At 63.1% G+C, this 56,896-nt stretch carries 47 protein-coding genes, 1 other RNA gene and 1 pseudogene (2 of these 49 only partly in view); 17 read left to right on the top strand and 32 right to left on the bottom strand.

The window, feature by feature from the left end; genetic code table 11:
• The 4 genes in view from ACIPIJ_RS00445 to ACIPIJ_RS00430 are tightly spaced (at most 58 nt apart) and all read right to left on the bottom strand, a layout consistent with a single transcriptional unit that may run on beyond the window.
• Nucleotides 1–456, bottom strand: partial view of a hypothetical protein gene (locus tag ACIPIJ_RS00445; protein WP_401071699.1) — the 5' end (the start) only. It extends 795 nt beyond the left edge of the window; 456 of the gene's 1,251 nt are visible here — the first part of the coding sequence; the start codon lies at nt 454–456; its stop codon lies off the left edge, out of view.
• 29 nt (nt 457–485) lie between these two features.
• Nucleotides 486–1,871 (bottom strand): tryptophanase, encoded by a 1,386-nt coding sequence (locus ACIPIJ_RS00440; RefSeq protein ID WP_401073376.1) that lies wholly within the window; start codon nt 1,869–1,871, stop codon nt 486–488.
• A 58-nt stretch (nt 1,872–1,929) separates the two neighbouring features.
• Nucleotides 1,930–2,619, bottom strand: coding sequence for a DUF6875 domain-containing protein (locus tag ACIPIJ_RS00435; RefSeq protein ID WP_401071697.1), 690 nt, complete (start codon nt 2,617–2,619; stop codon nt 1,930–1,932).
• Between the two features lie 40 nt (nt 2,620–2,659).
• A complete protein-coding gene (locus ACIPIJ_RS00430; RefSeq protein ID WP_401071695.1) occupies nt 2,660–4,183 on the bottom strand; it encodes an MFS transporter in 1,524 nt (507 codons plus the stop codon).
• 103 nt (nt 4,184–4,286) lie between these two features.
• Here ACIPIJ_RS00430 and ACIPIJ_RS00425 point away from each other — a divergent pair, with 103 nt between their 5' ends.
• The 3 genes from ACIPIJ_RS00425 to ACIPIJ_RS00415 all read left to right on the top strand — a co-directional run bounded on the left by ACIPIJ_RS00425 (nt 4,287) and on the right by ACIPIJ_RS00415 (nt 7,315).
• A complete protein-coding gene (locus ACIPIJ_RS00425; RefSeq protein WP_401071693.1) occupies nt 4,287–5,189 on the top strand; it encodes a LysR substrate-binding domain-containing protein in 903 nt (300 codons plus the stop codon).
• Nucleotides 5,190–5,413: 224 nt separating this feature from the next.
• Nucleotides 5,414–6,076 carry a histidine phosphatase family protein gene (locus ACIPIJ_RS00420; RefSeq protein ID WP_401071691.1) on the top strand — a complete coding sequence of 221 codons (663 nt, stop codon included), beginning with the start codon at nt 5,414–5,416 and terminating at the stop codon, nt 6,074–6,076.
• 45 nt (nt 6,077–6,121) lie between these two features.
• Complete coding sequence (locus tag ACIPIJ_RS00415; protein WP_401071689.1) at nt 6,122–7,315, top strand: D-amino acid dehydrogenase; 1,194 nt, start codon at nt 6,122–6,124, stop codon at nt 7,313–7,315.
• A 58-nt stretch (nt 7,316–7,373) separates the two neighbouring features.
• Here the strand turns inward: ACIPIJ_RS00415 and ACIPIJ_RS00410 are convergent, their stop codons facing one another.
• The 3 genes from ACIPIJ_RS00410 to ACIPIJ_RS00400 all read right to left on the bottom strand — a co-directional run bounded on the left by ACIPIJ_RS00410 (nt 7,374) and on the right by ACIPIJ_RS00400 (nt 10,538).
• Complete coding sequence (locus ACIPIJ_RS00410) at nt 7,374–8,102, bottom strand: aspartate/glutamate racemase family protein (protein ID WP_401071687.1); 729 nt, start codon at nt 8,100–8,102, stop codon at nt 7,374–7,376.
• 16 nt (nt 8,103–8,118) lie between these two features.
• Complete coding sequence (locus ACIPIJ_RS00405; RefSeq protein ID WP_401071685.1) at nt 8,119–9,651, bottom strand: NCS1 family nucleobase:cation symporter-1; 1,533 nt, start codon at nt 9,649–9,651, stop codon at nt 8,119–8,121.
• A gap of 449 nt (nt 9,652–10,100) precedes the next feature.
• Nucleotides 10,101–10,538 (bottom strand): Lrp/AsnC family transcriptional regulator, encoded by a 438-nt coding sequence (locus ACIPIJ_RS00400; RefSeq protein WP_401071683.1) that lies wholly within the window; start codon nt 10,536–10,538, stop codon nt 10,101–10,103.
• A 133-nt stretch (nt 10,539–10,671) separates the two neighbouring features.
• On the opposite strand from ACIPIJ_RS00400, the gene ACIPIJ_RS00395 reads away from it, so the two are divergent.
• The gene (locus ACIPIJ_RS00395; RefSeq protein WP_401071681.1) at nt 10,672–11,568 is read left to right on the top strand and encodes a DMT family transporter; all 897 of its coding nucleotides are present in this window, start codon (nt 10,672–10,674) and stop codon (nt 11,566–11,568) included.
• A 1-nt stretch (nt 11,569) separates the two neighbouring features.
• Nucleotides 11,570–12,526, top strand: coding sequence for a class I SAM-dependent methyltransferase (locus ACIPIJ_RS00390; RefSeq protein WP_401071679.1), 957 nt, complete (start codon nt 11,570–11,572; stop codon nt 12,524–12,526).
• Nucleotides 12,527–12,634: 108 nt separating this feature from the next.
• On the opposite strand, the gene ACIPIJ_RS00385 is transcribed toward ACIPIJ_RS00390, so the two are convergent.
• The 9 genes from ACIPIJ_RS00385 to gcl all read right to left on the bottom strand — a co-directional run bounded on the left by ACIPIJ_RS00385 (nt 12,635) and on the right by gcl (nt 24,286).
• Nucleotides 12,635–14,659, bottom strand: a complete 2,025-nt coding sequence (locus tag ACIPIJ_RS00385) for a mechanosensitive ion channel family protein (protein WP_401071677.1) — start codon at nt 14,657–14,659, stop codon at nt 12,635–12,637.
• Between the two features lie 206 nt (nt 14,660–14,865).
• Nucleotides 14,866–15,864: a sulfate ABC transporter substrate-binding protein gene (locus tag ACIPIJ_RS00380; RefSeq protein WP_401071675.1), complete on the bottom strand. Its 999-nt coding sequence runs from the start codon at nt 15,862–15,864 to the stop codon at nt 14,866–14,868.
• Between the two features lie 92 nt (nt 15,865–15,956).
• On the bottom strand, nt 15,957–16,781 hold the full coding sequence (locus tag ACIPIJ_RS00375; RefSeq protein WP_401071673.1) for an ion transporter: 825 nt from the start codon (nt 16,779–16,781) through the stop codon (nt 15,957–15,959).
• 44 nt (nt 16,782–16,825) lie between these two features.
• Nucleotides 16,826–17,701 (bottom strand): urea transporter, encoded by an 876-nt coding sequence (locus ACIPIJ_RS00370; RefSeq protein ID WP_401071671.1) that lies wholly within the window; start codon nt 17,699–17,701, stop codon nt 16,826–16,828.
• A gap of 193 nt (nt 17,702–17,894) precedes the next feature.
• Nucleotides 17,895–19,310 carry a pyruvate kinase gene (gene pyk / locus ACIPIJ_RS00365; RefSeq protein ID WP_401071669.1) on the bottom strand — a complete coding sequence of 472 codons (1,416 nt, stop codon included), beginning with the start codon at nt 19,308–19,310 and terminating at the stop codon, nt 17,895–17,897.
• On the bottom strand, nt 19,307–20,581 hold the full coding sequence (locus ACIPIJ_RS00360) for a glycerate kinase (protein ID WP_401071667.1): 1,275 nt from the start codon (nt 20,579–20,581) through the stop codon (nt 19,307–19,309). Before ACIPIJ_RS00360 ends, pyk begins: the two co-directional genes overlap by 4 nt.
• Before the next feature lie 124 nt (nt 20,582–20,705).
• Nucleotides 20,706–21,602 (bottom strand): 2-hydroxy-3-oxopropionate reductase, encoded by an 897-nt coding sequence (locus ACIPIJ_RS00355; protein WP_387527779.1) that lies wholly within the window; start codon nt 21,600–21,602, stop codon nt 20,706–20,708.
• 71 nt (nt 21,603–21,673) lie between these two features.
• Entirely contained in the window at nt 21,674–22,456 is a 783-nt protein-coding gene (gene hyi, locus ACIPIJ_RS00350) for a hydroxypyruvate isomerase (RefSeq protein ID WP_401071665.1), read from the bottom strand.
• 54 nt (nt 22,457–22,510) lie between these two features.
• Complete coding sequence (gene gcl / locus ACIPIJ_RS00345; RefSeq protein WP_401071663.1) at nt 22,511–24,286, bottom strand: glyoxylate carboligase; 1,776 nt, start codon at nt 24,284–24,286, stop codon at nt 22,511–22,513.
• A gap of 257 nt (nt 24,287–24,543) precedes the next feature.
• Between gcl and ACIPIJ_RS00340 the strand changes: the two genes are divergently transcribed.
• Entirely contained in the window at nt 24,544–24,984 is a 441-nt protein-coding gene (locus tag ACIPIJ_RS00340) for a heme-binding protein (protein ID WP_401071661.1), read from the top strand.
• A 111-nt stretch (nt 24,985–25,095) separates the two neighbouring features.
• Here ACIPIJ_RS00340 and ACIPIJ_RS00335 read toward each other — a convergent pair whose 3' ends face one another.
• Nucleotides 25,096–25,707 carry a TetR/AcrR family transcriptional regulator gene (locus ACIPIJ_RS00335; protein WP_401071659.1) on the bottom strand — a complete coding sequence of 204 codons (612 nt, stop codon included), beginning with the start codon at nt 25,705–25,707 and terminating at the stop codon, nt 25,096–25,098.
• 132 nt (nt 25,708–25,839) lie between these two features.
• Here ACIPIJ_RS00335 and ACIPIJ_RS00330 point away from each other — a divergent pair, with 132 nt between their 5' ends.
• Entirely contained in the window at nt 25,840–26,754 is a 915-nt protein-coding gene (locus ACIPIJ_RS00330; RefSeq protein WP_401071657.1) for a DUF808 domain-containing protein, read from the top strand.
• A 124-nt stretch (nt 26,755–26,878) separates the two neighbouring features.
• Here ACIPIJ_RS00330 and ACIPIJ_RS00325 read toward each other — a convergent pair whose 3' ends face one another.
• From ACIPIJ_RS00325 to puuE, 7 genes are all read right to left on the bottom strand, one after another.
• Nucleotides 26,879–27,661, bottom strand: a complete 783-nt coding sequence (locus tag ACIPIJ_RS00325) for an outer membrane protein OmpK (RefSeq protein WP_401071655.1) — start codon at nt 27,659–27,661, stop codon at nt 26,879–26,881.
• A gap of 353 nt (nt 27,662–28,014) precedes the next feature.
• Entirely contained in the window at nt 28,015–28,800 is a 786-nt protein-coding gene (locus tag ACIPIJ_RS00320) for an outer membrane protein OmpK (RefSeq protein ID WP_401071653.1), read from the bottom strand.
• Nucleotides 28,801–28,938: 138 nt separating this feature from the next.
• Complete coding sequence (locus ACIPIJ_RS00315; protein WP_008091647.1) at nt 28,939–30,294, bottom strand: nucleobase:cation symporter-2 family protein; 1,356 nt, start codon at nt 30,292–30,294, stop codon at nt 28,939–28,941.
• A gap of 174 nt (nt 30,295–30,468) precedes the next feature.
• Nucleotides 30,469–31,797 (bottom strand): urate hydroxylase PuuD, encoded by a 1,329-nt coding sequence (locus ACIPIJ_RS00310; protein WP_401071651.1) that lies wholly within the window; start codon nt 31,795–31,797, stop codon nt 30,469–30,471.
• A gap of 43 nt (nt 31,798–31,840) precedes the next feature.
• The gene (locus ACIPIJ_RS00305) at nt 31,841–32,344 is read right to left on the bottom strand and encodes an ureidoglycolate lyase (protein ID WP_346614048.1); all 504 of its coding nucleotides are present in this window, start codon (nt 32,342–32,344) and stop codon (nt 31,841–31,843) included.
• Nucleotides 32,345–32,400: 56 nt separating this feature from the next.
• Complete coding sequence (gene uraD / locus ACIPIJ_RS00300; RefSeq protein WP_401071649.1) at nt 32,401–32,916, bottom strand: 2-oxo-4-hydroxy-4-carboxy-5-ureidoimidazoline decarboxylase; 516 nt, start codon at nt 32,914–32,916, stop codon at nt 32,401–32,403.
• A complete protein-coding gene (puuE, locus tag ACIPIJ_RS00295) occupies nt 32,916–33,842 on the bottom strand; it encodes an allantoinase PuuE (protein ID WP_264312246.1) in 927 nt (308 codons plus the stop codon). Before puuE ends, uraD begins: the two co-directional genes overlap by 1 nt.
• Nucleotides 33,843–34,218: 376 nt before the next feature.
• Between puuE and uraH the strand changes: the two genes are divergently transcribed.
• Nucleotides 34,219–34,572, top strand: a complete 354-nt coding sequence (gene uraH / locus ACIPIJ_RS00290) for a hydroxyisourate hydrolase (RefSeq protein WP_401071647.1) — start codon at nt 34,219–34,221, stop codon at nt 34,570–34,572.
• Nucleotides 34,573–34,725: 153 nt separating this feature from the next.
• Here uraH and ACIPIJ_RS00285 read toward each other — a convergent pair whose 3' ends face one another.
• Entirely contained in the window at nt 34,726–36,075 is a 1,350-nt protein-coding gene (locus ACIPIJ_RS00285; RefSeq protein ID WP_401071645.1) for an NCS2 family permease, read from the bottom strand.
• A 282-nt stretch (nt 36,076–36,357) separates the two neighbouring features.
• Between ACIPIJ_RS00285 and ACIPIJ_RS00280 the strand changes: the two genes are divergently transcribed.
• Both ACIPIJ_RS00280 and aqpZ read left to right on the top strand, forming a co-directional pair.
• Nucleotides 36,358–37,113 (top strand): GntR family transcriptional regulator, encoded by a 756-nt coding sequence (locus ACIPIJ_RS00280; RefSeq protein WP_401071643.1) that lies wholly within the window; start codon nt 36,358–36,360, stop codon nt 37,111–37,113.
• 160 nt (nt 37,114–37,273) lie between these two features.
• The gene (gene aqpZ / locus ACIPIJ_RS00275) at nt 37,274–37,972 is read left to right on the top strand and encodes an aquaporin Z (RefSeq protein ID WP_401071641.1); all 699 of its coding nucleotides are present in this window, start codon (nt 37,274–37,276) and stop codon (nt 37,970–37,972) included.
• On the opposite strand, the gene guaD is transcribed toward aqpZ, so the two are convergent.
• From guaD to xdhA, 4 genes are read right to left on the bottom strand one after another with little or no spacing between them, the layout of a single operon-like run.
• Nucleotides 37,969–39,273: a guanine deaminase gene (gene guaD / locus ACIPIJ_RS00270; protein WP_401071639.1), complete on the bottom strand. Its 1,305-nt coding sequence runs from the start codon at nt 39,271–39,273 to the stop codon at nt 37,969–37,971. The genes aqpZ and guaD overlap by 4 nt on opposite strands.
• A 10-nt stretch (nt 39,274–39,283) precedes the next feature.
• The gene (xdhC, locus tag ACIPIJ_RS00265; RefSeq protein WP_401071637.1) at nt 39,284–40,129 is read right to left on the bottom strand and encodes a xanthine dehydrogenase accessory protein XdhC; all 846 of its coding nucleotides are present in this window, start codon (nt 40,127–40,129) and stop codon (nt 39,284–39,286) included.
• Nucleotides 40,130–40,185: 56 nt separating this feature from the next.
• Nucleotides 40,186–42,582 carry a xanthine dehydrogenase molybdopterin binding subunit gene (gene xdhB / locus ACIPIJ_RS00260; RefSeq protein ID WP_401071635.1) on the bottom strand — a complete coding sequence of 799 codons (2,397 nt, stop codon included), beginning with the start codon at nt 42,580–42,582 and terminating at the stop codon, nt 40,186–40,188.
• Complete coding sequence (xdhA, locus tag ACIPIJ_RS00255; RefSeq protein WP_401071633.1) at nt 42,575–44,029, bottom strand: xanthine dehydrogenase small subunit; 1,455 nt, start codon at nt 44,027–44,029, stop codon at nt 42,575–42,577. The genes xdhB and xdhA overlap by 8 nt, the downstream gene beginning before the upstream one ends.
• Before the next feature lie 268 nt (nt 44,030–44,297).
• Here xdhA and ACIPIJ_RS00250 point away from each other — a divergent pair, with 268 nt between their 5' ends.
• From ACIPIJ_RS00250 to ACIPIJ_RS00225, 6 genes and pseudogenes are all read left to right on the top strand, one after another.
• Nucleotides 44,298–44,957, top strand: a complete 660-nt coding sequence (locus ACIPIJ_RS00250) for a GntR family transcriptional regulator (protein ID WP_401071631.1) — start codon at nt 44,298–44,300, stop codon at nt 44,955–44,957.
• 3 nt (nt 44,958–44,960) lie between these two features.
• Nucleotides 44,961–48,449, top strand: coding sequence for a chromosome segregation protein SMC (smc, locus tag ACIPIJ_RS00245; RefSeq protein WP_401071629.1), 3,489 nt, complete (start codon nt 44,961–44,963; stop codon nt 48,447–48,449).
• 204 nt (nt 48,450–48,653) lie between these two features.
• A complete protein-coding gene (zipA, locus tag ACIPIJ_RS00240) occupies nt 48,654–49,544 on the top strand; it encodes a cell division protein ZipA (protein WP_401071627.1) in 891 nt (296 codons plus the stop codon).
• A gap of 100 nt (nt 49,545–49,644) precedes the next feature.
• Nucleotides 49,645–51,975 carry an NAD-dependent DNA ligase LigA gene (gene ligA, locus ACIPIJ_RS00235; RefSeq protein WP_401071625.1) on the top strand — a complete coding sequence of 777 codons (2,331 nt, stop codon included), beginning with the start codon at nt 49,645–49,647 and terminating at the stop codon, nt 51,973–51,975.
• Between the two features lie 219 nt (nt 51,976–52,194).
• Nucleotides 52,195–52,291: signal recognition particle sRNA small type (gene ffs, locus ACIPIJ_RS00230), an RNA gene on the top strand.
• A 315-nt stretch (nt 52,292–52,606) separates the two neighbouring features.
• A pseudogene (locus ACIPIJ_RS00225) lies at nt 52,607–53,413 on the top strand (restriction endonuclease); the annotation flags it as partial.
• 179 nt (nt 53,414–53,592) lie between these two features.
• On the opposite strand, the gene ACIPIJ_RS00220 reads toward ACIPIJ_RS00225, so the two are convergent.
• The 3 genes from ACIPIJ_RS00220 to ACIPIJ_RS00210 form a co-directional block, all read right to left on the bottom strand.
• Complete coding sequence (locus ACIPIJ_RS00220; protein WP_401071623.1) at nt 53,593–53,772, bottom strand: hypothetical protein; 180 nt, start codon at nt 53,770–53,772, stop codon at nt 53,593–53,595.
• A 22-nt stretch (nt 53,773–53,794) separates the two neighbouring features.
• Complete coding sequence (locus ACIPIJ_RS00215; protein ID WP_401071621.1) at nt 53,795–54,103, bottom strand: hypothetical protein; 309 nt, start codon at nt 54,101–54,103, stop codon at nt 53,795–53,797.
• Between the two features lie 185 nt (nt 54,104–54,288).
• Complete coding sequence (locus tag ACIPIJ_RS00210; protein WP_401071619.1) at nt 54,289–55,056, bottom strand: substrate-binding periplasmic protein; 768 nt, start codon at nt 55,054–55,056, stop codon at nt 54,289–54,291.
• 125 nt (nt 55,057–55,181) lie between these two features.
• Here ACIPIJ_RS00210 and dnaX point away from each other — a divergent pair, with 125 nt between their 5' ends.
• Nucleotides 55,182–56,896, top strand: partial view of a DNA polymerase III subunit gamma/tau gene (dnaX, locus tag ACIPIJ_RS00205; protein ID WP_401071617.1) — the 5' portion only. Its footprint extends 370 nt past the window's final position; the window shows 1,715 of its 2,085 coding nt (coding positions 1–1,715); its start codon is at nt 55,182–55,184; its stop codon lies off the right edge, out of view.

Here is a 56,896-nt window from a genome sequence, read left to right as displayed (position 1 = left end):
GCAGTAATTGAAGGTGCCGCTGATCCGGTAGCCGCCCCGTACCCGGCGACAGCTGCCCCCGGGGAACGCCCGGTGCGGCGCGACGAAATGGCCGTCCGGGCCGAAGACATCATCCTGGACCTCCTTCGGCCAATGGGACGCGAACGTCAGGCTGTGGGCCGCGCCCAGCGTCAGGTTCCAGCCCAGGGCGGGGTGACCGCGGGCGATTTCGATCATGATCCGATAGAAGTCGGCCAGGCTGGTCTCGAACCCGCCATAACGTTTCGGTTGCAGCAGCCGGTAGAAGCCATGCTCACGGAACCATTCGTCCAGGGCAGGGCTATAGGTCCCTTGCGAGTCACTCACCTCTTGCTCTTCGCGCAGCTTGTGGCGCATTTCCCGCGCCAGCTCGATGAACTCCTCAACGGTGCGGTTGCCCGCATAGGCGGTGGTCAAACGGGTATTCGGGTGGCCCATGGGAATCTTCCTGATTCGTTGGCTTGGGTTCAGAGTTCCTTGAAGCGCGCCGTGAACTGCCGCAGTACCGGGGGCTCGTAGGCAAAATCGAGTGGGCGCAGCGACGCTGCCCGGTCGACCACCTCGATCAGCGAGTCGGCGACGAAATCCATATGGTTGTCGGTGTAGGTGCGGCGCGGGATGGTCAGGCGCATCAGTTCGAACAGGGCGGGCTCCTGCTCCCGGGTCACGGGGTGGCGCCCCATCATCAGCGAGCCGATTTCCGTGGCCCGAACACCGCTTTCGAGGTACAGGGCGTTGACCAGCATCTGCGCCGGGAAGTGATGCCCCGCCACGTCCGGGCGAATCTTGCCGGCGTCGACGAACACGGCATGGCCACCCACCGGGGTCTGGATCGGCACGCCGGCCTGTTGCAGGCGAGCGGCCAGGTAGCTGACCTGGTTGATCCGGCTGGCCAGGTGGTGCTCGTCGCAGGCCTCTTCCAGCCCAACTGCCATGGCATCGATATCGCGGCCGGCCAGGCCGCCGTAAGTGATGAACCCTTCCATCGGCACGCAGCGCAGCTGGGCTTCCCTGAACAGCGCCTCGTCGTGACGGAAACAGCACAGGCCGCCGATGTTGACCATGGCGTCCTTCTTCGCCGACATGGTGAAAATATCGGCGTGCTGGAACATCTCCCAGACGATCTGGGTAATGGAGTGGTCGCGATAGCGGGGGTCACGCTGCTGGATGAAGTAGGCGTTTTCGGCAAACCGGGCAGCATCGATGACCACCGGGATGCCGTGCTGGCGCGCCATCGAGGCGGCGTCACGGATGTTGTCCATTGCCACCGGTTGGCCACCGACACTGTTGCAGGTGATGGTGATCACCACGGCGGCAACCTGGTGAGCGCCCCTCATTTCGATCTCGGCCGCCAGTGCCTCCAGGTCGAAATTGCCTTTCCAGTCATCGTGCCGGGCGGTGTCCAGGGCGGCAGGGCAGATCAGGTTCCTGACCTGCGCACCGGCGATCTCGACGTGCGCCTTGGTGGTGTCGAAATGGTGATTGGACAGAAACACCGGTGCCGAGGCGCCGCGTGATCGGGCCCGCTCCACCAGGCAGGGGAAGAGAATCTGCTCGGCACCGCGGCCCTGGTGCACCGGGATGGTGTGCGGGTAGCCGAACAGGCGCTGCACGGTGTCGCTGAGCCTGAAGAAACTCTTGCTGCCGGCGTACGACTCGTCGGCCACCATCATCGCGCCCCATTGCCGGTCGCTCATGGCGCCGGTGCCGCTGTCGGTGAGCAGGTCGATGAACACATCTTCGGCGCGCAGCAGGAAGGGGTTCAAGCCTGCCTGGCGCAGGGCTTGCTCACGGTACTCACGGGTGGTGGTCTTGAGGGGCTCAACCATCTTGATTCGAAAAGGTTCAGGCATGCGAACGGGCATCTCTAGGCCTCCAGGGCACTTGGATCGATGTTGTTGTCTGGGGTATTCAGTTGGCGACGATGCGTTGCAGCACATCCACTTGCTCTGGGCTCAGGCACAGGCGGTCCTGCTGGTGCAGGACGGCGTTGATGCCCACCTTTGCGCGCATGCCATGGGCGCGCAGGTAGGCTTCGACGAACTGTGGCTGGTCGGCGAGAAACGCGATGTCGAGTTCGACCATTTCGCGGATGACCAGCAGCGGCACCGGTGAGCGCAGCGGGTTGAAGGTGTCGCTGCGCAACCCGGGTTTGGGGCACAGTGAGTAGAACTCGCCCAGCATCAGGCCGGCTTCGAGAAACTGCGGTTTGAGCAGTGCATGGAAGTGGTTGACCCGTTCGGGGTCGTCAAGGCCATGCAGCACACCGACGATCGCCTTGAACTGGCTGGCGTTGCCATCCTGCGGCGCGTTGCGCTTGAAGCCCTCGATGAGCCCGAGGATGTCCCGGCACACCGCCTGTTCGGCGCGGCCGGCAAAGTCGATATCGACCAGCCAGAAGGTTTCGCGTTTGATCGACGGCGGCGTCCATGGGCACACAGCCCCTGAACGGCCCAGTTCCGGGTGCGGGTTGCACAGGTACGAGACGCACCACTTGGCGATGTCGGCCATCTGCTCGGAGCAGCCGTCAGATGCGCCTTCCAGGGCACGGGCAATCGGGACCAGTTTGAGCTGGCCACAAGCATTGTTGTCACGTTCCATCATGACTTCCTTACAGGTCGATGAACTTGCAGACAGACCTTTACCGGCCAGTGCGTGGCGCGGCATGGGGTGTTGGCGCGGGCGCGCGGTCACGCAGCGCCCAGCGGCTGATCAGCGCTGCGCTCAGTGTCAGCGCGGCCAGGCCGTAGCACAGGGCCTTGAATGCCTGGGAGTACAGGCTCATCAGGCCGGCGGCGGTGAGGGGCTGGGCACTCGACTGCGCGGCGGCGAAATTGCCGGTCGACAACTCGGCCGCCACCCTGGCGGCGTTGTCCCCAGGCAGTGCGCCCGCCAGCTGGCCTTGCAGCAGGCTGTTGAGCACGGCCAGTGCCGCGGCGACGCAGATCGCCTCGCCGCAGGCGCGCATGGTGGTGAAGATGCCGGTTGCCATGCCCGCCCGCTCGACCGATACGACCTTGATCGACAGGTCGTCCATCAGCCCCCAGGGGATTGCCGAGCCGACGCCGATCAACAGCATCGGCCAGCAGAACGCGAGCCAGTCACTGCCCACCTCGATAGCGGCGAGCCAGATCAGCCCCAGGCCGGCCAGCAGCAAGCCGGTGAAACAGAGGTTGGCGGCGGCGATGTGGCGGGCAAGCATCGCCGAGAGGAACGGCACCATGAGCATTGGCAGGGACAGCGCCATCATCAGCAAACCCGCCTGGCCGGTGCCCAGGGCCTCGACCCCGACGAAACGCAGCGGCAGCAGGATCAGCAAGACGATGAAGCTCAACGCCGTGGCGATGGGCAGCAACTGGACGCCGACGAAGCGCCGGTCGCCGAACAGCGAGAGATCGAGCATGGGGCGTTGCTGGCGCTGCTCGATGCGGATGAACAGCACAAACAGCAGGATGGCGGTGCCGAGCAGGGCAAGGACGCTGGCGCTGCGCCAGCCATGTGCGGGAATCTGCATGATGGCGAAGGTCAGTACCACCAGCATGGCACTGAAGGCCAGCACGCCTGCCCAGTCCAGGTGGCGGGCACCGGGGTCGCGGGTCTCGCGCATCCGCGGCGCTGCCAGCAGCCAGGCCAGCCCGCCGAACACAGCACCCAGCAGGAAAATCGCCCGCCAGTTGAAGAACTCGACCAGGGCCCCGGAAATCACCGGCCCGAATGCCAGGCCGAGGCCGAACGCGGTGCCCAGCAGGCCGAACGCCTTGGTCCTGGCATGGCCTTCGAACTCTTGCGCCAGGGTTGCCGACCCCCCGGCCATGGTCAGTGCCGCTGCGATCCCTTGCAGGCCCCGCATCACGTCGAGGAAAACCACATCCTGCGCGCAACTGACGATGATCGAAAGGATCGTGAAACTGCCGATGCCCCAGCAGAACATGCGTTTGCGCCCGTACAGGTCGGCCAGCGTGCCGGCGGCCATGATTGCACTGCCGAAGCTCAGGGCGAACGCATTGACCACCCAGGCCAGGGCGATCGCGCTGCCGCCCAAGTCGTTGCCGATGGCTGAAAGGGCCATCGCCGGCCCCGTGTACTCGAGGGGCAATATCAAACCGGCCATGCACACTGCCAGTAACACCAGTGCACGCCGCGTGGATTCGTTCCGGGCCGCCATTCCTTGGTTCCTTACCTTGTCTGATTCCTGGACTTGGCGATGGTATTTGAGGGATAAATGCACTTGAAGAGGACAATATTCAAAAGAGAATTGCGGTTCGTGCATGAATGATGACATTTCGCTATGGCGCTTGTTTTTCCGCATTGTCGAACGCGGCAGCCTGACCAAGGCTGCCGATGACTTCGACCTGGAACCCTCGTCGGTGAGCCGACGCATCGCTGCACTGGAAAAGCGCCTGAACGTTCGGCTGCTCAACCGGACCACCCGGCAGGTCACGCTGTCTGAAGCGGGAGCGAGGGCGTATGAGCAGATGCGGCCGCTGATTGACGAGATGGAAGGGGTAATCGCCGACCTGGACGGCGCCTCGCCGCAGATCGCTGGCGCCATCCGCATGACGGCGCCGGTCAACTTCGGCGAACGGCACCTGGTGCCCTGGCTGACCGCGTTTCAGCAACTGCACCCCCAGGTGATCATCGACCTGGTGCTGTCCGATTCCAGGCTGGACCTGAGCGGCGAGGCCATCGACCTGGCGCTGCGGGTGGGCGAGTTGCCGGTATCTGACATGGTCGCCCGCAAGATCGGCGACATGCCCAACGTGCTGTGTGCCAGCCGCAGCTATGTGCAGGCGCACGGGCGGCCTGCCAAGCCACAGGACCTGGTTGGCCACCGGGCGATCCTCTATTCCTTGGGCCAGGAGCGGCACCGTACCCGCTTGCGCTTGTGTCGCAACGGCAGGGAAGTGTGTGTCGAGCTGCGGGGGGTGTTCTACCTCAACAATGCCGGGGCAATCCTCCAGGCGGTGCGGCAGGGCGCAGGCATTCATCCGGGGCCGCGCTGGTTGTTCGAGGAGGGCATACGTGCCGGCGAACTGGTCGAGCTGCTGCCGGACTGGGGGCTGGTGGGGCTGCCTGTGCACTTGGTGCGCTTGAACAATCGCTATGAAGCCAAGCGCGTCAGGGCATTGGGTGACTGGATCGAAAAGTGCTGGGCCGAGCAGATGCGCTGAACCTTTCACGCCTGATCGAGACATATTTCAGCAATACATCTGCTCTAACCTCGGCCTTGCCCAGGGAACGGCATGTACATTCAGGGAGGAACCAAACGGGTTGAGGGCACTCTGACCCCTACTCGTTGCCAGGGACGGCACTCACTACAGGGACCCCTGCGGCTTCGGCCGAGGCGCAATGTGACGGGTCAACCCGATACTTTCTGCCACAAGAGCCTGCCTACATGAAGTTGCCAACGTTCCTTCGACGCCGTCGCCACCTGCTGCTGAGCCTGGTGCTCGTCGCGGCGGCCGTGCCCTTGGCACTGGATGTGGTCGAAAGCCGTGCGCAACCGGTCGACGGCACCCAGACGCTGGTGTTTCTGCGCCATGCCGAAAAACCGGGTGAAGGGTTGGGGCAGTTGAACTGCCAAGGGCTCAATCGCGCGCTGGACCTGGCCACGCTGCTGCCGGAGCGCTTCGGCAAGGCGGATTACGTGTTCGCTGCCAACCCGTCGCGGCATGTGGAAGAAGGCAGCAACGACCAGCGCTACAGCTACATCCGCCCGCTGATGACCATCACCCCCAGCGCCATTCGCCTGGGCCTGCCGGTGAACATTGATTACAGCGCCAACGACACCGACGACCTCGCCGACGAACTGCTCAGTGAAAAATACCGCAACGCCACCGTTTACACGGCCTGGTCCCATGGCTACCTGCCCGAACTGATCAATACCGTGGCCGGCAAGGCACTGGGTGATGAGCGGGTGATCACCGAGGATTGGAGCGGTGATGACTTCGACACCCTGTACGTGCTGACCCTGACCTGGCACGACGGCAAGGCCAGCTTGCTCAGCCGCAACGTGCGCCAGGGCCTGAATGGCGGCCAGCATAGCTGCCCGACCTGATCCGCTGTTACTGTCGCGGCAAGGAAGCCGAAACAGGGGCAATGCATGAAGCAGCAAGTAACGGTCATTGGCGGTGGGGTGATCGGTTTGACGACTGCCTATGCGCTGGTCCGCGAGGGCTTTGCGGTGGACCTGATCGAGGCACGCGACAGCCTGGCGTCTGCCACCAGTTTTGCCAATGGCGGGCAGCTGTCGTACCGCTACGTGTCGCCCTTGGCCGATGCCGGTGTGCCCTGGCAGGCGCTGGGCTGGATGCTGCAGGGCGAGTCGCCGCTGCGTTTGCGCCTGCGCCTGGACCCGGCGCAGTGGCGGTGGTTGCTGGCGTTCATGCTGGCTTGCCGCAGCAGCGTCAATCGGCGTAACAGCGCGCAGCTGCTGGCGCTGGCGCTGGAGAGCCAGGCCGTTCTGGCGCGCTGGCGCGAAGCAGATGGCTTGGCAGATTTTGCCTGGCGGCGTAACGGTAAATTGGTCGCTTTTCGCAGTGAACAGGCGTTCGCCCATGGGCGTCAGCGCTTGCTCGACCCGTTCAGCCAACGGGTACTCGATGCCACCGAACTCAGGGCCCTGGAGCCGGCATTGGCCGAGGCGCCCTTCGTAGGCGGGGTGCTGACGCCTGATGAAGAGGTTGCCGACTGTCACCGTTTCTGTGAGCGCCTGGCCGAGCGCTTGCGCGCCTGCGGGCAGTGCCGGTTCCTGCTCGGCAGGCCGGTGACGCACCTGCACAAGCACCAGGACCAGGTTGTTGCGCTGCAGCTCGGGGACGCGCGTGTCGATGTGCAGCGTCTGGTGCTGTGCGCCGGTCATCGCAGTGCGGGCTTGGCACTGCCGGGTGTGAAACTGCCGGTCTATCCGCTCAAGGGCTACAGCCTGACGGCACCGATCAGCACGGCGCATCGGGCACCTGAGGTCAGCATCACCGATTACGAGCGCAAGATCGTCTATGCGCGCCTGGGCCGGCAGCTGCGGGTGGCGGCGATGGTGGACATCGTCGGCTTCGACGAAACGGTGGACGCGCGCCGACTGGCAAGCATGCGCCGGCTGGCGCGGGATACGTTGCCGGATGCGGCCGATTACCAGCAGGCGGTGGAGTGGGCGGGGATGCGGCCGGCGACGCCTACCGGGGTGCCGATCATTGGGGCTACAGCCTATCGAAATCTTTGGCTGAACCTGGGGCATGGGGCGTTGGGGTTTACCCTGGCCTGTGGCAGTGCTGAGCGCTTGGCCAGACTGCTTCACTGAGGGTACCGGCCTCTTCGCGGCACAAGCCGGCGAAGAGGCCGGTATTGGCGAAGCCGCGCTAACGGCCGAACCGCATCGGCCAACCCACCACCTTCTTCGCCCGCGGCGTGGCATAGGTGCGCACCTTGGACGTGCTCAACCCCATTCGCACCAGCGACTCGGCTATGGTCACCGCCGCACTCACGCCATCGACCACCGGCACCCCGGTGCGCTGGCGTATCTGCTCATCCAGCCCGGCCATGCCGCCACAGCCCAGGCAGATCACCTCGGCCTTGTCATCGCGCACCGCACGCTCGGCCTGCTCGACGATGGCCTCCACGGCGCGCTGCGGGTCGGCCTCCAGCTCCAGCACGGCCAGGCCGCTGGCGCGTACCGAGGCGCAACGGTCGTACAGCCCGGAAAGCTTCAGCCGGTCCTCGATCAGCGGCACGGTGCGGTCCAGGGTGGTCACCACCGAGTAGGCATGGCCCAGGTACATCGCGGTGCTGGCGGCGGCATCGGTGATGTCCACAACCGGCACGTTCAACAGCTCCTGCAGGCCTTCGCGGCCATGCTCGCCGTAACCGGCCTGGATCACGGCATCGTACGGGCCTTCATAGGCCAGCACGCGGTCCATCACGGCGATGGCGGCCAGGTAGCTCTCGAAGTTGCCTTCCACCGACTCGGCACCGAACCATGGGGTCAGGCCAATGATTTCGGTGCCGGGTGCGGCAACGCTGCGTGCCTGTTCGGCGATGGCCTCGGTGATGGCTTCGGTGGTGTTGACGTTGGCGATCAGAATACGCATGGACAGTGCTCCTTGATCAGTGGCTGCTGTGGTCGACGGCGATGCACTCACCGCTGACATCGACGTAGGGGCGGTTGCGCGGGGCGATCAGCAGGTACACCACTGCGGCGATACCGGCACCGATCAGCCAGGAGAACGGCGCGATGGCATGGAAGTTGGGCACCAGTGCCAGGACGATGGCCAACAGCGCGGCCGGCACGAACGCGGCAACGGCGCGCAGGTTGATGCCCTTGCTGTAGTGGTAGGCGCCGGCTGGGTGCTCGCTGTACAGCTCCGGCACGTTGATGCAGCCTTTGCGCAGCAACCAGTAGTCGGCCATGATCACCCCGTACAGCGGGCCGAGCAGGGCGCCCAGGCCGGACAGGAAGTAGACGATCACCAGCGGGCTGTTGTAGAGGTTCCAGGGCAGGATCAGCACGGCCAGGGTGGCGCTGATCAGCCCGGCGCGGCGGAAGTTCAGGTGGCGCGGTGCCAGGTTGCTGAGCACGAATGCCGGGGCGACGAAGTTGGCCATGATGTTCACCGCCACGGTGACGATCAGGAAGGCCAGGCAGCCGAGCACCAGGAAGGCCGTGTTGGGGATGCTGGCGACGATCTGGGTCGGGCTGTCGATGATTTGCCCGTTGATTTGGAACTGCGCGCCGCACAGCACCACGGTGATCATCGCAAACACCAGGATGTTCACCGGCAAGCCCCAGAAGTTGCCGACGCGGATGGTCTTGCGGCACGGCGAGGAGCGCGCAAAGTCGCAGAAGTTGAGCACCAGGGTGCCGTAGATCGCCAGCCACAACGCGCCGCCGGCGAAGATGTTGCGCCACATCTCATAACCGGTCAGCGGTTCGGCCACCGACCAGGCGATACGCGCATCGGCCTTGAAGTACATGAACAGCGCCAGGCTGGCCACGGTCAGCAGGATCACCGGGCCGGCGAAGGCCTCGTAGCGGCGCACCATCTCCATGCCGTAGGCAAGGATCACCAGTTGCACCAGCCAGATCGCCACGAAACACACCCAGCCAAGGCTCGAAAGGCCGAGGATGCTGTCGTGGTCGAAGCTTGCCAGTTGCGGCCATACGGCGGTCAGCAGCACCCGCAGCACCACCGAGGCCAGGTAGGTCTGGATGCCGAACCAGGCAATGGCGATGACGGCGCGGATCAGCGCCGGGATCTGCGCACCATGGATACCGAAGGCGATGCGGCTGATGACCGGGAACGGTACGCCAGTCTTCTGCCCCATGTAGCCCGACAAATTCATGAAGAAGTACACCAGCGCCGCGCCGATGGCCAGTGACAAGAGGATCTGCCAGCCACCCAGGCCGAGGGCGAACAAGCCCATGGCGAAGGAGTAGTTGGCGATGTTGTGCACGTCGTTGGTCCACAGCGCGAAAATGCTGTAGCGCCCCCAGCGGCGGCCCTCGATACGGGTTGGGGCGAGGTCGCGGTTGTGCAGGCGCGGGCTCAGTTCAAGTTGTGGCGCATGGCCGGCCAAGGTGGAAGCGGGGTGGGTGCTGGCGACGGACAATTCCGGGGCAATGTCGAGGCTGGTGCTCATTCCGGCAGGCTCCTGATGCACGTGGACTGCGATGAGCGGGCATGCGCACGGGCTCGCCATCTCGTCGGTGCAGCGTTGGCATCACTGGGTTCTGGGCGCGGCGGCCGGGGTTGGGTCGGCGTCGCGGGTTCTTGTGTATTTATGTTTTGTTTAACTTGTATACAAAACACGAACACACAAAAGCGAGTTCCATGCCAGGCAAAAACCAGTGTTCAGTTACCCACTATTTCGAATCTATGTTTCTGGAAGATAAGTGAATGAAATAAAGGAAATATAACTTGACCCAATGAACAGGTTTAAATTTTTAGTTGCTCGATTAGTTGATCATCTGGTCAAAATTAGTTGTTGGGCTTGTGTAACGTATTGGGGCATTGCTAGCAGTCGTGCACACAAAAATGGCACCTAAGGTGACATTCGTGTGTACAAAAAATAGTCAGGTTTTCAGCGCTTCAGTCCATGGGTGGCAGGCGCCGTTTCACCGGGCTCTTCTTGATGATCGCGGTGTTGGTTTCGGCCAGCACATTGATGCGATCGAGCAGGGTGTCGAGTTGCTCCATCGAGCGCACATGCAACCGCGCGATGAAGCAATCCTCCCCGGTAACCTTGTCGCACTCGGTGAACTCGGGGATGGCGATGATCTGCCGCTCCACCTCCTGCAACTGCCCGGGCAGCGGGCGGATGCGCACGATGGCCTGCAGCTGGTAGCCGAAGCTGCGCGGGTCGACCTCCACGGTGTAACCGCGCAGCACGCCGCGTTCTTCCAGGCGGCGCAGGCGTTCGCTGACACTGGGGGCGGATAATCCGCTGATCTGCGCCAGCGCTTTCAGCGAGCGGCGGGAGTCTTCCATCAAGGCATTGATCAGCAGTTGGTCGATGGTATCGGTCATGTGCGCCTCATCAGGTGAAGTCGAGGATTTGCCTTGATAGTAAAGGCTGAACGCCAGAACTGCCTTGCTTATCCGCTGGATGGCAAGCGGTCGCCCTCTGCATACTGTGGCCATCGTCAATCGGAGGTGTGATATGGACAGTTCGTTGCGCCGTGGTTCGCTGGAAATGGTCGCCGCCATGCTGATTTCCGGGACAATCGGCTGGTTCGTGCTGGTGTCCGGGCAGCCGGTGCTGGAGGTGGTGTTCTGGCGCTGCGTATTCGGCACCGGTACGTTGCTGGTGATCTGCGCGGCGTTTGGCTTCCTCAAGCCGGGCGTGATCAGCCGTACCGCCTTGCTCCTGGCCATCGTCAGCGGTGTGGCCATTGTCGGCAACTGGGTGTTGCTGTTCGCCTCCTATTCGCGGGCGTCGATCGCCATCGGCACGGCGGTGTACAACGTGCAGCCGTTCATGCTGGTGGGGCTGGCGGCGGTATTTCTCGGTGAGAAGATCACTGCGGCCAAGGTCACCTGGCTGAGCGTGGCGTTTCTCGGCATGCTGGCCATCGTCAGTGCCCATGGCGCGGGGCAGGGCAGTGGTGAGGACTACCTGCTGGGCATCGGGCTGGCCCTGGGCGCAGCGTTTCTGTATGCCGTCGCCGCGCTGATCATCAAACGCCTGAAAGGCACGCCGCCGCACCTGATCGCCTTGATCCAGGTGGCCACTGGGGTGTTGCTGCTGGCGCCCTGGGTCACGCTGGGCGGCTTGCCTGGCGAACCCTCGGCGCTGGCCAGCCTGGTGACCTTGGGCATGGTCCACACCGGGTTGATGTACGTGCTGCTGTACAGCGCCATCCAGCGCTTGCCCACGGCGTTGACCGGTGCGCTGTCGTTCATCTACCCGATTGCCGCGATCCTGGTCGACTGGGTGGCGCTCGGGCACCGTCTGGCGCCGTTGCAGTGGCTGGGCGTGGCGCTGATCCTGCTGGCAGCGGCGGGGATGCAGCAAGGGTGGTGGTTCCGTTCTGCGCAGGTCGCGGCCAAAGGGTAGAATGCCCCCTTTTACCTGCTTGCGACCCGCCATGACTTCGCCGATCCAAACCCTAGAACAGCATCTGCTCACCGCCCTCGACCCTGCCCCGCAGGAAACTCGCCGCCTGTTCCACGGCCGCGGCCGCTGCTGGCCGGGGCTGGAGCAGGTGACTGTCGACTGGTTGCAAGGCGTGCTGTCGGTAGCGTTGTTCCGCGAGCCGCCAGGTGGCCAGCTGCCCGAGCTGGAGGCCATGCTGCGTAACCTGGCCGAACGCCCGCAATGGACCGGGCGGGCCATTCTCATCCAGCACCGCTACCTGCCGGACAGCCCGGGCCAATGGCTGTGGGGCGAGCCGTGCCAGCAGCGCGAAGTGGTCGAGGATGGCCTCACCTACCTGCTCGACCTGGGCGTGCGACAGAACAACGGCCTGTTCCTCGACATGCGCTATGGCCGCCGCTGGGTACGTGAACAGGCGCAGGGCAAGCGCGTGCTCAACCTGTTCGCCTACACCTGTGGCTTTTCGGTGGCGGCGATTGCCGGCGGCGCCGAGCAGGTGGTCAACCTGGACATGGCCAAGTCGGCGCTGTCGCGTGGCCGCGACAACCATCGGCTCAACGGCCACGATGCGTCGCGGGTGGCGTACCTGGGGCATGAGCTGTTCAAGTCGTGGGGCAAGGTGCGCAAGTACGGGCCGTATGACCTGATCATCATCGACCCGCCGACCTTCCAGAAGGGCAGTTTTGTGCTGACCCAGGATTACGCGAAGATTCTGCGGCGTTTGCCGGAGCTGCTGAGCGCGGGTGGGACGGTGCTGGCGTGTGTCAACGACCCGGGGATCGGGCCGGAGTTTCTGATCGAGGAGATGGCCGAGCAGGCGCCGTCGTTGGCCTTCACCGAGCGATTGGAGAACCCGCCGGAGTTTCCCGATGCGGACCCGGCGGGCGGCTTGAAGGCTTTGGTATTCCGCCAGATTTGATGCTGTTCACACTGCTCCATCGCCGGCAAGCCGGCTCCCACTGTTACTGCGGCGCTGCATAACCCTGTGGGAGCCGGCTTGCCGGCGATAGGGCCGGACCTATCTCCATCAAGCTGTAACCCCGCGCACCGGGAGTGGATACACCTGGGCAAAGAACACATTCTCGGTCTGGTCCACACGCTTTTTAAGACGCTCATTGAACGCTCGGCTCACCGCATACTGCCCGCCGGAAATGGTGCGGAACTGCGCCGTCAGCACAAACCCGTTCAAGTCCATGCGATCAACCCCGAACACCTGCAGCGGCCCTTGGAGGTTGATGCGCAGCATTGGATCATCGCTGATCGACTGCCCCACCTCATGGATCAGCGCCAGCGACTCGTCCACATCGCTGTCGTAGGTGAACTGCACCGAGAAGAAGGCATAGGCAAACTGCCGTGACTGGTTGGTGACCGCCTTTATCTGGCCGAAGGGCACCGAGTGCACGAAGCCCTTGCCATCGCGCAGGCGCAAGGTGCGGATGGTCAAGCTCTCGACGGTGCCGGCGTGGCCGGAGTCGAGCACCACCCAGTCGCCAATCGAGATGGTGTCTTCGATCAGGATGAACAGCCCGGTGATCACATCCTGCACCAGCTGCTGCGAGCCAAAGCCGATGGCCAGGCCGATCACCCCGGCACCGGCCAAGAGTGGCGCGACATTGATGCCCAGGTTGGCCATGGTGGTGATGGTGCAGATGACGATCAGGACAACCTTGATAGCGTTGCGCAGCATCGGCAGGATGGTCCTTGTGCGCGTGCTTGGCTGACGCGCGGCACGCTTGCCGACAGCGGGCTTCAACGCTTCCTGGATGGCGGTATCGAGTACCACCCAGAGCAGCCAGGTGACCAGCAGGATCAGGCCGATGCTGGACAGCGAATTACTGATCGCCTGGCCCAGGCTGTTGCTCAGGGCAAAGCCGATCACCGAAACGCCCCAGATGCGCCCCAGCAGTTCGATGAACGCCACGGCCATGGCAATGCGCAGCAGTGCATGGGCGAGGCTGCGCAGCAGTTCCTTGTAAGGCCGTACGCGTTGCCCGGGATCCGCTTCGCGTGGCGCCAGCAGGTGTTGCAGCAAGGTGCTGAGGAACACGGTGGAAACCAGCAGCACCGTGGTCAGCAAGGCCTTCTGCAGCGCCTTCTGGCTTTCTTCGCCGGCGCCGATCAGGTGAATCGCCGAGACCAGGATCATCAACAGGATCGGCAAGTACCACAACACCGAAAAGATCCGCAGGGTTTCCTGCACGGCGCGGTGCTGCACCCGGTCCTTGAAGGCGCGGTTGCGGATCAGGTGGGCAACGGGGCGGCGCAGGCGGATCACCAGGCTGGCGAAGATGAAGGTGGCGGCAAGGCCGGTGAACACAGCGATGCTGGCGGTGATGTTGCCGCCCAGCTGACGGGCGATCTGCGGGCTGGTCAGGGCGTCGCTCCAGGCCGCGAGAAAGCCGATCAGGAACAGCGGCCGCGGCGCCAGGCGCTTGATCACGGCCACGGCCGGGCGTTTGTGGCCGGCATCGAACAGGGTGACCAGGCACAGGATGATCGAGGTCGAAAACAGGCCGCTGCTGGTGGCGTAAGCCAGGCTCAGCCCTAGGGCACGGGCCACCGACGGGTCGAGGAAGCGGCTGACGTAGAGTGTCAACGGCAGGCTGGCCAGGGCAGGCAGGGTGTAGGGCAGCAAGTAGCCGAGCAGGCTGGTGGCGCGTTGGCGCTGGCGCAGCCAGGGGGTAGCCGCCGCGCGCTGGCTGAGCCAGCGTCCGAGGCTGGTCAGTACGGCGAAGCTCGCGGCCCAGGTCAGGCTCAGCAGGATGAAGTTGCCTGCCAGTTGCAGCGAGTCACTGGCCGAGTGGCGATCGACCAGGCGTTCCATTTCCTGGGCGGCACGGTCGGTGCGCAGGCGCCAGGCGTCGACCAGGTGGGCGTCGAGGTCAAGCTCCTGGGCGGCGCTGTCCAAGCCGTCGGCCAGTGCACCGAGCAGCCCGCCTTGGAGCACGGCTTCAGGTTCAGCGGGTTGTTCTTCGGCGGGGGCGGGGTCTGCAGCCAGCAGGTGGGTGCTCAGCAGGCAGCCGAGCAGCAGGAGGGTGAGGTAGCGCAGCACTGGAGTACTCCTTGGGCCGGGGTGAGCGGGGCAGGGTTACTCAAGGTACTGATGGGTGGTGGGGTGGAAAGTTCGATGTGGTGTGGTGTCGGTGCGGGCCCCATCGCCGGCAAGCCGGCTCCCACAGGGACCGTGCAGCGCCCGGGCCTGTGGTCATCCTGTGGGAGCCGGCTTGCCGGCGATGGGGCCGGAACAGCCTGGATCAATTACTGGCCGGTATAGATCTGGTCGAAGACGCCACCATCATTGAAGTGGGTCTTCTGCACGGTACGCCAATCACCGAAGGTCTTCTCAACCGACAAGAAATCGACTTTTGGGAAGCGGTCGGTGTACTTGGCCAGCACCGTCGCATCACGTGGGCGCAGGTAGTTCTGTGCAGCGATTTCCTGGGCTGCCGGCGACCACAGGTACTTCAGGTATTCCTCGGCCACGGCCTGGGTGCCTTTTTTCGCCACCACCTTGTCGACCACGCTCACCGGCGGCTCGGCCTCGGCCGAAACGCTCGGGTAGACCACCTCGAACTGGTCGCGGCCGAACTCGCGGGCGATCATTTCGGCTTCGTTCTCGAAGGTCACCAGCACGTCGCCGATCTGGTTGGTCATGAAGGTGGTGGTGGCGGCGCGGCCACCGGTATCGAGCACCGGAGCCTGCTTGAACAGCTTGCCGACGAAGGCCTTGGCCTTGGCTTCGTCACCGCCGGTCTTCAGCACGTAACCCCAGGCCGACAGGTAGGTGTAGCGGCCGTTACCCGAGGTTTTCGGGTTGGGCACGATCACCTGCACGCCATCCTTGAGCAGGTCAGGCCAGTCCTTCAGTGCCTTGGGGTTGCCCTTGCGCACGATGAATACGGTGGCCGAGGTGAACGGCGCGCTGTTGTTCGGCAAGCGGGTGACCCAGTTGTCCGGTACCAGCTTGCCGTTGTCGTTCAGCGCGTTGATGTCGGTGGCCATGTTCATGGTGATGACATCGGCCGGCAGGCCATCGATTACCGCGCGCGCCTGTTTGCTCGAACCGCCGAAGGACATCTGCACATTGACCTTTTCGTTGTGCTCGGCTTCCCAGTGCTTCTGGAATGCTGGGTTGTAGTCCTTGTAGAAATCGCGCATCACGTCGTAGGACACGTTGAGCAGGGTCGGGGCGGCCTGGGCGAGGTTGCCGAGGGCCAGGCCGGCAGCGAGCAGCGATGCGCTGAAGAGTTTTTTCACGATGCTTCCTTGTTCTAGTTCAAGTGTTTGGCAATGTGCCAGCGACTATAGCGTTTCGTTCTTGGGCGCTTAAAGACCAAATGGCTCTTTGCTTATTCGGTTTTCGGGAACAATATATTGCCGCAGCGCGAGCAGAAGGCGGCGCCGTGTTCGTGAGTCTTCTTGCTGCACGTCGGGCAGTCGTGCTGCAGCTGTTCGCCGCGCATTGCATTGGCCAGTTCGGCAGTGAAAATCCCCGTGGGCACGGCAATGATCGAGTAACCGGTGATCATCACCAGCGACGACAGCACCTGGCCCAGCGGGGTTTTTGGCACGATGTCGCCAAAACCCACGGTGGTCAGGGTGACGATGGCCCAGTAGATGCCCTTGGGGATACTGGTAAAGCCATGTTCGGGCCCTTCGACCACGTACATCAAGGTGCCGAACACGGTGACCAGGGTCGACACACTGACCAGGAACACGATGATCTTCTGCTTGCTGCCGCGCAACGCTTCCAGCAGGTAATGCGCCTGCTTGAGGTACGGGCTGAGCTTGAGCACGCGGAAGATCCGCAGCATGCGAATCACGCGGATGATCAGCAGGTACTGGGCGTCGCTGTAGTACAGGGCGATGACCCCCGGCACGATCGCCAGCAGGTCGACCAGGCCGTAGAAACTGAAGGCATAGCGCAGGGGCTTGGGCGAGCAGTACAGGCGGGCCAGGTACTCGACCAGGAAGATCGCCGTGAAGCCCCATTCGATAGCGGCCAACAGGCCGGCATAGTTGCGGTGCACATCGTCGATGCTGTCAAGAATCACCGTGACCAGGCTGGCCAGGATGATCAGCAGAAGGATCTTGTCAAAGCGTCTTCCAGCCACGGTGTCGGACTGGAAGACGATGACGTAGAGCCGCTCGCGCAGGCTCGCAGGGTTGTTCATGGGCTCGGTCCGTTGGGTAATGGGCTGAGCCTAGGGGCTGGCTTTCAGCTGTGCAAGCGGCTGGTGTTGCCGCGCTGGTTGAGCGAGGCCATATGCTTGCCCAGGTGCATCAGCCAGCAGGCCACCACGAAGGGCGCGGTCAGCCCGGCGATCGGCAGCAGCTTGAACAGCGGCTGCAGCAGCAGTGCCAGGGCGATGGCCAGCAAGGTGACCCAGGGCCGCTCGCCCTGGCGGCTGAAGGCCAGCGCCGCGAGGGCCGCGTTGAAGCCGTACAGCCCCATCCAGGCGGCCTGCGCCTGGTCGGCCAGCAGCGCCACGCCCCCGCCGATGGCTGAACCGAGCACCGCCCACAGCGCGGCGTACGGGTTGGCGATGAACATGCCGATGATGATCAGCAGTCCGGCCATCGGGTGGTCGAGCAGGAAGATCTGCCCTACGCCGCGCGCCAGGGCGTACAGCGGGTCGGCTTCGGCAAACACCGAGGCGCTGGGCTCGGCCACCAGCAGCGTGCCCCAGCCCAGCAGCACGAAGGGGGCGGTGTAGGCAACCAGCAGCTTGCCGCCGCGCTTGCGCCACTGATGGGTGATGATGCTGGACAGGCCGCCGGCCGCGATGATCAGCGGCGGGATGATCGCCGACCACGGCAGCACCGCGCTGATCAAGATGCCGATCAGCACGCCGTTGTAGCAGTACAGGCCGGCTTGGCGGTCCGTGCGGTCATAGTGGCGGCGTTGGGCCGTGAGCAAGCCGGCGAGGGCGCCGAGCAGGGCACCACCGACCAGGTTGGGGGCGGTCAGCAGGATGGCCAGCAGGCAGCACAGGCCGCACAGCGGGTTGCGCAGCAGCAGCACCTGGCTGAAGCCGTTGAGCAGCGCCGTGGCCCAGTCGGGGCACGGGTTGACGAAATTTTTGGTGTACATGGGCAGTCGGTAAGGTTGATGGAAGAGCGGTGGGCCTCTTTGGGCCTCGGTTTTCCGCAGGGCTTTGTAGGGGTGCAAGGGGAGGGCTTTGCCCTCCATTCGCGGGGCAAGCCCGCTCCCACGGGCACACTGCTGTCTGAAAGTAAGCGGTGTGCCCGTGGGAGCGGGCTTGCCCCGCGAATGGGCCTTTGGATCAGACCAAGGTCTCGATCCGCAGCGTATTGGTCGAGCCCGGTTTGCCGAAAGGCACGCCGGCCGTGATCAGCAGCGTGTCGCCGCGGCTGGCCATGCCCTGTGCCTGGGCGATCTCCAGCGCGGTCGAGCAAATCTCGTCGACCTGGCGCAGGCGGTCGTTGACCACCGAGTGCACGCCCCAGGTCACACTCAGGCGGCGGGCGGTGACCAGGTTCGGCGTCAGGTTGAGGATCGGTGCCCGTGGCCGCTCGCGGGCGGCGCGCAGGGTCGAGGCGCCCGATTCGCTGTAGTTGACCAGCACCGCCACCGGCAGGATCCCGCTGATACGGCGGATCGCGCAGCTGATGGCGTCCGACACGGTGGCCTCGGCTTTGGGCCGGCCAACGTCGAGCTGGGCCTGATAGTCCGGGCCATTTTCCACCTGGCGGATGATCTTGCTCATCATCTGCACGGCTTCCAGCGGGTAGTCGCCTGAGGCGGTTTCGGCCGACAGCATCACCGCATCGGCACCTTCGGCCACGGCGTTGGCCACGTCAGTGACCTCGGCGCGGGTTGGCGCTGGCGAGAAGCGCATGGATTCGAGCATCTGCGTGGCCACCACCACCGGTTTGCCCAGCTGACGGCAGGTGCCGATGATGCGCTTCTGGATCTGCGGCACGCTCTCAGCCGGCACTTCCACGCCCAGGTCGCCACGGGCGACCATGATCGCGTCGGACAGCTCGGCGATCGCCTGCAACTGCTCGACCGCCGACGGCTTCTCGATCTTGGCCATCAGGTAGGCGCGGTCGCCGATCAGCTGGCGCGCCTCAACGATGTCTTCCGGGCGCTGCACGAACGACAGCGCCACCCAGTCCACGCCCAGCTCCAGGCCGAAGGCCAGGTCACGGCGGTCCTTTTCGGTGAGCGGGGAGAGGTCCAGTACCGCTTGCGGCACGTTGACGCCCTTGCGGTCGGACAACTCACCGCCGTTCAGCACGGTGGTGTCGATGGCGTCGGCGTGCTTGGCGGTGACCCGCAGGCGCAGGCGGCCGTCGTCCACCAGCAGGTCCATGCCCGGCTCCAGCGCGGCGATGATTTCCGGGTGGGGCAGGTTGACCCGCGCGCTGTTGCCCGGCGTCGTGTCCAGGTCCAGGCGCAGAGACTGGCCGCGCTGCAGTTGCACCTTGCCTTCGGCCAGGCGACCGACGCGCAACTTCGGCCCTTGCAGGTCCATGAGGATGCCCAGCGGGTAGTTCAGTTGCTGCTCGACTTCGCGGATCCACTGGTAGCGCAGGGCGTGGTCGGCGTGTTCGCCGTGGCTGAAGTTGAGGCGGAAGATATTGACCCCGGCTTCGACCAGTTGGCGGATGTCGTCGATGCCGTTGATCGCAGGGCCGAGGGTGGCGAGGATTTTGACTTTTTTATCAGGCGTCATGATTGTGCAGTCTCGAGGATCAGGATGGCGCGGAAGTCGTTGACGTTGGTGCGGGTCGGTTCGGTGACGATCAGCGCATCCAGCGCGGCGAAGTAGCCGTAGCCGTTGTTGTTGTCCAGCTCGTCACTGGCCGACAGGCCCAGGGCTTCGGCGCGGGCGTAGCTGTCTGGCGTCATGAAGGCACCGGCGTTTTCTTCCGAGCCGTCGATGCCGTCGGTGTCACCGGCCAGGGCGTAGACGCCCGGTACGCCCTTGAGGTTTTCGGTGAGGCTGAGCAGGAACTCGGCGTTGCGCCCGCCGCGGCCGTTGCCGCGCACGGTGACGGTGGTTTCGCCACCGGAGAGGATCACGCAAGGGGCCTTGAGCGGCTGGCCGTGCAGGACGATCTGCCGAGCGATGCCGGCATGCACCTTGGCCACTTCGCGCGATTCGCCTTCCAGGTCGCCCAGGATCAGCGGGCTGAAGCCGGCCTGGCGGGCTTTGACTGCGGCGGCTTCGAGCGATTGCTGGGGCTTTGCGATCAGCTGGAAATGGCTGCGGGCCAGGGCCGGGTCGTCGGCCTTGACGGTTTCCGAGGCTGGGTTGTTGAGCCAGTCGATGACAGCCTTGGGTGCTTCGATGTTGTAGCGCTTGAGGATCGCCAGGGCATCGGCGCTGGTGCTCGGGTCGGCCACGGTGGGACCGGAGGCGATGACTGTGGCCAGGTCGCCAGGCACATCGGAAATCGCATAGGTGTAGACGGTGGCTGGCCAGCAGGCCTTGGCCAGGCGGCCGCCCTTGATCGCCGAGAGGTGCTTGCGCACGCAGTTCATCTCGCCGATGGTGGCGCCGGATTTGAGCAGCGCCTTGTTGATCTGTTGCTTGTCGGCCAGGGTCAGGCCTTCGGCTGGCAATGCCAGCAGGGCGGAACCACCGCCAGAGAGCAGGAAGATGACGCGGTCGTCTTCGTTGAGGTTGCTGACCCGTTCCAGCACGCGCTTGGCCACGGCCAGGCCGGCGGCGTCAGGGACCGGGTGGGCGGCTTCGACCACTTCGATCTTCTGGCAGTTGGCGCCATGGCCGTAACGGGTGACCACCAGCCCGGAGACTTCGCCCTGCCAGCTTTTTTCGACCACTTCGGCCATGGCGGCTGCGGCCTTGCCGGCGCCGATGACGATGACCCGGCCGCTACGGTCGGCGGGCAGGTAGGGTTCGAGGACTTGGCGCGGGTGGGCGGCGGCGATGGCTGTGTCGAACAGGTCGCGGAGAAGTTTTTGCGGATCGACCGACATGGCAGGCTCCCAATTATTTTTGTTTTGCACAATCGAAAACGCCCCTGGAACTGCCTCCGTGCAGGCCGAACCAGGGGCGGGTGTTGCTCGGTGTGGGGGCTGCGCAACAGCCCCCGAATTCAGCTTATTTGCCTTCGCCGCGGATCGAGAAGTTGGCCATGTGCTCCAGGCCTTTGATCAGCGCGGAGTGGTCCCAGTTGCCGCCACCCAGTGCCACGCAGGTGCTGAACACTTGCTGGGCGTTGGAGGTGTTGGGCAGGTTGATGCCCAGTTCCTTGGCGCCTTGCAGGGCCAGGTTGAGGTCCTTCTGGTGCAGGTTGATGCGGAAGCCTGGGTCGAAGGTGCCTTTGATCATGCGCTCGGCGTGCACTTCGAGGATTTTCGACGAGGCGAAGCCGCCCATCAGCGCTTCACGGACCTTGGCTGGATCGGCGCCGTTCTTGGCGGCGAACAGCAGGGCTTCACTGACGGCCTGGATGTTCAGGGCGACGATGATCTGGTTGGCCACCTTGGCGGTCTGGCCGTCACCGTTGCCGCCGACACGGGTGATGTTCTTGCCCATGGCTTCGAACAGCGGCAGGGCGCGCTCGAAGGCTTTCGGGCAGCCGCCGACCATGATGCTCAGGGTCGCGGCCTTGGCACCGACTTCACCACCGGACACCGGGGCGTCCAGGTAAGCGGCGCCAGTGGCCTTGATCTTCTCGGCGAACGCTTTGGTGGCGGTCGGCGAGATCGAGCTCATGTCGATCACGACCTTGTTCGGGCCAACACCTTCGGCCACGCCGTTCTCACCGAACAGGACGCTTTCGACCTGCGGGGTGTCCGGGACCATGATGATGATGAACTCGGCTTCCTGGGCAACCTCTTTAGGGTTGGCCAGGGCCACTGCGCCAGCGGCGATCAGGTCGGCCGGGGCGGCGTCGTGGTGGGTGGAGACGAAGATGCTGTGACCTGCTTTTTGCAGGTTCTGGGCCATGGGTTTGCCCATGATGCCGGTGCCGAGGAAACCGATTTTAGCCATGAGAATGTGCCTCTTTGTATTTATTGAATCTCAAGTGCGACCCGGACCCTGTGGGTGCGGTGTCCTAGCCTTTAGATTGCATTGTGGGTTTTCAGCCAGCCCAGGCCCGCTTCGGTGGTGGTCAGCGGCTTGTACTCCGCGCCCACCCAGCCCTGGTAGCCGATGCGGTCCAGGTGCTCGAACAGGAAGCGGTAGTTGATCTCGCCGGTGCCCGGTTCGTTGCGACCTGGGTTGTCGGCCAGCTGGACGTGGTTGATCAGCTTCAGGTTGGCTTCCAGGGTGCGAGCCAGGTCACCTTCCATGATCTGCATGTGGTAGATGTCGTACTGCAGGAACAGGTTGTCGCTGCCCACTTCGGCCTGGATTTCCAGGGCCTGATTGGTGGTGTTCAGGTAGAAGCCTGGGATGTCGCGGGTGTTGATCATTTCCATGACCAGGCGGATCCCGGCAGCCTTCAGCTTGTCGGCGGCGTAGCGCAGGTTGTCGACGAAGGTCTTGCGCACGTCGGCGCACTGCAGGCCTTGTGGGCGGATGCCGGCCAGGGCGTTGACCTGGGTGTTGCCCAGCACCTTGGCGTATTCGATGGCCTTGTCGACACCGGCGCGGAATTCTTCGACGCGGTCGGGGTGGCAGGTGATACCGCGCTCACCCTTGGCCCAATCGCCGGCCGGCAGGTTGAACAGCACCTGGGTCAGGCCGTGCGCGTCGAGCTGCTGCTTGATTTCAGCCGCGCTGAAATCGTACGGGAAGAGGTATTCGACGCCGCTGAAACCAGCATCGGCGGCAGCCTTGAAGCGGGCCAGGAAGTCCTGTTCGGTGAACAGCATGGACAGGTTGGCAGCGAAGCGAGGCATGGGTTGTCTCCTTGCGATGAAGGCCCCCAGGGCAGGCCTGGGGGCGTCAGGCGATCAGTCCAGCAGCGAGATGGCGGTTGGCGCGTCGTTGCCGACCAGGGCCAGGTCTTCGAACTCGTTGACCGCGTTGATCTCGGTGCCCATGGAAATGTTGGTCACACGCTCGAGAATCACTTCGACCACCACCGGCACGCGGAACTCTTCGGCCATCTTCTGTGCCTTGAGCAGGGCAGGGGCGATCTCGCCTGGCTCGAACACACGGATGGCTTTACAGCCCAGGCCTTCGACCACGGCGACGTGGTCGACACCGTAGGTGGCGGCGTCGGTGGAGTTGATGTTCTCGAACGCCAGTTGAACACAGTAATCCATGTCGAAGCCACGCTGCGCCTGGCGGATCAGGCCCAGGTAGGCGTTGTTCACCAGCACGTGCACGTACGGCAGGTTGAACTGCGCGCCCACGGCCAGCTCTTCGATCATGAACTGGAAGTCGTAGTCACCCGACAGCGCGACGACCTTGCGTTTCGGGTCGGCCTTGACCACGCCCAGGGCAGCCGGGATGGTCCAGCCGAGCGGGCCGGCCTGGCCGCAGTTGATCCAGTGACGTGGCTTGTACACGTGCAGGAACTGCGCGCCGGCGATCTGCGACAGGCCGATGGTGCTGACGTAGGTGGTGTCCTTGCCGAACACCTGGTTCATTTCTTCGTAGACGCGCTGCGGCTTGACCGGCACGTTGTCGAAGTGGGTCTTGCGCTGCAGGCTCGACTTGCGCTCCTGGCAATCTTGCAGCCAGGCCTTGCGGCACTTCAGCTTGCCGGCGGCTTTCCACTCGCGGGCCACTTCGAGGAACACGTCCAGCGCCTTGCCAGCGTCGGAAACGATACCCAGGTCCGGGGTGAACACACGGCCGATCTGGGTCGGTTCGATGTCCACGTGCACGAACTTGCGGCCTTCGGTGTAGACATCGACCGAGCCGGTGTGGCGGTTGGCCCAGCGGTTGCCGATACCGAACACCAGGTCGGACTTGAGCAGGGTGGCGTTGCCGTAGCGGTGCGACGTCTGCAGGCCGACCATGCCGACCATCAATTCGTGGTCGTCCGGGATGGTGCCCCAGCCCATCAGGGTCGGGATGACCGGTACGCCGGTCAGTTCGGCGAACTCGACCAGCTTGTCGCTGGCGTCGGCGTTGATGATGCCGCCGCCGGCTACCAGCAGTGGGCGCTCGGCGTCGTTGAGCAGGGCCAGGGCTTTCTCAGCCTGTACGCGGGTAGCGGACGGCTTGTTGACAACCAGTGGCTCGTAGGCATCGATGTCGAATTCGATTTCGGCCATCTGCACGTCGAATGGCAGGTCGATCAGCACGGGGCCTGGGCGGCCGGTGCGCATTTCATAGAAGGCCTTCTGGAAGGCGTAAGGCACCTGGCCTGGCTCCAGCACGGTGGTCGCCCATTTGGTCACCGGCTTGACGATGCTGGTGATGTCGACCGCCTGGAAGTCTTCCTTGTGCAGGCGGGCACGCGGCGCCTGGCCGGTGATGCAGAGGATCGGGATGGAGTCGGCCGACGCACTGTACAGGCCGGTGACCATGTCGGTGCCGGCTGGGCCGGAGGTGCCGATGCACACGCCGATGTTGCCCGGGTTGGCGCGGGTGTAACCCTCGGCCATGTGCGAGGCGCCTTCAACGTGACGAGCGAGGACGTGATCGATGCCACCGACTTTCTTCAGGGCCGAGTACAACGGGTTGATGGCAGCCCCTGGGATGCCGAACGCGGTATCTACACCTTCACGGCGCATGACCAGAACGGCTGCATCGATTGCTCTCATTTTGCTCATGGGTTGTGCCTCATCGATTTTGTAATTGTATACAACTTGCTTTGTGCCAGAGTGTATTCACGGCTGGCGGTTCAGGTCAATGGGTTTTCATCGGGGGAGGTTGCTTTCGTCTGAGCGCCCATGAAAACGGCGATTTGCGTCATCGCATACGATCGTTTCAATTTATTGTATACAAAAGTGATTGCAGTTGTGTTCTATTTGGTTGATCGATTTTCAACTGCCCTCAGGGCTTCTCACAACAAGAAGAGGACCTTTCCATGAACGCTTTGAACCTGAAAGTCGCTGTCAGCCTGGTGAACGCCGCACTGGCGGCGGGCCGCAAGATCAATGCCGCGCCGTTGACGGTGGTGGTGCTGGATGCCGGTGGGCATGTGCTGGCCTTGCAGCGCGAAGATGGTGCCAGCTTGATTCGCCCGGAAGTGGCCACGGGCAAGGCCTGGGGTGCGATTGCCCTGGGCAAGGGCTCGCGTTTGCTGGCGCTGGATGCACAGCAACGGCCGGCGTTTTTTGCCGCGTTGAATGGTTTGGGTGAGCGCCCGGTGGTGCCGGCGCCGGGGGGGGTGCTGATTCGCGATCAGGACGGCAAAGTGCTGGGTGCGGTCGGGATCAGCGGTGATACGTCGGATATCGACGAGCAGTGTGCGATCAGTGCGATCGAAGAGGTGGGGTTGAGGGCGGATGCGGGTGTAGCGGCCTAATCTATATAGGCTGTATTGGCCTCATCGCGGGCAAGCCGGCTCCCACAGGTATCCCACAGTCTTGAAGGTCGTGGAGTTCCTGTGGGAGCGGGCTTGCCCGCGAATGCGCCTTCAGGCCGCCTCGGGCTCGCAGCCCTTGAGCACCAGTCGGATGATGGTCTCGGCTGCCGCTTCGTAATCACTGTCGGCCAGCTTCGCTTTGCCGGTGATCACCGAAATCTGCCAATCGAAATCTGCATAGGTCTGCGTCGCTGCCCAGATGCTGAACATCAGGTGGTGCGCATCGACATTGGCAATCTGCCCGCGCTCGATCCAGCGCTGGATGCACTCGATGTTGTGGCGTGCCTGTTCGTTCAGCTGTTCCACCTGGTTGGGCGAAAGGTGCGGCGCGCCGTGCATGATCTCGCTGGCGAACACCTTCGACGCATGTGGCAGGTCGCGCGAAATGCGAATTTTCGAGCGGATGTAAGCGCTCAATACTTCCTTGGGGTCGCCGTCGGCATTGAACGGCGTCGAAGCCTGCATGATCGGCGCGATGATGCTCTCCAGGACCTCGCGGTACAGGTTGTCCTTGGATTTGAAGTAGTAATACACGTTCGGCTTGGGCAGGCCGGCCTTGGCCGCGATATCGCTGGTCTTGGTGGCGGCGAAGCCCTTGTCGGCGAATTCCTCGCTGGCCGCGCGCAGGATCAATTCCTTGTTGCGCTCGCGAATGGTGCTCATGGTCAGGGATCTTCCTCGTGTCTGGCCACCTCTAAGAGGGATCGGGCATGGTAGCACCGGCCCGGAGGGGCGCTCAAGGCAGCGACTTTCGGCTAGACTCCGGCCCATTCATTTCACGGGAAACAGGCAAACATGGCAGGAAGCAGTCTACTGGTACTGATCGACGACATCGCCACGGTGCTCGATGACGTATCGCTCATGACCAAGGTCGCGGCGAAGAAGACCGCGGGCGTATTGGGCGACGACCTGGCGCTCAACGCCCAGCAGGTCACTGGCGTGCGTGCCGAGCGCGAGATCCCGGTGGTGTGGGCGGTGGCCAAGGGCTCGTTTGTCAACAAGGCGATCCTGGTGCCGGCGGCGCTGCTGATCAGTGCGTTCATCCCCTGGGCGGTGACGCCGTTGCTGATGATCGGCGGCGCGTACCTGTGCTTTGAAGGGTTCGAGAAGCTGGCGCACAAGTTCCTGCACAGCAAGGAAGAAGATGCGGCCCAGCACAGTTTGCACAGTGAAGCCTTGGCCGATCCGAACGTCGACCTGGTGGCTTACGAGAAGACCAAGATCAAGGGTGCGGTGCGTACCGACTTCATCCTCTCGGCGGAGATCATCGCCATCACCCTGGGCACCGTGGCCGATGCGCCGCTGACCCAGCAGATCATCGTGCTGTCGGGCATCGCGATTGTCATGACCGTGGGTGTGTACGGGCTGGTGGGCGGTATCGTCAAGCTCGATGACCTGGGCTTGTGGATGACCCAGAAGGCGTCGAAGGTGGCCCAGGCGGTGGGCAATGGCATCCTGCGGGCGGCGCCTTACATGATGAAGAGCCTGTCGGTCATCGGCACCGCGGCGATGTTCCTGGTGGGTGGCGGGATTCTGGTGCACGGGGTTGCGCCGCTGCATCATGCCATCGAGGCGTTCAGTGAAGGGCGGGGCGGAGCGTTGACCGGGGCGTTGCTCAACGGCGGTGTGGGGATTGTCGCGGGTGCCGCGGTGCTTGCTGTCGTAGCGCTGGCCGGCAAGCTGTGGCGGGCGGTAAAGCCCGCCACCTGATGCGTATGGCCGGGGCAAGCCCCGGAACGCCGGCAAGCCGGCTCCCACAGGTACCCCACCTATCTCAGGCGCGGCGCTATCTCTGTAGGAGCCGGCTTGCCGGCGATGGGCAGCAGCCCGGTTATCAGAAGTGAACCTTGACCAGGAAGCTTGCGGTGTTCTGGTCGGTGGTGAACCCGTCGGAATCCTTGATGCCGTACTTGTTCTTCCAGTAGTCGTACTCAAAGCCGACGTACAGCTGCTTCTCGCCCAGGTGCAGCGCCTTGCCCAGGTCATATTTGACCTGTGGGTTGAAGTGCAGGTTGGCGTGGTATTCGCCACGGCGGTTCTCGTCGTTGTCGACCACCCAGTCCATGAAACCGTCGATGAGGATGTCAGACGAGCCCACCGGGAGGGTGTACGACCACACTGGGGTGATCTGCCAGACGTTGTCACCGGCGCGGCTGCCGTCGGTGGTGCGCTGGTAGAAGTTCAGCTGGAAGTAGTCGAAGCCGGGGATGTCCAGGTCGAAGCCTGGGCCAATCAGGTAGGACTCGGTGTCACCCTCGCCGAACTCGTAGGTCATCGCCAGCAGTACGTCCTTGACCGGGCCGAAGGCCAGCTTCTGGTCGAAGATCTTGCCAAACGACAGGCGCGGGCTGATTTCACCATAGTAGGTGTTGTCGCCATTGCCCGCGTCCTTCTTGCCGTTGTAGAAAATCTTGTCGACGAAGATGAAGTTGTCGCCGTACTTCCAGCCGTCAGCGTGCTCGAAGGTCACGGTTTGCTGGATGGCCGGGTTGACCTTGAAGTTCTTGCCCCACAGGTAGGTCAGGCTGTTGTTTTGCCACTGCAGCAGGTCATCGGCGTAGGTGGTGCCACAGGCCAGCAGGCCGCCCGCGAGAATCAGGCTGTTGATGGTACGCATTGCGAGTGTCGCTCCCTTGATTGATCTGTTGTCAGCGCTCGGTGTTGGCGCTGTTTTTGTCTTTTGAGTCAGCTTTTTTCGATAGGCCACAGCTATTTGGCAAGAGCTGCGCCAACTTTCCGGGTTAGCTACAACCTTCCTGCTCGACTCGTTCTGAACGGATGAAAATGGGTATTTCAGGCTGGCAACACGTTGGCCAACCGCCCGAATTCATTGACTGAGCGGTCAGTAAACGCGGGCAGGATCCGTCCTGCCCTGATCGAGGGGGCGCGCAGATTACTGGCTTGCGCGCCTGGCCTCAAGTGCTCCGTCCTGGAGCACAGTGAATCAAACTTGGGCGTTTGATCAGTTTTTTAGAAATGCACCTTGATCAGGGCGCTGGCGACGCTCTGGTTGCTCTCCAGATTGCCGCGGCTGTCGATGCCGTACTTGTCCTTCCAGTAGCTGTATTCAAAACCCACGTACAGCTGTTTGGCGCCCAGGTTCAGGGCCTTGCCCAGGTCGTATTTGACCTGCGGGTTGAAGTGCAGGTTGGCGTGGTAGGTGCCGCGGCGGTTCTGATCGTTGTCGGGCACCCAGTCCATGTAACCGTCGATCAGAATGTCCGAGCGGCCCACTGGGAGGGTGTAGGACCAGCCGGGGGTGATCTGCCAGACGTTGTCACCGGGGCGGCTGCCCTCGGTGTTGCGCACATAGAAATTCAAGGTGAAGTAGTTGAAGCCGGGTATGTTCAGGTCGAAGCCGGGGCCGATCAGGTAGGCCTCGTTGTCGCCTTCGCCACGCTCGTAGGTCATGGCCAGCAGCACATCCTTGACCGGGCCGAAGGCCAGCTTCTGGTCGAAGATCTTGCCGAACGAAAGGCGCGGGCTGAACTCACCGTAATAGGTGGTCACGCCTTTGCTGGCGTCGGGCTTGCCGTTGTAGAAAATCTTGTCGACGAACAGGAAGGTGTCGCCGTACTTCCATTTGTTGGCGTGCTCGAACGTGATGGTCTGCTGGATATCAGGGTTGACCTTGAAGTCCTTGCCGTACAGATAGGTCAGGCTTTCGCCATGCCACAGCAGCCATTCGCCTGCATGCGCGGGGAGGGTGGCCAGCAGGCTGCTGCCCAGCAACAGGCTTGATGCGATGCGCTTCATGTTGTGATTCCCGGACTTATTGTTTTTGTTGGCGGTTTTTTTGGCGCGCAAGCGCCCCGGGCAGCCCATTCCGGCGGGCCGACGGCACAGCGGTTACTGCGAAAGGTGAGAAAGGGCGGCGTTGCGCCGCCCTGCAATTCAATGCTGGTGACAGGCGTCGTTATGCGCCGCGCGGTCAGCGCCACCGAGGATGTTGAACAGCACGTTCAGCACCAGGGCGCTGACGGTGGCCATGGCGATGCCGCTGTGGGTGATGGGCTCCATCCACTGCGGCATCTGCGCGAAGAACTCCGGACGCACCACTGGGATCAGGCCGAAGCCCACACTGACCGCAACCAGCAGCTGGTTGCGACGGTCGCCGATGTCGGCTTCCTGGAGGATCTTGATCCCGGTGGCCGTGACCATGCCGAACATGGCAATGGACGCGCCGCCCAGTACTGCAGGCGGGATCGAAGCAATCAGGAAGGCCGCCTTGGGCAGCAGGCTTAGCAGGATCAGCAGCGCGCCGGCCACGATGGTGACGAAGCGGCAGCGTACCCCGGTCATCTGCACCAGGCCGATGTTCTGCGCGAAGGAGGAGTGGGTGAAGGTGTTGAAGAAGCCGGCAATGAACGATGCACCGGCATCGCACAGCAGGCCGCGGCGCAGCATCCCGGGGGTGACTTCGCGATCGGTCACCTTGCCCAGGGCGAGGAACATGCCCGTGGACTCGACGAAGATGATCACCACCACCAGGCACATCGACAGGATCGGTGCCAGGCTGAAGGTCGGCATGCCGAAGTGCAGTGGGGTGACCACTTGCAGCCACGGCGCTTCGTTCAGGCCGGACAGGTCGACCATGCCGATGGAGCCCGCCAGGATGTAGCCCAGGCCCATGCCCACCAGCACCGACACGTTGACCCAGAAGCCGCGCATGAAGCGGTTGATCAACAGGATCACGGCCAGCACCAGGCCCGCCACCATCAGGTAGATCGGCGAGCCGAAGGCTTCTGCCTCATGGCCGCCACCGGCCCAGTTGACCGCGACCGGGAACAGCGAAAGGCCGATCGAGGTAATCACGGTACCGGTGACCAGCGGAGGGAAGAAGCGCACGACCTTGGACATGAACGGCGCGATCAGCATGCCGAAGAACCCGGCAGCGATGGTCGCCCCGAAGATCCCCTGCAGGCCTACGCCGGGCATGCCGGCCATGGCTACCATGCTGCCGACGGCCGCGAAACTGGCGCCCATCATCACGGGCATGCGGATCCCGACAGGGCCGATACCGAACGACTGGATGATGGTGGCGACGCCGGCGACCAGCAGGTCGGCGTTGATCAGGAAAGCGACTTCTTCACGGGACAATCCGGCCGCCTGGCCGATGATCAAAGGTACGGCGATCGCGCCTCCGTACATCAGCAGAACGTGTTGCAGGCCAACCAGGATCAGTTGGAACAGGGGCAGAGGCTCTCGCGGCGGCGCAACGGGAATGTACGCCTTGCGTGACTCGGACATGCAGCACCTCGAGTTTTGTTTTTATTCTCGGATCCAAGCGCCAGGCTGCAGGCCTGGGCGCTCGATGCTTGCTTGTTGCGTGTTTCTTGTAGTTCGGGCCGGCAGTGCCGGCCCTTTTCGCGGCGCAAGGCCGCTCCCGCCAGGGCGCGCGGACGCCCCGGCAGGAGAGGTGTATCAGTTGACTTGAGCGCCTTTGGCGATCCAGTCACCCACGAGCTTGCGCTCTTCGGTGGTCATCTGGGTGATGTTGCCCAGCGGCATGATCTGGCTGGCGACCGCTTGCGCCTGAATGCGCGCGGCCTGGGCCTGGATCTGCTGCGGGGTGTCGAACATCACGCCGGCAGGGGCGGCGCTGAACAGTGGGCTGGTCGGTTTCGACGAGTGGCACACGGTGCAGCGTTCCTGGATGACGGTGTGGATCTTGTCGAACGCGCCGCCGCCCACCTGGGCAGTGGCTTGAGCCTGCGCCTCAGTCGGTGCGGCAGCGGCTTGGGCTGCCTTGGCAGCATCCTCGGCGCGCTGTTCGGCAGCGGTCTTGCCACCCACGGCGGTCGCCGGCAGCGGTTGGTACTCGACCTTCGCCGCCGCCTGCTCAGGCGCAACAGCCATCGGCTTGGGGCCGGTGACGTAGGCCAGGCAGATCATCGCCAGGGCACCGACGGGCAGGGTCCAGGCGTACTTGGCGCTGTCGTGACGGGTGTTGAAGTAGTGGCGGATCAGTACCGCAGCTACTGCAATGCCGGCCAGGATCAGCCAGTTGTACTGGCTACCGTAGGTGCTCGGGAAGTGGTTGCTGATCATGATGAACAGCACCGGCAGGGTGAAGTAGTTGTTGTGACGCGAACGCAGCAGGCCTTTGGCCGGCAGGCGTGGGTCGGGGGTGGTGTTGGCTTCGATCGCGGCCACCAGCTGGCGCTGGGCCGGCATGATGATGCGGAACACGTTGCCGACCATGATGGTGCCGATGATCGCGCCGGTGTGCAGGTACGCGCCACGGCCGCTGAACACCAGGCTGAAGCCCCAGCAGGCGGCGATGATCAGTACGAACAGCACGCCGCCAAGCAGCGCCGGGCGTTTGCCCAGTGGCGAGTCGCACAGCAGGTCGTAGATGAACCAGCCGGCCACCAGCGAACCGATACCGATGGCCACGCCCTCGGCACCGCTCAGGGTGCTGCCAGGGGCCAGCAGGTACAGGGTCGGGTTCCAGTAGAACACCACGCACAGCAGGGCGATACCGGACATCCAGGTGAAGTAGGCTTCCCATTTGAACCAGTGCAGGTTCTCGGGCATTTTCGGCGGCGCCAGCTTGTACTTCTCAAGGTGGTAGATACCACCGCCGTGGATGGCCCAAAGGTCACCCGACAGCCCGTCACGCGGATTGCTCCGGTTCAGGTTGTTTTCCAGCCAGACGAAGTAGAACGATGCACCGATCCAGGCGACACCGGTGATCATGTGAACCCAGCGAATGCTCAGGTTCAGCCATTCGTGAAGGTGTGCTTCCACAGTATGTACCTCTGCCAGTCACCAAACGATGACTGACCTTTTCTTATTGGTGGGGATTGAGGATCAGCATCTGTTCCTCGGTGAAGTAATGCTCATCGCAGTTGTTGCCAGAACCACTGCGATCAACCACCAGGAAATCATCCCGCTTTTCGATCGTAAGCACCGGGTGGTGCCAAACGCCGCGATGGTAATTGACGCCCTGCCTGCCATTACTGCGGAAGGCACGGACCAAGCCTGATACAGGTGCATCGCCAACCGGCGCGACCACGATCAGAAAGGGGTTGCCGAGCAGCGGGATGAAAGCCTGGCTGCCCAGCGGATGGCGTTCCAGCATGCGCACGGTCAGCGGCATGTCCTGCGCGTCGGCGCGGAAGATGCTGATGATCGCGTTGTCTTCAGGCTCGGCGGTCTCGACCGTGGCGAGCTTGTGAAAGCGCATGGTCGAGCCGTTGTTGATCATGAAGTGGTCACTGCCATCGGTTTCGATAACGTCACCGAAGGCGGCGAAGGCTTCTTTGGTCAGGGGCTCGATCATCAGGGTGCGCATGCGGTTATCTCTTCTAAGTTCGTTATTCTGGATAAGGCTCTTACGTCGCTGCGGCGTTACAGCTGCAGCAGGCGGAACAGGGCGATCAGGTTGATCTGCGCCAGGGCTTCCTTGAACTCGGCATCCGCGTCGTTGTGGATGCGGCTTTCGAAAGCGGCGAGGATCTGGTGCCGGTTGCTGCCCTTGACCGCCATGATGAACGGGAACTGGAATTTAGCCTTGTAGGCATCGTTCAGCTCGGTGAAGCGGGCGAACTCTTCGGCGGTGCACTGATGGATACCGGCGCCGGCCTGCTCGTTCGTGCTCGACTCCGTCAGCTCGCCCTGGATGGCGGCTTTGCCGGCCAGGTCCGGGTGAGCGTTGATCAGTGCCAGTTGGTCTGCGTGGTTGGCGCTGAGCAGGATGTCGCTCATGCGCTGGTGCAGCGCCTCGATCTCGTCCAGCTCGCCCAGCTGGCCCAGGTCATAGGCTTTTTCGGCGACCCACGGCGAGTGCTCGTAGATGTCGGCGAAGGCGTTGACGAAGGCATCACGGCTCAGGGTCGATGGCTTGAGGGTCTTGAAGGCGGTCATCAGGCGTTCTCTTTCTTGTACGGGTGGGTGGTGTGCCAGTGGCGGGCGATGTCCGCGCGACGGGCGAACCAGACCTGGTCGTGGCTCTTGGCGTAGTCGACGAAGCGCTTCAGTGCGGCCAGGCGCGCCGGGCGGCCGACCAGGCGACAGTGCAGGCCGATGGAAAGCATTTTCGGTGCCTCGGCGCCTTCTTCGTACAGCACGTCGAAGGCGTCTTTTAGGTACTGGAAGAACTGCTCGCCGCAGTTGAAGCCCTGTACCTGGGTAAAGCGCATGTCATTGGTGTCCAGGGTGTACGGGATCACCAGGTGCGGCTTGCCGGTCGGGTTGTTGGGTTCCCAGTAGGGCAGGTCGTCGTCGTAGGTGTCGCTGTCGTAGAGGAAACCACCTTCCTCCATGACCAGGCGGCGGGTGTTCGGGCCGGTGCGGCCGGTGTACCAGCCCACCGGGCGCTCGCCGGTCAGTTCGGTGAGGATGCGGATGGCTTCGAGCATGTGCTCGCGCTCCTGGGCCTCGTCCATGTTCTGGTAGTCGATCCAGCGGTAGCCGTGGCTGCAGATCTCGTGACCGGCCTCGGCCATGGCGCGGATCACGTCGGGGTGGCGCTGGGCGGCCATGGCCACGGCGAACACGGTCAGCGGTACGCCGCTGTCCTTGAACAGCTTGAGCAGGCGCCACACGCCAGCGCGGCTGCCGTATTCGTACAGCGATTCCATGCTCATGTTGCGCTGGCCCTGCAGCGGCTGGGCAGCGACCATCTCGGACAGGAAGGCCTCGGACTCTTTGTCACCGTGCAGGATGTTGCGCTCGCCGCCTTCCTCGTAATTGAGCACGAAGGACAGCGCGATGCGAGCGTTGCCCGGCCATTGCGGGTGAGGAGGGTTGTTGCCGTAACCGATCAGGTCGCGAGGGTAGTCAGCGCTCACTGCAGTCTTCCTTCTTGTGCGTTTGTGCGGGGGTGGGCGGGCCGCGTCGGGATGTCGCACCACCGGATGGGCTGATTGTATACAACTTCTGAAATCTTTTGTAAGCCTGTTTTTCCGCATTTCTGCCCTTTTGTCGCGTGAGAATAGGTTGCAAGAAACCTGCCCAATTGGTCAGTAAATGCCATGAGGGTCTGCACAGCGCCTGATTTCGCGACAAAAAGCAGTGTTTGCGGGGCCGCGACGGATGGGCTCAAAAAATTGTGTACAATCTAGCGATGGAATGTCTTAATAACGTCATTCCCGCCCATCGCAGGCACTTGGCCGTGCTGATGGCTGTGTAATTTTTGCCCACAGATTGAACAAGAGGCGACAAGCAATGGGACGTTTGACTACACATGTACTGGATGCCGCTCACGGCTGCCCGGGCAGCGCGATCAAGGTCGAGCTGTACCGTGTCGAAGGCCAGCAGCTGGAGCTGGTGAACACTGCCCTGACCAACAGCGATGGGCGCGTCGATGCGCCGCTGCTGCAGGGTGACGACTACCGTACTGGCGTTTACCAGCTGCAATTCAGTGCTGGCGCCTATTACCGTGCTCGCGGCGTTCAGCTGCCCGACACGGCGTTTCTGGATGTTGTTGTGCTGCGCTTTGGCATCGACGAGAAACAGGATCACTACCATGTGCCTCTGCTGATCTCGCCTTACAGCTATTCGACCTATCGCGGGAGCTAGTTGGTCGCTAGAAGAATCTTCGTAGGTCCTTGGCCCGCTCTCACACTGGCGGGCTTTTTTTCGTCTGCTGTTTTTGTGTTGTCTTGATGGGCCTGTTCGGGCACCCAAAAAACAAAAGGGCGCCGAGGCGCCCTTTGTTGGTGCAAGTGGGTGTCAGAGGAACACGAACTTGGCGATGAAGATCGCGCACAGCACCCATAGGCTGGCTGAGATCTCCTTGTACTTGCCGGTACCCGCCTTCAGCGCCACGTAACTGATGAACCCCAGGGCAATCCCGTCCGCCACCGAGAAGGTCAGCGGCATCATGATCACGGTGACGATCGCCGGAATGCTGTCGGTGGCTTCATCCCAGTGGATGTGCGCCATGCTGCCCATCATCAGCATGGCCACGTAGATCAACGCGCCTGCGGTGGCATACGCAGGGATCATCCCGGCCAGCGGGGCGAAGAACATCGCGGCGACGAACAGCAAGCCAACCACAACCGCTGTCAGCCCGGTACGCCCGCCGGCGGCCACACCGGCGGCACTCTCCACATAGCTGGTCACCGGCGGCACGCCGACCACGGCGCCGAACACGCTCGATGCACTGTCCGCCTTCAGCGCCCGCGACAGGTTCTCGATTCGGCCGTCAGGCGCCACCAGGTTGGCCCGCTGCGCCACGCCCATCAAGGTGCCTGCCGTGTCGAACATGTGCACGAAGAGGAAGGCCAGCACCACGCTGATCATGCTGACGTTGAACACCCCGGCCACATCCATGGCCATCCAGGTCGGCGCCAGGCTCGGCGGCATCGACATCACCCCGCCGAACGTCACCAGGCCCAGCCCCCAACCCGCCAGGGTAACGCCGATGATGCTGATCAGGATCGCGCCAAACACGCGTTTGTAGCTGAGGATGGCGATCAGCAGGAAGCACACTGCCGCCAGCAGCGGGCCTGGCTCATGCAGCGAGCCCAGCTTGATCAAGGTGGCCGGGCTGTCGACGATGATTCCCGCAGTCTTCAGGCCGATCAGCCCGAGAAACAATCCGACGCCAGCCCCCATTGCATGGCGCAGGCTGACTGGAATGCTGTTGAGCAGCCATTCGCGCACTTTCGACAAGGTCAGGAACATGAACAGCACGCCCGAGACGAACACCGCGCCCAGTGCCGTTTCCCAGTTGTAGCCCATGGTGCCGACCACGGTGTAGGTAAAGAAGGCGTTCAGCCCCATGCCCGGCGCCAGGCCCACGGGCCAGTTGGCGTACAGGCCCATCAGCAGGCAGCCGAGGGCGGCGGCGATGCAGGTGGCGACGAAGGCCGCACCGTGGTCGATGCCGGCGTCGGCCATGATATTGGGGTTGACGAAGATAATGTAGGCCATGGTGATGAAGGTGGTCACCCCGGCGATCAGTTCGGTCCTGACGGTGCTGCCGTGTTGCTTGAGTTTGAAAATCCGCTCCAGCCAACTCGTTTCGAGCGGTGGAGCGAGATCCAGCGTAGGTGCGTCGGATTTGCGGCTTTCCACAGCGATACTCCTCAAGTCTTTCTTGTTGTTCTTGGAGCCAGTGACCTGCGCAATGCACTTGGTGGCTCCGCGAGGGATGGCAGACGTCTGACGCGTTTGTTGACTTACGGGTCAAGAAGTTGCTCGATGGATTATGCTTTTGTGTACAAAGAAAGCAAATAATGTTTTATGTTTTGTGCGCACAATCTGTCGTGCAACGGCTATATAGGTAAAAGGCTACCTGCAGAAACGGCTCAGCCTGTGTACAATGCCGACATACTTTCCTTCGTGCCTCGAGAGCCCATGAACGAACAGCTGCAACCTCTGAAGAAACCTGCACGCGTCGGCAAGGCCGGCCGCAGTGGTACCCAGGACGATATCGTCTATGCGCATATCTTCGAGGCGATCCTCGAGCAGCGACTGGCGCCGGGCACCAAGTTGAGCGAGGAAGCGCTGGGCGAGATCTTTGGCGTCAGCCGCACCATTATCCGCCGCGCCTTGTCGCGCCTGGCACATGAAAGCGTCGTGCTGCTGCGGCCCAACCGCGGTGCTGTGGTAGCCAGCCCGACGGTCGAAGAAGCGCGCCAGGTGTTCTTCTCGCGTCGCATGGTCGAGCGCGCCATTACCGAGCTGGCGGTGCAGCACGCCACCCTGGAGCAGCTCAACGAGTTGCGCCATATGGTGCGCGAAGAGCGCGACAGCTTCTCGCGTGGCGATCGCGGTGCGGGCATCCGCCTGTCCGGCGAATTTCACCTCAAGCTGGCCGAGGCGGCCGGCAATGCGCCGCTGGTCAGCTTCCAGCGCAGCCTGGTGTCGCAGACGTCGCTGATCATCGCCCAGTACGAGAGCGGCAACCGCTCGCACTGCTCGTATGACGAGCACATGCAACTGATCGATGCCATCGAGGCGCGGGATGCGGAGCAGGCCGTGAGCCTGATGATGCATCACATGGACCACATCGACAGCAAGCTCAACCTGGACGAGGAAAGTGCCTCGGACGACCTGCATGCGGTGTTCTCGCACCTGCTGAAAAAACCGAAGGCTGCGGCCAAGGGTTGATCGTTTGCCTGTGAACCGAAGGGGCCGCTAAGCGGCCCTTTTGCGTTGCAGGCCCTGCTGGTCATTCGCTCAATACCTGATAAATTTGCTAGTTGCAAACCCCTTTTCAATGTGGTTGGGCTTGCGCAGTCGCTGCGTTCCACTACTTGAGGAGAGGTCCATGACTACGTCTTTGGGTGTGCGCATGGGTGCCGAGCTGGTCGGCACTTTCTGGCTGGTGCTGGGCGGGTGCGGCAGTGCCGTACTGGCGGCCAGTTCCCCGGTTGGCATCGGTGTCCTTGGTGTCGCTTTCGCTTTTGGCCTGACTGTATTGACCATGGCCTTCGCCATTGGCCACATCTCCGGTTGCCATCTCAACCCCGCGGTGTCGTTCGGGCTGGTGGTCGGTGGGCGCTTTCCAGCCAAGGAATTGCTGCCTTACGTGATCGCCCAGGTGATCGGGGCAGTCCTGGCCGCGGCGGTGATCTACTTGATTGCCAGTGGCAAGGCGGGTTTCGAACTGTCGTCGGGGCTGGCCTCCAACGGCTACGCCGACCACTCGCCCGGTGGCTATTCGCTGGCGGCGGGGTTTGTCAGTGAGGTGGTAATGACGGCGATGTTCCTGGTGATCATCATGGGCGCCACCGACGCGCGGGCCCCGGCCGGCTTTGCGCCGATCGCCATCGGCCTGGCCCTGACCCTGATTCACCTGATCTCGATCCCGGTGACCAACACCTCGGTCAACCCCGCGCGTAGCACGGGGCCGGCCCTGCTTGTCGGTGGTTGGGCCTTGCAGCAGCTGTGGCTGTTCTGGCTGGCGCCGCTGATCGGGGCGGCGATCGGCGGCGCGCTGTACCGGGGCCTGGCGAAACAGCCTTAACGCTGGTGTACGCAACGCCCGGCGGCGTAGGTTTCACGTACGGTGCGGTCGTCGCCCAGGGTGGTGAGCACGAACAGGGTTTCTTCGATGCTGCCGGACTGCTGGATACGGTAGTCCAGCAGCGGCGTGGCCTTGTAGTCGAGCACCACGAAGTCGGCATCGTTGCCCGGGCGCAGGCTGCCGATGCGGTCATCCAGGCGCAGCGCGCGGGCGCCGCCGAGGGTGGCCAAGTACAGCGACTTGTACGGGTGCAGGCGCACGTCTTGCAGCTGCATCACCTTGTACGCTTCGTTCAGGGTGTTGAGCAGCGAGAAGCTGGTGCCGGCGCCGACGTCGGTGCCCAGGCCCACGTTGACCTTGAACTTCTCCGCTTGCGGCAAATTGAACAGGCCACTGCCGAGGAACAGGTTGGAGGTCGGGCAGAAGGCGATGGCCGAGCCGGTTTCGGACAGGCGCTGGCACTCTTCGTCACACAGGTGCACGCCGTGGGCGAACACCGAGCGCTCGCCCAGGAGTTCGAAGTGGTCGTAGACGTCCAGGTAACCTTTCTGCTCAGGGAACAGCGCCTTGACCCAGTCGATCTCCTTGAGGTTCTCGGACAGGTGGGTGTGCAAATAAACGCCCGGGTGTTCCTTGAGCAACTGGCCGGCCAGGGCCAGTTGCTCAGGCGTGCTGGTCGGCGCGAAACGCGGGGTGACCGCATAGTGCAGGCGGCCCTTGCCGTGCCAGCGCTCGATCAGCGCCTTGCTGTCGGTGTAGCTGGTTTCGGCGGTGTCGGTGAGGTAGTCCGGGGCATTGCGGTCCATCATCACCTTGCCGGCGATCATCCGCAGGTCCAGGCGCTCGGCCTCTTCGAACAGCGCATTGACCGACTGCGGGTGCACACTACCGAACACCAGCGCAGTGGTGGTGCCGTTGCGCAGCAGTTCCTTGAGGAAGATCTTCGCCACCGTGTCGGCATGATCCTTGTCGGCGAACTGCTTTTCGCACGGGAAGGTGTAGGTATTGAGCCAGTCCAGCAGCTGTTCGCCGTAGGAGCCGATCATGCCGGTCTGCGGGAAGTGGATGTGGGTGTCGATGAAGCCCGGGGTAATCAGGGCATCCTGGTAATGCACCACTTCGATGTCGGCCGCCAGGGTCGGCAGCAACTCGCTGGCATGGCCGAGGGCGCTGATGCGGCCATCGTCGATCACCAGCAGGCCGTCCTCGTAATACTCATGGGAGGCTTGCAGGCCGACCTCGGCCGGGTCGGCGATGCTGTGCAGGATGGCGGCACGGTAGGCTTTGCGGGTAACGGTCATAACTCACTCGTCAGATAGCTTGGCTGCGCCGGGAGGGCGGCAGCAACTGGGCAATGGGGCCGGCATTGGCGCCAGCATCGTGCTGGCCGAAGCAGGCGTTGTAGGTGGCGATGATTTCGCCGGCGATGGACACGGCGATCTCGATCGGCAGCTTGCCCTTGACCTCGGCGAGGCCCATCGGGCAGCGCATGCGCGCCATCACGGCGTCGTCGAAGCCGCGCTCGCGCAGGCGGTGCTCGAACTTGACCCGTTTGGTCTTCGAGCCGATCAGCCCGAACCAGGTAAAATCGTTGCGTTTGAGAATGGCGGCGGTCAGCTCCAGGTCGAGCTGGTGGTTGTGGGTCATGACGATGCAGTAGCAACCGGCGGGCAGTTCGGCCACTTCGTCGACCGGCTCCTCGCTCACCACCTTGGTCACCCCGTTGGGGATGAGCTCGGGGAATTCCTGTTCACGCGAATCGATCCAACGCACCCGGCAGGGCAGCGCGGCGAGCAAGGGTACCAGAGCCCGGCCGACATGGCCCGCGCCGAACACGGCGATCTGCGCCTGCACGGCGGTCATCGGCTCGAACAGCAGCACGGTGACGCCCCCGCAGCACTGGCCGAGGCTGGCGCCGAGGCTGAAGCGCTCCAGGTGCGGGGTGCTGCGGTGTTCTTCGAGCATCTGCCGGGCGATGTGCAGTGCCTTGAACTCCAGGTGGCCACCGCCGATGGTGTCGTACAGGCCGCTGGCGCTGACGACCATTTTCGAGCCGGCGTTACGTGGCGTCGAGCCACGTTCCTCGATGATGGTCACCAGCACGCAGGGTTCGCCGCGGGACTGGTGGTCGGCGAGGGCGTTGATCCATTGGTGCATGATTCAGCCTCTCTTCGTAAATGCACGCGGTCCTTGTGGGAGCGGTGCTGTCCCGATTACTGCGTCACGGTTTCCAGCTGCTTGGCCTGCTGCGCCGCAGCCACGTCCTTGCGCATCTGCTCACAGCCCCACAACACCCGCTCCGGTGTCGCCGGTGCGTCGATGTTTGGCTGCACGCGGTAGTCGGCGATGCTGGCCACGGCGTCCTTGATCGCGCACCAGGCGGCGATGCCGAGCATGAACGGCGGCTCACCCACGGCCTTGGAGTGGAACACGGTGTCCTCCGGGTTCTTGCGGTTTTCCACCAGCTTCACCCGCAGGTCCAGCGGCATGTCGGCCACGGCCGGGATCTTGTAGCTGGCCGGGCCATTGGTCATCAACTTGCCCTTGGCGTTCCACACCAGCTCTTCGGTGGTCAGCCAGCCCATGCCCTGAATGAACCCGCCCTCTACCTGGCCGATGTCGATGGCCGGGTTCAGCGAGTCGCCGACGTCGTGCAGGATGTCGGCACGCAGCATCTTGTACTCGCCGGTCAGGGTATCAACGATCACCTCGACGCAGGCTGCGCCGAAGGCGTAGTAGTAGAACGGCCGGCCGCGCGCCTGGCTGCGGTTGTAGAAGATCTTCGGCGTGCGGTAGAAGCCGGTGGTCGACAGTGACACCTGGGCAAAGTAGGCCTGCTGCACCAGTTGCTCGAAGCTGACGATCTGGTCGCGCATGCGCACATGGCCGTTGCGGAACTCGACGTCTTCTTCGGTCACATGGTAGTGCCGCGCGGCGAACTCGGTGAGGCGCTTCTTGAGGATTTCGGCGGCGTTCTGCGCGGCCTTGCCGTTCAGGTCGGCGCCGCTGGAGGCAGCGGTCGGCGAGGTGTTGGGCACCTTGTCAGTGTTGGTGGCGGTGATCTGGATGCGCCTGAAATCGACCTGGAAGATTTGCGCGACGACCTGCGCGACCTTGGTGTTCAGGCCCTGGCCCATCTCGGTGCCGCCGTGGTTCAGGTGGATGCTGCCATCGGTATAGATGTGGATCAGCGCACCGGCCTGGTTGAGGAAGGTGGCGGTGAACGAAATGCCGAACTTGACCGGGGTCAGCGCCAGGCCCTTCTTGAGGACCGGGCTGTTGGCGTTGAAGCGGCGGATCGACTCGCGGCGCTCGGCATAGTCGCTGCTGGCTTCCAGGTCGGCGGTCATTTCTTCGAGCATGTTGTGCTCGACGGTCTGGTAGTAGTGGGTGACGTTGCGCTCGGTCTTGCCGTAGTAGTTGGCCTTGCGCACGGCCAGCGGGTCGCGCCCCAGGTGGCGGGCGATATGGTCCATCACCTGCTCGATGGCGACCATGCCTTGAGGCCCGCCAAAGCCGCGGTAGGCGGTGTTGGAGGCGGTGTTGGTCTTGCAGCGGTGGCCGTGCACGGTGGCATCGCCCAGGTAGTAGGCGTTGTCGGAGTGGAACATCGCGCGGTCGACGATCGAACCGGACAGGTCGGGCGAGTAGCCGCAGTTGCCGGCCAGGTCGAAGTTGATGCCGTGCAGGCGGCCATTGTCATCGAAGCCGACGTCGTACTCGACATAGAACGGGTGACGCTTGCCGGTCATCATCATGTCTTCGACGCGCGGCAGGCGCATCTTGGTCGGCTGGCCGGTCAGGCGCGCGATCACCGCGCACAGGCAGGCCGGGCTGGCCGCCTGGGTTTCCTTGCCGCCAAAGCCGCCGCCCATGCGGCGCATGTCGAGCACCACCTTGTTCATCGGCACGTCGAGCACTTCGGCCACCAGCTTCTGTACTTCGGTGGGGTTCTGCGTGGAGCAGTACACGATCATGCCGCCGTCTTCGGTGGGCATCACCGACGAGATCTGCGTTTCCAGGTAGAAGTGCTCCTGGCCGCCAATGTGCAGGGTGCCCTGCAGGCGGTGCGGGGCGCTGGCCAGGGCTGCCACGGAGTCACCGCGCTGGTGGGTGTGGCTGTCGAGCACGAAGTGCTTCTTGCGCAATGCCTCGACCACATCCAGTACCGGCTCCAGGTCTTCGTACTCGATGACCGCGGCCATCGCCGCGCGGCGCGCGGTGTCGAGGTCGCGGGCGGCCACGGCGAGCACCGGCTGGCCGAAGAACTCGACCTTGTCGATGGCCAGCAGCGGGTCACCGGCGACCACCGGGCCGATGTCTTTCAGGCCGGGGATGTCCTCGTGGGTGATGGCGATGCGCACGCCCTCGAAGGCATAGCACGGCGTGGTGTCGATGCGCAGGATGCGCGCGTGGGCGCGGTCGGCGGTGCGCGCATACACATGCAGCTGGTTGGGGAATTCCAGGCGGTCGTCGATGTACAACGCCTCGCCGGCCACGTGCTTGTCGGCGCTGTCGTGCTTGACGCTGCGGCCAACCCCGGTGGTCAGGTCCTGGCTGAACAGTTCGGCCATCTCGGCCTGGCTCTTGACGGCGTGATGGTTAGACATAATCGGTCACCCGGGTTTCGATGTGCGGCGTTTGCAGTTCGATGAAGTACTTGCGCAGCAGGTTCTGCGCGGTCAGCAGGCGGTATTCCTTGCTGGCACGGAAGTCGCTGAGCGGGGTGAAGTCCTCGGCCAGGGCCTGGCAGGCGCGCTCGATGCTGGCCTGATTCCACGGTTTGCCGCGCAGGGCGGCTTCGCAGGCGCGGGCGCGTTTGGGGATTGCAGCCATGCCGCCAAAGGCGATGCGCACGCCGCTGACCACGCCGTCCTCGATGCTCAGGTTGAACGCAGCGCACACCGCCGAGATGTCGTCATCCAGGCGTTTGGACACTTTGTAGGCGCGGAAGGCCCAGTCATTGCTGGCACGTGGCACGATGATCTTCTCGATGAACTCGCTGTCCTGGCGGGCCGTGATGCGGTAGTCGATGAAGTAGTCTTCCAGCGCCATCGTGCGCTGGCGGTCGCCCTGGCGCAGGACGATCTGTGCATCCAGGGCGATCAGCAAGGGCGGCGAGTCGCCAATCGGCGAAGCGTTGCCGATGTTGCCGCCCAGGGTGCCCTGGTTGCGGATCTGCAGCGAAGCGAAGCGGTGCAGCAAGTCGCCGAAGTCGGGGTATTCCTCGTTGAGCGCGCCGTAGCAGTCGGTGAGCGGGGTGGCTGCGCCGATTTCCAGGTGGCTGGCGGTCTTGTCGATGCGCTTGAGCTCGGCCACGTGGCCGACGTAGATCATCACCGGCAGGGTTTTGTGAAACTGCGTGACTTCCAGCGCCAAGTCGGTACCGCCAGCCAGCAGGCGCGCTTCGGGGTGCGAGCTGTACAGGTCGGCCAGGTCGGCGACGGTCAGGGGCACCAGGCAGCGTTTGTCGCCGCTGTTGAGTTCGCCGGTCTGGGTGGGCGCAATGGCCTTGAGGCGGCTGATGGTCTGTGCCTGCTGGGCGTCGAACTGGTCGCGGCAGGGCAGGCGGCAGCTTTGTTCGGCGGCGTCGAGGATCGGCCGGTAGCCCGTGCAGCGGCACAGGTTGCCGGCCAGGGCTTCCTGGGCCTGATGCAGGTCGTGGCCCTGGCTGTTCTTCTGCAGGGCGAACAACGACATCACAAAGCCAGGGGTACAAAAGCCGCATTGCGAGCCGTGGCAGTCAGCCATGGCTTGTTGCACGCTGTGCAGTTCACCTTGGTGCTTGAGGCCTTCGACGCTGATCAGTTGCTTGCCGTGCAGCGACGAGACGAAGGTCAGGCAGGAGTTGAGGCTGCGGTATTGCAGGCGGTCCTGACCCTGGTCATCCTGGGTCAGCTCGCCGACCACCACGGTGCAGGCGCCGCAGTCGCCGCTGGCGCAGCCCTCTTTGGTGCCGGGTTTGCCCAGGTGCTCGCGCAGGTACTGCAGCACCGTCATGTTCGGGTCCAGGGCGTGCTCGCTGCGCAGCTCCTGGTTGACGAGAAACTGGATCACGGGGGATGGCCTCGCAATGGTTTTATTGTTGTTGGGCGGACAATAAGCAGAGCTGACACGCTGGTCAATAATTTTCTGACTTAAGGGTCAAGAAATTATCCGCAAGCCAATTTGGCCGCCCGGACTGCCCATATCTAAAGCATAGATCGCGCCGCCCAGGCGGCTGCCTGGCAGGTCAAATAAAGCCTTTCGCCCCTCTGCGCGAGGGCCGGCCAAGTGCGCTACAATCGCGCACTTGTACCCAGATCAATGATTCTGAAGGAAAACCATGACGTTCAAGGCGCCGGACAGCCTCTCCGAGCAGATTGCCGACTACCTGGCCGAACGCATCATCCGTGGCGAACTCGCACCCGGTGAGCGTATCCAGGAGCAGAAGGTCACTCAGGCACTGAATGTCAGCCGTGGCTCGGTGCGCGAAGCGCTGTTGATCCTCGAACGTCGCCATCTGGTAGCGATTTTGCCGCGACGTGGCGCCCATGTGACTCGGCTGGACGAACGCAGCGTGCGCAGCCTGTGCACCCTGATGGGCGAGTTCTACATTCTGCTGGGCAACGCCGTGGCGCAGAAATGGCGCACCGACAGCGACCTGCGCCCGTTTCTGGACATCCAGCAGCGCCTGGGCCTGGCCCGCGAGCAAGAGGACATCAAGGCCTTCGTCGCCGACAGTTTCGCGGTGATGCGCGCTGCCTACCCGTTCGCCGACAACCCGTACCTGCAGGAAACGGTGGAAAACCTGCAGCCGGCCATGAGCCGTGCCTATTACCTTGCCCTGGACCAGCGCCAGGCCAATATGCTCGATTACCTCGAGCTGTTCGCCCGCCTGCTCGACGCCGTGGTCGCCCGTGACCTGCCGCGCATCCGCGAGGTGCTTACCGCCTATTGCCAGCGCAGTTGCGAACTGGTGCTGGCGGCGCTGGCCCGAGGCTGACCGGTGCGCCTCAAGTGCATTCGCCTGGCCGGGTTCAAGTCGTTCGTCGACCCGACCACGGTCAATTTCCCCAGCAACATGGCGGCCGTGGTCGGCCCCAATGGCTGTGGCAAGTCCAACATCATCGATGCGGTGCGCTGGGTGATGGGCGAAAGCTCGGCAAAAAACCTGCGCGGCGAGTCGATGACCGATGTCATCTTCAACGGCTCCACCAGCCGCAAGCCAGTGAGCCAGGCCAGCATCGAGCTGATCTTCGACAACAGCGAAACCACGCTGGTGGGCGAGTACGCCGCCTACGCGGAGATTTCCATCCGCCGCAAGGTCACCCGCGACGGGCAGAACACCTATTACCTCAACGGCACCAAGTGCCGCCGCCGGGACATCACCGACATCTTCCTCGGTACCGGCCTGGGCCCGCGCAGCTACTCGATCATCGAGCAAGGAATGATCTCCAAGCTGATCGAAGCCAAGCCCGAAGAGCTGCGCAACTTCATCGAAGAGGCCGCGGGCATCTCCAAGTACAAGGAGCGCCGCCGCGAGACCGAAAACCGCATCCGCCGCACCCAGGAAAACCTGGCGCGCCTGACCGACTTGCGCGAAGAGCTGGAGCGCCAGCTCGAACGCCTGCACCGCCAGGCCCAGGCCGCCGAGAAATACCGCGAATACAAGGCCCAGGAGCGTCAGCTCAAGGCACGCCTGTCGGCCCTGCGCTGGCGTGACCTGGACGAGCGCGTGCGCCAGCGCGAAGCAGTGATCGGCGACCAGGATGTGGCCCACGAGGCGCTGGTCGCCGAGCAGCGTAACGCCGATGCCAGCATCGAACGCCTGCGTGATGGCCATCACGAACTGTCCGAGCGTTTCAACCAGGTGCAGGGCCGCTTCTATTCGGTGGCCGGAGATATCGCCCGCGTCGAGCAGAGCATCCAGCATGGCCAGCAGCGCCTGCGCCAGTTGCAGGATGACTTCAAGGAAGCTGAACGCACGCGGCTGGAAACCGAGTCGCACCTGGGCCACGACCGCACCCTGCTGGCCACCCTCGGCGAAGAGCTGGCGATGCTCGAGCCGGAGCAGGAAATGACCTTGGCCGCAGCCGAAGAGGCCGCCGCCGCCCTCGAAGAAGCCGAGCTGGGCATGCACGGCTGGCAGGAACAGTGGGACAGCTTCAATACCCGCTCGGCCGAGCCGCGTCGCCAGGCCGAAGTGCAGCAATCGCGCCTGCAGCAACTCGAAACCAGCCTGGAGCGCATGGCCGAGCGCCAGCGCAAGCTGGGTGAAGAGCGCGAGCAGTTGGCCGCCGACCCGCAGGATGGCGCCTTGCTCGAACTTGCCGAGCAATTGGCCGCCAGCGAGATGCAGCTGGACGAGCTACAACTGTCGGAAGAACAGCTGGTCGAACGCCTGGAAGGCGTGCGCGAGCAATTGCAGCAGGCCACGCACGCCCAACAGCAACAGCAGGGCGACCTGCAGCGCCTCGGTGGCCGCCTGGCATCGCTGGAAGCCTTGCAGCAAGCCGCGCTGGAGCCGGGCGCAGGTGCTGCCGACTGGCTGCGCGACCAAGGCCTGGAGCAACGGCCGCGGCTGGCCGAAGGGCTGCGGGTGGAGCCGGGTTGGGAGCTGGCAGTGGAAACCGTGCTGGGCGCCGACTTGCAGGCGGTGCTGGTCGACGATTTTGCCGGGCTCGACTTCGCCGAGCTGGAGCAGGGCGACCTGCGCTTGCTGCTGGCCGGCGGTGACCGTGTACGCCAGCCCGGCAGCCTGCTCGACAAGGTCGAAGGCCGCACCGACCTTGCGCCCTGGCTGGCCCAGGTCAGGCCCGTGGAGGACCTCGCCCAGGCCTTGGCCCAGCGTGCCTCGCTCGCTGACGGGCAGAGCCTGGTCAGCCGCGACGGCTACTGGGTTGGACGGCATTTTCTGCGCGTCAGCCGCGGCGGCGAGTCACAGGGCGGCGTGCTGGCGCGCGGCCAGGAAATCGAACGCCTCGGCCAGGAACAGCTGGAGCTGGAAGCTGCGCTGGAACAGCTTGATCAACAGCTGCAGGCCCTGCGTGAGCAGCAAGTGGGCCTGGAAGAGGCGCGCGAACAGCTGCGCCGCCGCACTCAGGAAGAAAGCCGCCAGCACGGTGAGCTGAAGGCCGGCCTCTCGGCTGGCCGCGCCCGCGCCGAGCAGGTCGAACTGCGCCGGCGCCAGTTGCACGAAGAATTGACCGAGCTTCAGGAGCAGCGCGCGCTGGAGCATGAGCAACTGGGTGAGGCGCGCCTGGTGTTGCAGGAGGCCCTGGACCTGATGGCCCAGGACGCCGAGCAGCGCGAGCAGTTGATGGCCCGTCGCGATACCTTGCGCGAAGGCCTCGACCGCATCCGCCAGCAAGCCCGCCAGCACAAGGACCACGCCCACCAGCTGGCCGTGCGCCTGGGCTCGTTGCGCGCCCAGCACGACTCCACCCGCCAGGCGCTGGAGCGCCTGGAGCAACAGGCCGCCCGCCTGAGCGAGCGCCAGGAACAGCTGAGCCTGAACCTGGAAGAGGGCGAGGCACCGCAGGAAGAGCTGCGCCTGAAGCTTGAAGAGCTGCTGGAGCGGCGCATGAGCGTCGACGAGGAAATGCGCCAGGCCCGCCTGCACATGGACGAGGCCGACCGCGCCCTGCGCGATGCTGAAAAACGCCGCACCCAGGCCGAACAGCAGGCCCAGTTGCTGCGCGGCCAGCTCGAACAGCTACGCCTGGAAAGCCAAGGCCTGGACGTGCGCCGCAAGACCCTGCAGGAACAATTGCTGGCCGACGGCTACGATTTGCAGGGTGTGCTGGCCACCGTCGAGGCCGATGCCAGCGAACAGGGCACCGAGCAGGAATTGGAGCAGATCGATGCGCGCATCCAGCGCCTCGGCGCGATCAACCTGGCGGCCATCGAAGAGTACGAGCAGCAGTCCGAGCGCAAGCGTTACCTCGACGCCCAGGACGCCGACCTGGTCGAGGCACTGGACACCCTGGAAAACGTGATCCGCAAGATCGACAAGGAAACCCGCAACCGCTTCAAGGATACCTTTGATCAGATAAATGCCGGATTACAGGCACTTTTCCCGAAAGTTTTCGGTGGCGGCAGCGCTTATCTGGAACTGACGGGCGAAGATCTACTCGATACAGGGGTGACGATCATGGCGCGGCCACCGGGCAAGAAGAACAGCACCATCCATTTGCTGTCTGGCGGCGAGAAGGCACTGACCGCATTGGCGCTGGTGTTTGCGATTTTCAAACTGAACCCCGCACCGTTCTGCATGCTCGACGAGGTCGATGCGCCGCTGGACGATGCCAACGTCGGGCGGTACGCCCGGCTGGTCAAGGAAATGAGCGAAAGCGTGCAGTTCATCTACATCACCCACAACAAGATTGCCATGGAGATGGCGGATCAATTGATGGGGGTGACCATGCACGAGCCTGGCTGTTCACGTCTTGTTGCAGTTGATGTAGAGGAGGCGCTGGCCATGGTCGACGCCTGATGAGCGAAGATAGGGCGCATTCTGTAGGTAAATGCCCCCGTCATGTGCGACAGACGGTGTAAAGTTGTCTTTGGTCGTGCTAGCTTAATGTCACTCGTTTTTTGCGTGGGTAAAACGCCTGTCAGAACATAGAGTTGGCGCCACGTGTTAAAGGGCTTTGAAGCCTTTGTTTTCAAGCATATTTTTATAGAGGCACGGGATTACATGGAAATCGGTCTGCGCGAGTGGCTGATCCTCATCGGCATCATTGTCATCGCCGGTATTCTTTTCGACGGCTGGCGCCGCATGCGCGGCGGAAAAGGCAAGTTGAAATTCCGTCTGGATCGCAGTTATTCCAATGTGCCAGACGAGGAGGGCAGCGCCGAGGTGCTCGGCCCGTCCCGGGTGCTGGATACCCACAAGGAGCCAGAGCTGGACGAAAGCGACCTGCCGTCGCTCAGCGCGCCCCTGCGTGAGCGCGAACGCGAACGGGAAGTTAAGCCGGCCAAGGCCAGCAAGCGTGGCAAGCGCGCCGCCGAAGTGCAGCCGCAGGGCGACCTCGACCTGGTGGCTGAGCCGCGTGAGCCGGACCTGTTTGCCGACAGCGACGACGACTTTGCCGCCGACAGCAACCGCAACACTGGTTTCGCTGCCAATGGCAATGCCGTCAAGGAGCTGCCGCCGGTTGAGGAAGTGCTGGTGATCAGCGTGATCTCCCGCGACGAGGGTGGCTTCAAGGGCCCGGCGCTGTTGCAGAACATTCTCGAAAGCGGCCTGCGTTTCGGTGAAATGGACATCTTCCACCGCCACGAGAGCATGGCGGGTCACGGCGAAGTGCTGTTTTCCATGGCCAATGCGGTCAAGCCCGGCATCTTCGACTTGGACGACATCGACCACTTCAGCACCCGTGCGGTGAGCTTCTTCCTCGGGCTGCCAGGCCCGCGTCATCCGAAGCAGGCCTTCGATGTGATGGTCGCTGCAGCGCGCAAACTGGCCCACGAGCTCAATGGCGAGCTCAAGGACGACCAGCGCAGCGTGCTGACCGCCCAGACCATCGAACATTACCGCCAGCGCATCGTCGAGTTCGAGCGCCGCGCGCTGACCCAGAAACGCTGATGTCATTGAGCGAGCGGACCTTGCCTTGGTCACGCTCGCTTCGTTTCAAGCGCAAGAGCAGCCTAGGGCTGCTCTTTTGCTTTGCAAGAGAACCTGAAGAATGAACGCCGAATCCCGAATCCACGCATTGCGAGCAGAGCTCGACCAGCACAACTACCGCTACTACGTGCTCGACGAGCCGAGCGTGCCCGACGCCGAATACGATCGCCTGTTCAACGAGCTCAAAGCCCTTGAGGCCGAGCACCCGCACCTGGTAACCCCAGACTCGCCCACCCAGCGCGTTGGCGGTACTGCCCTGGCCGCCTTCAGTCAGGTGCGCCACGAAGTGCCGATGCTCAGCCTGGGCAACGCCTTCGAAGAAGCCGACCTGCGCGAATTCGGCCGCCGCGTGGTGGATGGGCTCGACCAGCCGGGTGCAGTCGATTTCAGCTGCGAACCCAAGCTCGATGGCCTGGCGGTGAGCCTGCTGTATCGCGACGGCCAGCTGGTGCAGGGCGCCACCCGTGGCGACGGCACCACCGGCGAAGACATCAGCGCCAACGTGCGCACGGTGCGTAACATCCCGCTCAAGCTGCAGGGCGAAGGCTGGCCAGCCGTGCTTGAGGTGCGGGGTGAAGTGTTCATGAGCAAGGCGGGTTTCGACCGCCTCAATGCTGCCCAGGCTGAAGCCGGCGGCAAGACCTTCGCCAACCCGCGCAACGCTGCTGCCGGCAGCCTGCGCCAGCTGGACTCGAAGATCACCGCCAGCCGCCCGCTGGAATTCTGCTGCTATGGCGTGGGGCAGGTTTCGGCCAGCATCGGCGAAAGCCACATCGCTATTCTCGAACAGCTCAAGGAATGGGGCCTGCCGATCAGCCGTGAGCTGCGCCATGCCGCAGGTATCGAAGAGTGTCTGGCCTACTACCGCGACATCGGCGAGCGGCGCAACAGCCTGCCGTACGAAATCGATGGCGTGGTGTTCAAGGTCAACAGCCTGGCCTCCCAGCGCGAGCTGGGCTTCCGCGCACGCGAGCCGCGCTGGGCCATTGCCCACAAGTTCCCGGCCATGGAAGAGCTCACCGAAGTGCTCGACGTCGAGTTTCAGGTCGGCCGCACCGGCGCGGTAACGCCGGTGGCGCGCCTGAGGCCGGTCAAGGTGGCTGGCGTGACGGTGTCCAACGCGACCCTGCACAACATGGACGAAATCGCCCGCCTGGGCTTGCGCATCGGCGACACAGTGATTATCCGCCGTGCCGGGGACGTGATCCCGCAGGTCATGCAGGTGGTGCTCGAGCGGCGCCCAGCAGATGCCCGCCCGGTGCAGGTGCCCAGCGAATGCCCGGTGTGTGGCTCGCAGGTCGAGCGTACCCAGCTGGTCAAGCGCAGCAAGGGCAAGGAAACCACCAGCGAAGGCGCGGTGTACCGCTGCGTCGGCCGCCTGGCCTGTGGCGCCCAGCTCAAGCAGGCGATCATTCACTATGTGTCGCGTCGCGCCATGGATATCGATGGCCTGGGCGAAAAAAGCGTTGAGCAGTTGGTGGACGAAGGCCTGATCGGATCGCCGGCGGACCTGTACAAGCTGGAGTTCGACCAGATCGTCGGCTTGGAAGGCTTTGCCGAAGTCTCCAGCAAGAAGCTGCTGGACGCTATCGAGGCCAGCAAGTGCCCGAGCCTGGCGCGCTTCATCTACGCTCTGGGCATCCCGGATGTGGGCGAAGAGACCGCCAAGGTGCTTGCCCGCTCACTGGGCAGCCTGGCGCGGGTGCAGCAGGCATTGCCGCAGGTGCTGACGTACCTGCCAGACATTGGCCTGGAAGTGGCGCACGAGATCCACAACTTCTTCGAAGACGAGCACAACCAGAAGGTCATCGAGCAGCTGCTGGCCAGTGGCATGCAGCTGCAGGACGAAGGTGACCTGGCGGCCGAATTCGCTGCGAGCACCACGCTGGCAGGGATGATCGCCAAACTCGACATTCCTTCGGTTGGGCCTACCGGTGCGGAAAAGCTGGTGGCCAAGCTCGACAGCCTGGACAAGATCATCGCGGCTGACGGCATCGACCTGCGTCAGGCCCTGGCGGCCAAGCAGGCTGACGCTGTGCGTGAATTTTTCAGGGACGAGGCCAACCAGACGCTGGCGCGGGATATCGAAGCCCAGTTGTTGGCTTTCGGCATGCATTGGAACAGCGAGAAGAAAGTGGCAGAAGGTTTGCCGCTGGCGGGCCAGACCTGGGTGTTGACCGGCACCTTGGAGCGCATGAGTCGCGATATCGCCAAAGAGAAGCTGGAAAGCCTGGGCGCCAAGGTGGCCGGCTCGGTCTCCGGCAAGACCCACTGCGTGGTCGCCGGGCCGGGTGCGGGCTCCAAACTGGCCAAGGCCAGTGAGCTGGGGGTGAAGGTGCTGGACGAGGATTCGTTTGTCGTGTTCCTGGGCGAGCAGGGCATCGCCGTCTGACTATGCCGGCCGCCGGATCCCACAGGTACTGCACTGCAATCAGGCTCGGTGAGGTCCCTGTGGGAGCACGCTTGCGCGCGAATAGGCCGGTCCAGACCTCCTCGGTTTGGACAAGTCATTGAGAAATGATGACTTTTTCTCCCGTCAGAGGTTGTATCTGCTCCCCAGACCGGTACAATGGCGCCACTCGCTGTTCAGCGAGCCGTGTAGTGGTGGCCCCATCGGTCCCCCCGCATTGATTACCCGTTAACCTGGTCAGGCCCGGAAGGGAGCAGCCATAGCGGGAACATCGAGTGCCGGGGTGTGGCTGGTGGGGCCGCCTCCATTTTATAAGTCCTTAATTTTAATGGACCTTCCTCGCTCAAAATCTCGAAGTGGAATAGTGCTTGGCGTACCTTAGCGGTGCATCAGGTCGAGCCTTCTAGCTTTCTCCTACTTGCTCCCCAGCATTCTTGGCTTTTTGGTCTTTTCGACGCCGCCTCTTTGCACGATCCTGCCGAAAATTTTCAGGGTGATCGGCAATTGCCAGTATGGCGCAGTGCTACTAGGCTGAAGCAACTGAGCGAGGAGCGAGACATGGAATTCATAGAGCGACTGAACGCGTTATCCGCCAAAATCCGCCAGCGAGGCTCACGCCAGCCAGCTGTTCCGATACTTTCATGTCACCAGTGCTCGTATTTCGATCCTCACCAATGGCCAGGTTTACCGGTTCTTCACTGACCTTGACGCTCCAAACAAGATGGATGAGAAACCCTTCCTTGAGTTGGATCTTCTCGATCTAGATGAGCACGCTCTGCCTGAATTGCAGAAGCTCACAAAGTCAGCGTTTGACGTCGATTCCATTATCAGTGCGGCTGGCGAGCTCAAGTACGTTGGTCAGATCAAGAAGGAAATGGCTTCGCAATTCAGTCAGCCGTGTGATGACTTCGTTAAGTTTTTTGCAGCCCGTGTCTACGATGGAATGATCACGCAGAAAGTGAGAGATCAGTTCACAACCTTGACCCGGAAAGCCGCAATCCAGTTTCTTGGAGACCAGGTCAATGATCGTCTGAAGTCGGCGATGAGCGGTGCTGTTGAGCCATCATTTGCTATGGCTACGGTACAAGCAGCCTCGCCTACTGATCCTGCTGAAGAAGCCGGCGAAGATCGCATTCAAACTACCCTTGAAGAGCTGGAAGGCTTTCATATCGTCAAAGCGATAGTCAGGGCGGTTGTAGATGCAAAGCGAATCGTGCACCGCGATACCCAAAGCTACTTTGGAATATTACTGGACGATAACAACCGTAAACTGATTTGTCGGCTGCACTTCAATCGTAGTCAGAAGTACATAGGTATCTTCGATGCCGAGAAGAACGAAACGCGCCATCCGATAACATCTGTGGATGATATTTACGGATTTTCGGAACAGTTGAAGGGGGCTATCTCGCTCTACGAGTAGGCTTCGTAGCTCGCGCTCAAGACTGACTATCTAAGGCGCGAGGTGCTCCAGAGCTGATTTCGTGCCGGCTAAGCGATAGCATTCACGTTGCCGGGCAATCTACGGAACGCCAGCACGTTATGATGATGGCCATGAAGCCCGCTTTAGAGGCGAAGAATTTCTGTCATCAGAAGCTCGCCCTAAAGCGATTTCATTACCAGAACCGCTGTCACTACTCCGATCAACCCCAATCCCATGCCCAAGGTGAACGGTATCAGGACTTGCCAAGGTGATGTCATTCTTGCCTTGCGAAGATCTTCGTCCAGCGCTTCAAGTTCACGTTGAAACCTGATCGCGCTTTCCTCATTCAAACGGGTCATCATCGTTCCTCATGCAAGAAGTTCAGCGCTTTATCAGTAGGCTCAGGATGTCTGCGACTGCCACCATGAATGCTGTTCCAACCGTTAACGGGTAGCAGAATGCTTCTTTTTTGAGTTTGCATTCTTCGGCTGCGAATTTACGAGCCTCCGCTGCCAGCTTGCGATTTTCGAGAAAAAATTGTCCCTGATCCACCTCACACTTAGCGAAGGCGTCGTGCCGATGGAATTCGTGCTGATGAATGTTTCGCACTACCTGATGTTCGCCTACAGCGACAGTCGGCGGGCGCTTGAGCGGATCGAGGATGAAGAGGCGCGGCAGCAGCTTGAGCATGGGTTGCGTGCGATGCAGATTGCTTGGGGCAGGCGGATGCGCTGGCGCTGGCGGTTGAGCGGCAGGCGGGATTGCACAACGGCTGACAGGTGCTTGCATTGAGGGTTGTGTAGTTTTCAAGATCGAGCGCCGCGCGGGCGGCGCTCGATCTGATGGGCGGCATCACTCGCATGGCGATCCCCCACTCAAGGCCGCACCACCGAGACCTCTCCCGAATACACCGCCGCCCCATACTGCCGCGTCATCCGTTCGATCTCCCCCGACTCCTTCATTCTCACCAGTGCCCGCAGCACTCCCTGTGTCGGCAACACCGGATCATTGCGCACCATGCACCCCAGCGCCTGTTCCTCCAGCACCGCCAGTACCTGCAAATGCTGATCGGCCGGCAGCCGCTGGTTGAACCATTGCAGCGACAGTTCATTGCTCACCGCATGCCGATAGCGCCCAATCTGCAGCTTCTGCAGTGCCAGCTCCTGGCTGCGGCTGTCCTCACGGTGCAACTGCCCCTGTGCAAACAATGGCTCCAGCGTGGTGTAGGTGTAGCCGAGCACCGTGCCAATGGCCTGCCGCGGCAATTGCTCAGGGCGTGTACCGCGGCTTTCGCTTGGCTGCCCGACCAGCACATCGCGCTGATGAAACAACGGTATGCTCCAGACAAAATTCCCCGGCCGGTCATTGAACCATTGGGTGCTGACATAGCAGCGCACATCGATGTCGCCATCATCCATCGCCTGTTGCAGGCGCAGGCGTGCCATGACGTGGTACTCGGGGCGGGCGCCGACTTCGCGGGCGATGGCTTGCATCAGGTCGAACAGCAGCCCTTCGACCGGCTGCTCACCCTCCACGCGCACCAGCGGCATGCTCCAGCTTTCGGCGACGGAGAAGCGCAGTACTGGCTGATCCGCCAGGCTGTAGGGGGTCCAGAGCAACAACAGGGCCAGCAGTTTTCGCAAGGCACATCCTCCCTGAACAGCGTGCGCCAGTTACTTAGCGTAGACGAACCTTGCAGGGTGCAATTTCGGCCCCGCTCCGCTAGCATTAGCGATCTTCCGCTGGATCAGGCTGCGATGGTTTTTCGATGAGTTATCAGGTTCTTGCACGTAAATGGCGTCCGCGCTCGTTCCGCGAAATGGTCGGCCAGGCCCATGTGCTCAAGGCCTTGATCAATGCCTTGGACAACCAGCGCCTGCACCATGCCTACCTGTTCACCGGTACGCGCGGCGTGGGCAAGACCACCATTGCGCGAATCATCGCCAAGTGCCTCAACTGCGAGACCGGTATCACCTCCACGCCGTGCGGCACCTGCTCGGTGTGCCGCGAGATCGATGAAGGCCGCTTCGTCGACCTGATCGAAATCGACGCCGCCAGCCGCACCAAGGTCGAGGACACCCGCGAGCTGCTCGACAATGTGCAGTACGCGCCGAGCCGTGGGCGCTTCAAGGTCTACCTGATCGACGAAGTGCACATGCTCTCCACGCACTCGTTCAATGCCTTGCTCAAGACGCTGGAAGAGCCGCCACCCTACGTCAAGTTCATCCTTGCCACCACCGACCCGCAGAAACTGCCGGCCACCATCCTCTCGCGCTGCCTGCAGTTCTCGCTGAAGAACATGAGCCCGGAGCGGGTGGTCGAGCACCTGAGCCACGTGCTGGCGGCCGAGAACGTGCCGTTCGAGCCGGACGCCCTGTGGCTGCTGGGCCGCGCGGCCGATGGTTCGATGCGCGATGCCATGAGCCTCACCGACCAGGCCATTGCCTTCGGCGAGGGGAAAGTGCTGGCCGCCGATGTGCGTGCCATGCTTGGCAGCCTCGACCACGGCCAGGTGTATGGCGTGCTGCAGGCGCTGCTGGAAGGCGATGCGCGGGCGCTGCTGGAGGCGGTGCGCAACCTCGCCGAGCAAGGGCCGGACTGGAGTGGCGTGCTGGCCGAAATGCTCAATGTGTTGCACCGCGTGGCGATTGCCCAGGCCCTGCCGGAAGCGGTGGACAATGGCCAGGGCGACCGCGACCGGGTGCTGGCGCTGGCCTCGGCCTTGCCCGCCGAGGACGTACAGTTCTATTACCAGATGGGCCTGATCGGCCGCCGCGACCTGCCCTTGGCGCCGGACCCGCGCGGCGGGTTCGAAATGGTCCTGTTGCGCATGCTGGCGTTCCGCCCGGCCGATAGCGACGATGCACCGAAGCCGGTACTAAAGCCGGTGGGGATCAGCCAAGCCACAGCTGATCCTGCAACCCCGGTGGCGGCGCCTGCGGTGGTCGCTGAGGCGCCTGTCGTTGCCGCGGTGGCAGCCGCAGCAGTGGTTGCGGCCCCGCAAGCGGTGGATACTGCCGTCGTCGAGGCCGCGCCTGCCCCGCAGCCAGAACCCGAGCCTGAGGCAGTGATCGCCGAGCCTGTGCCAGCGCCGGTGGCGGAGGTCATCGACCTGCCCTGGGAAGAGCCGGCTGGCAAGCCAGCGCCCGTTGCCGCCGAGCCCGAGTCCGAGCCTGAGCCTGAGCTAGCGCCTGCTGCGGTACCCGCACCCGAACCCGAACCCGAACCGCAGGTTCCTCATCCCGCCGCTGACGAGCCGCCCTTCGACCCGTCTGCCTACGCTCCGGCAGGCATGGACCGTGACGACGAGCCGCCGATGGATGAGGACTACTACGTCGGCGACAGCGACCCGGTCGGCTTCAGTTATCTCGACGAACTGGTCGAGCACGTCCAGGAAGAAGTCCCGATCGCCGTCCCTGAGCCGCTTCCGGCGGCCAAGCCCGCCACGGGTTTGGCCCTGCAATGGCTGGAATTATTCCCACA

The sequence above is a fragment of the Pseudomonas sp. NPDC087185 genome, assembly GCF_044744955.1.
In the GTDB taxonomy this organism is placed as follows: domain Bacteria; phylum Pseudomonadota; class Gammaproteobacteria; order Pseudomonadales; family Pseudomonadaceae; genus Aquipseudomonas.
Note: the sequence above shows the minus strand (reverse complement) of the source record. Positions and strands in the feature narration are given on the sequence as shown.

What these genes read in the sequence shown, in the direction of transcription:
- ACIPIJ_RS00440 (WP_401073376.1), bottom strand. Translation starts at nt 1,871, where the DNA reads ATGCCTGAACCTTTTCGAATCAAGATGGTTGAGCCCCTCAAGACCACC.
- ACIPIJ_RS00435 (WP_401071697.1), bottom strand. Translation starts at nt 2,619, where the DNA reads ATGGAACGTGACAACAATGCTTGTGGCCAGCTCAAACTGGTCCCGATT.
- ACIPIJ_RS00430 (WP_401071695.1), bottom strand. Translation starts at nt 4,183, where the DNA reads ATGGCGGCCCGGAACGAATCCACGCGGCGTGCACTGGTGTTACTGGCA.
- ACIPIJ_RS00425 (WP_401071693.1), top strand. Translation starts at nt 4,287, where the DNA reads ATGAATGATGACATTTCGCTATGGCGCTTGTTTTTCCGCATTGTCGAA.
- ACIPIJ_RS00420 (WP_401071691.1), top strand. Translation starts at nt 5,414, where the DNA reads ATGAAGTTGCCAACGTTCCTTCGACGCCGTCGCCACCTGCTGCTGAGC.
- ACIPIJ_RS00415 (WP_401071689.1), top strand. Translation starts at nt 6,122, where the DNA reads ATGAAGCAGCAAGTAACGGTCATTGGCGGTGGGGTGATCGGTTTGACG.
- ACIPIJ_RS00410 (WP_401071687.1), bottom strand. Translation starts at nt 8,102, where the DNA reads ATGCGTATTCTGATCGCCAACGTCAACACCACCGAAGCCATCACCGAG.
- ACIPIJ_RS00405 (WP_401071685.1), bottom strand. Translation starts at nt 9,651, where the DNA reads ATGAGCACCAGCCTCGACATTGCCCCGGAATTGTCCGTCGCCAGCACC.
- ACIPIJ_RS00400 (WP_401071683.1), bottom strand. Translation starts at nt 10,538, where the DNA reads ATGACCGATACCATCGACCAACTGCTGATCAATGCCTTGATGGAAGAC.
- ACIPIJ_RS00395 (WP_401071681.1), top strand. Translation starts at nt 10,672, where the DNA reads ATGGACAGTTCGTTGCGCCGTGGTTCGCTGGAAATGGTCGCCGCCATG.
- ACIPIJ_RS00390 (WP_401071679.1), top strand. Translation starts at nt 11,570, where the DNA reads ATGCCCCCTTTTACCTGCTTGCGACCCGCCATGACTTCGCCGATCCAA.
- ACIPIJ_RS00375 (WP_401071673.1), bottom strand. Translation starts at nt 16,781, where the DNA reads ATGAACAACCCTGCGAGCCTGCGCGAGCGGCTCTACGTCATCGTCTTC.
- ACIPIJ_RS00370 (WP_401071671.1), bottom strand. Translation starts at nt 17,701, where the DNA reads ATGTACACCAAAAATTTCGTCAACCCGTGCCCCGACTGGGCCACGGCG.
- pyk (WP_401071669.1), bottom strand. Translation starts at nt 19,310, where the DNA reads ATGACGCCTGATAAAAAAGTCAAAATCCTCGCCACCCTCGGCCCTGCG.
- ACIPIJ_RS00360 (WP_401071667.1), bottom strand. Translation starts at nt 20,581, where the DNA reads ATGTCGGTCGATCCGCAAAAACTTCTCCGCGACCTGTTCGACACAGCC.
- ACIPIJ_RS00355 (WP_387527779.1), bottom strand. Translation starts at nt 21,602, where the DNA reads ATGGCTAAAATCGGTTTCCTCGGCACCGGCATCATGGGCAAACCCATG.
- hyi (WP_401071665.1), bottom strand. Translation starts at nt 22,456, where the DNA reads ATGCCTCGCTTCGCTGCCAACCTGTCCATGCTGTTCACCGAACAGGAC.
- gcl (WP_401071663.1), bottom strand. Translation starts at nt 24,286, where the DNA reads ATGAGCAAAATGAGAGCAATCGATGCAGCCGTTCTGGTCATGCGCCGT.
- ACIPIJ_RS00340 (WP_401071661.1), top strand. Translation starts at nt 24,544, where the DNA reads ATGAACGCTTTGAACCTGAAAGTCGCTGTCAGCCTGGTGAACGCCGCA.
- ACIPIJ_RS00335 (WP_401071659.1), bottom strand. Translation starts at nt 25,707, where the DNA reads ATGAGCACCATTCGCGAGCGCAACAAGGAATTGATCCTGCGCGCGGCC.
- ACIPIJ_RS00330 (WP_401071657.1), top strand. Translation starts at nt 25,840, where the DNA reads ATGGCAGGAAGCAGTCTACTGGTACTGATCGACGACATCGCCACGGTG.
- ACIPIJ_RS00325 (WP_401071655.1), bottom strand. Translation starts at nt 27,661, where the DNA reads ATGCGTACCATCAACAGCCTGATTCTCGCGGGCGGCCTGCTGGCCTGT.
- ACIPIJ_RS00320 (WP_401071653.1), bottom strand. Translation starts at nt 28,800, where the DNA reads ATGAAGCGCATCGCATCAAGCCTGTTGCTGGGCAGCAGCCTGCTGGCC.
- ACIPIJ_RS00315 (WP_008091647.1), bottom strand. Translation starts at nt 30,294, where the DNA reads ATGTCCGAGTCACGCAAGGCGTACATTCCCGTTGCGCCGCCGCGAGAG.
- ACIPIJ_RS00305 (WP_346614048.1), bottom strand. Translation starts at nt 32,344, where the DNA reads ATGCGCACCCTGATGATCGAGCCCCTGACCAAAGAAGCCTTCGCCGCC.
- uraD (WP_401071649.1), bottom strand. Translation starts at nt 32,916, where the DNA reads ATGACCGCCTTCAAGACCCTCAAGCCATCGACCCTGAGCCGTGATGCC.
- uraH (WP_401071647.1), top strand. Translation starts at nt 34,219, where the DNA reads ATGGGACGTTTGACTACACATGTACTGGATGCCGCTCACGGCTGCCCG.
- ACIPIJ_RS00280 (WP_401071643.1), top strand. Translation starts at nt 36,358, where the DNA reads ATGAACGAACAGCTGCAACCTCTGAAGAAACCTGCACGCGTCGGCAAG.
- aqpZ (WP_401071641.1), top strand. Translation starts at nt 37,274, where the DNA reads ATGACTACGTCTTTGGGTGTGCGCATGGGTGCCGAGCTGGTCGGCACT.
- guaD (WP_401071639.1), bottom strand. Translation starts at nt 39,273, where the DNA reads ATGACCGTTACCCGCAAAGCCTACCGTGCCGCCATCCTGCACAGCATC.
- xdhC (WP_401071637.1), bottom strand. Translation starts at nt 40,129, where the DNA reads ATGCACCAATGGATCAACGCCCTCGCCGACCACCAGTCCCGCGGCGAA.
- xdhB (WP_401071635.1), bottom strand. Translation starts at nt 42,582, where the DNA reads ATGTCTAACCATCACGCCGTCAAGAGCCAGGCCGAGATGGCCGAACTG.
- ACIPIJ_RS00250 (WP_401071631.1), top strand. Translation starts at nt 44,298, where the DNA reads ATGACGTTCAAGGCGCCGGACAGCCTCTCCGAGCAGATTGCCGACTAC.
- zipA (WP_401071627.1), top strand. Translation starts at nt 48,654, where the DNA reads ATGGAAATCGGTCTGCGCGAGTGGCTGATCCTCATCGGCATCATTGTC.
- ligA (WP_401071625.1), top strand. Translation starts at nt 49,645, where the DNA reads ATGAACGCCGAATCCCGAATCCACGCATTGCGAGCAGAGCTCGACCAG.
- ACIPIJ_RS00220 (WP_401071623.1), bottom strand. Translation starts at nt 53,772, where the DNA reads ATGACCCGTTTGAATGAGGAAAGCGCGATCAGGTTTCAACGTGAACTT.
- ACIPIJ_RS00215 (WP_401071621.1), bottom strand. Translation starts at nt 54,103, where the DNA reads ATGCTCAAGCTGCTGCCGCGCCTCTTCATCCTCGATCCGCTCAAGCGC.